Annotated in this window: 54 protein-coding genes (1 of these 54 cut by a window edge); 32 read left to right on the forward strand and 22 right to left on the reverse strand. The window is 55.3% G+C overall.

The genetic code is table 11. From position 1 onward, the window contains the following. Positions 1 to 65: 65 nt before the first annotated feature. Positions 66 to 545, reverse strand: a complete 480-nt coding sequence (locus CXF87_RS01400; RefSeq protein WP_101145192.1) for a MerR family transcriptional regulator — start codon at positions 543 to 545, stop codon at positions 66 to 68. A 68-nt stretch (positions 546 to 613) separates the two neighbouring features. Here CXF87_RS01400 and CXF87_RS01405 point away from each other — a divergent pair, with 68 nt between their 5' ends. Beyond that, entirely contained in the window at positions 614 to 2,818 is a 2,205-nt protein-coding gene (locus CXF87_RS01405) for a heavy metal translocating P-type ATPase (RefSeq protein WP_101145193.1), read from the forward strand. 9 nt (positions 2,819 to 2,827) lie between these two features. Here CXF87_RS01405 and CXF87_RS01410 read toward each other — a convergent pair whose 3' ends face one another. Continuing rightward, complete coding sequence (locus CXF87_RS01410; RefSeq protein ID WP_101145194.1) at positions 2,828 to 3,841, reverse strand: isocitrate dehydrogenase; 1,014 nt, start codon at positions 3,839 to 3,841, stop codon at positions 2,828 to 2,830. Positions 3,842 to 4,361: 520 nt separating this feature from the next. Here CXF87_RS01410 and CXF87_RS01415 point away from each other — a divergent pair. The 3 genes from CXF87_RS01415 (at position 4,362) to cfa (ending at position 8,099) form a co-directional block, all read left to right on the forward strand. Beyond that, positions 4,362 to 5,852 carry a SulP family inorganic anion transporter gene (locus CXF87_RS01415; protein ID WP_101145195.1) on the forward strand — a complete coding sequence of 497 codons (1,491 nt, stop codon included), beginning with the start codon at positions 4,362 to 4,364 and terminating at the stop codon, positions 5,850 to 5,852. 19 nt (positions 5,853 to 5,871) lie between these two features. Next, positions 5,872 to 6,729: a universal stress protein gene (locus CXF87_RS01420; RefSeq protein ID WP_101145196.1), complete on the forward strand. Its 858-nt coding sequence runs from the start codon at positions 5,872 to 5,874 to the stop codon at positions 6,727 to 6,729. Positions 6,730 to 6,935: 206 nt separating this feature from the next. After that, positions 6,936 to 8,099, forward strand: coding sequence for a cyclopropane fatty acyl phospholipid synthase (gene cfa / locus CXF87_RS01425; protein ID WP_101145197.1), 1,164 nt, complete (start codon positions 6,936 to 6,938; stop codon positions 8,097 to 8,099). On the opposite strand, the gene CXF87_RS01430 is transcribed toward cfa, so the two are convergent. The 3 genes from CXF87_RS01430 to crcB (CXF87_RS01440) are packed head-to-tail and all read right to left on the reverse strand — an operon-like array spanning position 8,096 to position 9,872. Beyond that, positions 8,096 to 9,058, reverse strand: coding sequence for an arsenic resistance protein (locus CXF87_RS01430; RefSeq protein ID WP_101145198.1), 963 nt, complete (start codon positions 9,056 to 9,058; stop codon positions 8,096 to 8,098). The genes cfa and CXF87_RS01430 overlap by 4 nt on opposite strands. Before the next feature lie 29 nt (positions 9,059 to 9,087). After that, entirely contained in the window at positions 9,088 to 9,474 is a 387-nt protein-coding gene (gene crcB, locus CXF87_RS01435) for a fluoride efflux transporter CrcB (RefSeq protein ID WP_101145199.1), read from the reverse strand. Continuing rightward, positions 9,471 to 9,872: a fluoride efflux transporter CrcB gene (gene crcB / locus CXF87_RS01440; protein ID WP_101145200.1), complete on the reverse strand. Its 402-nt coding sequence runs from the start codon at positions 9,870 to 9,872 to the stop codon at positions 9,471 to 9,473. The genes crcB (CXF87_RS01435) and crcB (CXF87_RS01440) overlap by 4 nt, the downstream gene beginning before the upstream one ends. Before the next feature lie 169 nt (positions 9,873 to 10,041). Between crcB (CXF87_RS01440) and CXF87_RS01445 the strand changes: the two genes are divergently transcribed. Next, the gene (locus CXF87_RS01445) at positions 10,042 to 10,899 is read left to right on the forward strand and encodes a universal stress protein (protein ID WP_101145201.1); all 858 of its coding nucleotides are present in this window, start codon (positions 10,042 to 10,044) and stop codon (positions 10,897 to 10,899) included. Between the two features lie 130 nt (positions 10,900 to 11,029). On the opposite strand, the gene CXF87_RS01450 is transcribed toward CXF87_RS01445, so the two are convergent. Further along, entirely contained in the window at positions 11,030 to 12,721 is a 1,692-nt protein-coding gene (locus tag CXF87_RS01450) for a 2-isopropylmalate synthase (RefSeq protein WP_101145202.1), read from the reverse strand. A 193-nt stretch (positions 12,722 to 12,914) separates the two neighbouring features. On the opposite strand from CXF87_RS01450, the gene CXF87_RS01455 reads away from it, so the two are divergent. Further along, positions 12,915 to 13,400: an Lrp/AsnC family transcriptional regulator gene (locus tag CXF87_RS01455; protein ID WP_008956313.1), complete on the forward strand. Its 486-nt coding sequence runs from the start codon at positions 12,915 to 12,917 to the stop codon at positions 13,398 to 13,400. A gap of 81 nt (positions 13,401 to 13,481) precedes the next feature. After that, positions 13,482 to 13,841: a RidA family protein gene (locus CXF87_RS01460; protein WP_101145203.1), complete on the forward strand. Its 360-nt coding sequence runs from the start codon at positions 13,482 to 13,484 to the stop codon at positions 13,839 to 13,841. Positions 13,842 to 13,852: 11 nt separating this feature from the next. Here the strand turns inward: CXF87_RS01460 and CXF87_RS01465 are convergent, their stop codons facing one another. The 4 genes from CXF87_RS01465 to CXF87_RS01480 all read right to left on the reverse strand — a co-directional run bounded on the left by CXF87_RS01465 (position 13,853) and on the right by CXF87_RS01480 (position 20,525). Next, a complete protein-coding gene (locus CXF87_RS01465) occupies positions 13,853 to 14,716 on the reverse strand; it encodes a MurR/RpiR family transcriptional regulator (protein ID WP_008956315.1) in 864 nt (287 codons plus the stop codon). Next, complete coding sequence (locus tag CXF87_RS01470; protein ID WP_101145204.1) at positions 14,706 to 16,472, reverse strand: two-component system response regulator; 1,767 nt, start codon at positions 16,470 to 16,472, stop codon at positions 14,706 to 14,708. Before CXF87_RS01470 ends, CXF87_RS01465 begins: the two co-directional genes overlap by 11 nt. Further along, on the reverse strand, positions 16,469 to 19,081 hold the full coding sequence (locus CXF87_RS01475; protein WP_101145205.1) for an ATP-binding protein: 2,613 nt from the start codon (positions 19,079 to 19,081) through the stop codon (positions 16,469 to 16,471). Before CXF87_RS01475 ends, CXF87_RS01470 begins: the two co-directional genes overlap by 4 nt. Before the next feature lie 88 nt (positions 19,082 to 19,169). After that, positions 19,170 to 20,525 carry an aldehyde dehydrogenase family protein gene (locus CXF87_RS01480; protein WP_101145206.1) on the reverse strand — a complete coding sequence of 452 codons (1,356 nt, stop codon included), beginning with the start codon at positions 20,523 to 20,525 and terminating at the stop codon, positions 19,170 to 19,172. 192 nt (positions 20,526 to 20,717) lie between these two features. Here CXF87_RS01480 and CXF87_RS01485 point away from each other — a divergent pair, with 192 nt between their 5' ends. The 12 genes from CXF87_RS01485 (at position 20,718) to lpxL (ending at position 31,591) form a co-directional block, all read left to right on the forward strand. Further along, on the forward strand, positions 20,718 to 21,869 hold the full coding sequence (locus CXF87_RS01485; RefSeq protein WP_101145207.1) for a GNAT family N-acetyltransferase: 1,152 nt from the start codon (positions 20,718 to 20,720) through the stop codon (positions 21,867 to 21,869). Positions 21,870 to 22,069: 200 nt separating this feature from the next. After that, positions 22,070 to 22,408, forward strand: coding sequence for a cell division protein FtsB (ftsB, locus tag CXF87_RS01490; protein WP_008956320.1), 339 nt, complete (start codon positions 22,070 to 22,072; stop codon positions 22,406 to 22,408). After that, the gene (gene ispD / locus CXF87_RS01495) at positions 22,405 to 23,112 is read left to right on the forward strand and encodes a 2-C-methyl-D-erythritol 4-phosphate cytidylyltransferase (RefSeq protein WP_101145208.1); all 708 of its coding nucleotides are present in this window, start codon (positions 22,405 to 22,407) and stop codon (positions 23,110 to 23,112) included. The genes ftsB and ispD overlap by 4 nt, the downstream gene beginning before the upstream one ends. A 17-nt stretch (positions 23,113 to 23,129) precedes the next feature. Beyond that, entirely contained in the window at positions 23,130 to 23,618 is a 489-nt protein-coding gene (gene ispF / locus CXF87_RS01500; protein ID WP_101145209.1) for a 2-C-methyl-D-erythritol 2,4-cyclodiphosphate synthase, read from the forward strand. Continuing rightward, positions 23,611 to 24,645: a tRNA pseudouridine(13) synthase TruD gene (gene truD / locus CXF87_RS01505; protein WP_101145210.1), complete on the forward strand. Its 1,035-nt coding sequence runs from the start codon at positions 23,611 to 23,613 to the stop codon at positions 24,643 to 24,645. Before ispF ends, truD begins: the two co-directional genes overlap by 8 nt. 183 nt (positions 24,646 to 24,828) lie before the next feature. Beyond that, on the forward strand, positions 24,829 to 25,575 hold the full coding sequence (surE, locus tag CXF87_RS01510) for a 5'/3'-nucleotidase SurE (protein WP_101145211.1): 747 nt from the start codon (positions 24,829 to 24,831) through the stop codon (positions 25,573 to 25,575). Further along, positions 25,562 to 26,239, forward strand: coding sequence for a protein-L-isoaspartate(D-aspartate) O-methyltransferase (locus CXF87_RS01515; protein ID WP_101145212.1), 678 nt, complete (start codon positions 25,562 to 25,564; stop codon positions 26,237 to 26,239). Before surE ends, CXF87_RS01515 begins: the two co-directional genes overlap by 14 nt. Further along, positions 26,236 to 27,195, forward strand: a complete 960-nt coding sequence (locus CXF87_RS01520) for a DUF368 domain-containing protein (RefSeq protein ID WP_008956326.1) — start codon at positions 26,236 to 26,238, stop codon at positions 27,193 to 27,195. The genes CXF87_RS01515 and CXF87_RS01520 overlap by 4 nt, the downstream gene beginning before the upstream one ends. Positions 27,196 to 27,202: 7 nt before the next feature. Continuing rightward, entirely contained in the window at positions 27,203 to 28,279 is a 1,077-nt protein-coding gene (locus CXF87_RS01525; RefSeq protein WP_101145213.1) for a peptidoglycan DD-metalloendopeptidase family protein, read from the forward strand. Positions 28,280 to 28,444: 165 nt separating this feature from the next. Further along, positions 28,445 to 29,419 (forward strand): RNA polymerase sigma factor RpoS, encoded by a 975-nt coding sequence (gene rpoS / locus CXF87_RS01530; RefSeq protein ID WP_035558949.1) that lies wholly within the window; start codon positions 28,445 to 28,447, stop codon positions 29,417 to 29,419. Between the two features lie 144 nt (positions 29,420 to 29,563). Further along, positions 29,564 to 30,664: an alanine racemase gene (alr, locus tag CXF87_RS01535; protein ID WP_101145214.1), complete on the forward strand. Its 1,101-nt coding sequence runs from the start codon at positions 29,564 to 29,566 to the stop codon at positions 30,662 to 30,664. Between the two features lie 12 nt (positions 30,665 to 30,676). After that, the gene (gene lpxL / locus CXF87_RS01540; RefSeq protein ID WP_101145215.1) at positions 30,677 to 31,591 is read left to right on the forward strand and encodes an LpxL/LpxP family Kdo(2)-lipid IV(A) lauroyl/palmitoleoyl acyltransferase; all 915 of its coding nucleotides are present in this window, start codon (positions 30,677 to 30,679) and stop codon (positions 31,589 to 31,591) included. A gap of 60 nt (positions 31,592 to 31,651) precedes the next feature. On the opposite strand, the gene speD is transcribed toward lpxL, so the two are convergent. From speD to CXF87_RS01565, 5 genes are all read right to left on the reverse strand, one after another. Further along, entirely contained in the window at positions 31,652 to 32,446 is a 795-nt protein-coding gene (gene speD / locus CXF87_RS01545) for an adenosylmethionine decarboxylase (RefSeq protein ID WP_101145216.1), read from the reverse strand. Positions 32,447 to 32,705: 259 nt separating this feature from the next. After that, complete coding sequence (locus tag CXF87_RS01550; RefSeq protein ID WP_008956332.1) at positions 32,706 to 33,125, reverse strand: OsmC family protein; 420 nt, start codon at positions 33,123 to 33,125, stop codon at positions 32,706 to 32,708. A gap of 114 nt (positions 33,126 to 33,239) precedes the next feature. Further along, a complete protein-coding gene (locus tag CXF87_RS01555; protein ID WP_101145217.1) occupies positions 33,240 to 33,650 on the reverse strand; it encodes a gamma-glutamylcyclotransferase family protein in 411 nt (136 codons plus the stop codon). A gap of 3 nt (positions 33,651 to 33,653) precedes the next feature. Continuing rightward, entirely contained in the window at positions 33,654 to 34,334 is a 681-nt protein-coding gene (gene murU, locus CXF87_RS01560) for an N-acetylmuramate alpha-1-phosphate uridylyltransferase MurU (protein ID WP_101145218.1), read from the reverse strand. Continuing rightward, complete coding sequence (locus CXF87_RS01565; RefSeq protein ID WP_101145219.1) at positions 34,334 to 35,341, reverse strand: aminoglycoside phosphotransferase family protein; 1,008 nt, start codon at positions 35,339 to 35,341, stop codon at positions 34,334 to 34,336. The genes murU and CXF87_RS01565 overlap by 1 nt, the downstream gene beginning before the upstream one ends. A gap of 70 nt (positions 35,342 to 35,411) precedes the next feature. Here CXF87_RS01565 and CXF87_RS01570 point away from each other — a divergent pair, with 70 nt between their 5' ends. The 5 genes from CXF87_RS01570 to apaG are packed head-to-tail and all read left to right on the forward strand — an operon-like array spanning position 35,412 to position 41,246. Beyond that, positions 35,412 to 37,862 (forward strand): LPS-assembly protein LptD, encoded by a 2,451-nt coding sequence (locus CXF87_RS01570; RefSeq protein WP_101145220.1) that lies wholly within the window; start codon positions 35,412 to 35,414, stop codon positions 37,860 to 37,862. A 39-nt stretch (positions 37,863 to 37,901) separates the two neighbouring features. Further along, the gene (locus tag CXF87_RS01575; protein ID WP_101145221.1) at positions 37,902 to 38,927 is read left to right on the forward strand and encodes a peptidylprolyl isomerase; all 1,026 of its coding nucleotides are present in this window, start codon (positions 37,902 to 37,904) and stop codon (positions 38,925 to 38,927) included. After that, positions 38,927 to 39,991, forward strand: a complete 1,065-nt coding sequence (pdxA, locus tag CXF87_RS01580; protein ID WP_101145222.1) for a 4-hydroxythreonine-4-phosphate dehydrogenase PdxA — start codon at positions 38,927 to 38,929, stop codon at positions 39,989 to 39,991. The genes CXF87_RS01575 and pdxA overlap by 1 nt, the downstream gene beginning before the upstream one ends. 53 nt (positions 39,992 to 40,044) lie before the next feature. Further along, positions 40,045 to 40,872 (forward strand): 16S rRNA (adenine(1518)-N(6)/adenine(1519)-N(6))-dimethyltransferase RsmA, encoded by an 828-nt coding sequence (gene rsmA, locus CXF87_RS01585; RefSeq protein WP_101145223.1) that lies wholly within the window; start codon positions 40,045 to 40,047, stop codon positions 40,870 to 40,872. Then, on the forward strand, positions 40,869 to 41,246 hold the full coding sequence (gene apaG / locus CXF87_RS01590; RefSeq protein ID WP_008956340.1) for a Co2+/Mg2+ efflux protein ApaG: 378 nt from the start codon (positions 40,869 to 40,871) through the stop codon (positions 41,244 to 41,246). The genes rsmA and apaG overlap by 4 nt, the downstream gene beginning before the upstream one ends. Here the strand turns inward: apaG and CXF87_RS01595 are convergent. Together CXF87_RS01595 and CXF87_RS01600 are read right to left on the reverse strand one after the other, a co-directional pair. Continuing rightward, positions 41,215 to 42,690, reverse strand: a complete 1,476-nt coding sequence (locus CXF87_RS01595) for an FAD-dependent oxidoreductase (RefSeq protein WP_101145224.1) — start codon at positions 42,688 to 42,690, stop codon at positions 41,215 to 41,217. The two genes, apaG and CXF87_RS01595, sit on opposite strands and share 32 nt — an antisense overlap. After that, the gene (locus CXF87_RS01600) at positions 42,690 to 42,869 is read right to left on the reverse strand and encodes a hypothetical protein (RefSeq protein WP_008956342.1); all 180 of its coding nucleotides are present in this window, start codon (positions 42,867 to 42,869) and stop codon (positions 42,690 to 42,692) included. Before CXF87_RS01600 ends, CXF87_RS01595 begins: the two co-directional genes overlap by 1 nt. 224 nt (positions 42,870 to 43,093) lie before the next feature. Between CXF87_RS01600 and CXF87_RS01605 the strand changes: the two genes are divergently transcribed. Together CXF87_RS01605 and CXF87_RS01610 are read left to right on the forward strand one after the other, a co-directional pair. After that, positions 43,094 to 43,909: a symmetrical bis(5'-nucleosyl)-tetraphosphatase gene (locus CXF87_RS01605; RefSeq protein WP_101145225.1), complete on the forward strand. Its 816-nt coding sequence runs from the start codon at positions 43,094 to 43,096 to the stop codon at positions 43,907 to 43,909. Between the two features lie 8 nt (positions 43,910 to 43,917). Next, entirely contained in the window at positions 43,918 to 45,054 is a 1,137-nt protein-coding gene (locus CXF87_RS01610) for a polynucleotide adenylyltransferase (RefSeq protein ID WP_101145226.1), read from the forward strand. Between the two features lie 4 nt (positions 45,055 to 45,058). Here CXF87_RS01610 and folK read toward each other — a convergent pair whose 3' ends face one another. Together folK and folB are read right to left on the reverse strand one after the other, a co-directional pair. Continuing rightward, positions 45,059 to 45,607 (reverse strand): 2-amino-4-hydroxy-6-hydroxymethyldihydropteridine diphosphokinase, encoded by a 549-nt coding sequence (gene folK / locus CXF87_RS01615; RefSeq protein WP_101145227.1) that lies wholly within the window; start codon positions 45,605 to 45,607, stop codon positions 45,059 to 45,061. Beyond that, positions 45,604 to 45,984, reverse strand: a complete 381-nt coding sequence (folB, locus tag CXF87_RS01620; protein ID WP_101145228.1) for a dihydroneopterin aldolase — start codon at positions 45,982 to 45,984, stop codon at positions 45,604 to 45,606. Before folB ends, folK begins: the two co-directional genes overlap by 4 nt. Positions 45,985 to 46,087: 103 nt before the next feature. Here folB and plsY point away from each other — a divergent pair, with 103 nt between their 5' ends. After that, positions 46,088 to 46,660, forward strand: a complete 573-nt coding sequence (plsY, locus tag CXF87_RS01625; RefSeq protein WP_101145229.1) for a glycerol-3-phosphate 1-O-acyltransferase PlsY — start codon at positions 46,088 to 46,090, stop codon at positions 46,658 to 46,660. Positions 46,661 to 46,667: 7 nt separating this feature from the next. Here plsY and tsaD read toward each other — a convergent pair whose 3' ends face one another. After that, complete coding sequence (gene tsaD, locus CXF87_RS01630) at positions 46,668 to 47,723, reverse strand: tRNA (adenosine(37)-N6)-threonylcarbamoyltransferase complex transferase subunit TsaD (protein WP_101145230.1); 1,056 nt, start codon at positions 47,721 to 47,723, stop codon at positions 46,668 to 46,670. 224 nt (positions 47,724 to 47,947) lie between these two features. Here tsaD and rpsU point away from each other — a divergent pair, with 224 nt between their 5' ends. The 3 genes from rpsU to rpoD all read left to right on the forward strand — a co-directional run bounded on the left by rpsU (position 47,948) and on the right by rpoD (position 52,351). Continuing rightward, a complete protein-coding gene (gene rpsU, locus CXF87_RS01635) occupies positions 47,948 to 48,163 on the forward strand; it encodes a 30S ribosomal protein S21 (RefSeq protein WP_008956349.1) in 216 nt (71 codons plus the stop codon). A 267-nt stretch (positions 48,164 to 48,430) separates the two neighbouring features. After that, positions 48,431 to 50,275, forward strand: coding sequence for a DNA primase (dnaG, locus tag CXF87_RS01640; RefSeq protein ID WP_101145231.1), 1,845 nt, complete (start codon positions 48,431 to 48,433; stop codon positions 50,273 to 50,275). Positions 50,276 to 50,500: 225 nt separating this feature from the next. Continuing rightward, the gene (rpoD, locus tag CXF87_RS01645) at positions 50,501 to 52,351 is read left to right on the forward strand and encodes an RNA polymerase sigma factor RpoD (protein ID WP_101145232.1); all 1,851 of its coding nucleotides are present in this window, start codon (positions 50,501 to 50,503) and stop codon (positions 52,349 to 52,351) included. A gap of 204 nt (positions 52,352 to 52,555) precedes the next feature. Here the strand turns inward: rpoD and CXF87_RS01650 are convergent, their stop codons facing one another. Next, positions 52,556 to 53,194, reverse strand: a complete 639-nt coding sequence (locus CXF87_RS01650; protein WP_101145233.1) for a hypothetical protein — start codon at positions 53,192 to 53,194, stop codon at positions 52,556 to 52,558. Positions 53,195 to 53,382: 188 nt separating this feature from the next. Between CXF87_RS01650 and CXF87_RS01655 the strand changes: the two genes are divergently transcribed. Then, positions 53,383 to 54,750, forward strand: a complete 1,368-nt coding sequence (locus tag CXF87_RS01655; protein ID WP_101145234.1) for an L-serine ammonia-lyase — start codon at positions 53,383 to 53,385, stop codon at positions 54,748 to 54,750. A gap of 11 nt (positions 54,751 to 54,761) precedes the next feature. Here CXF87_RS01655 and CXF87_RS01660 read toward each other — a convergent pair whose 3' ends face one another. Beyond that, complete coding sequence (locus tag CXF87_RS01660) at positions 54,762 to 55,658, reverse strand: LysR family transcriptional regulator (RefSeq protein ID WP_101145235.1); 897 nt, start codon at positions 55,656 to 55,658, stop codon at positions 54,762 to 54,764. A gap of 130 nt (positions 55,659 to 55,788) precedes the next feature. On the opposite strand from CXF87_RS01660, the gene CXF87_RS01665 reads away from it, so the two are divergent. Next, on the forward strand, positions 55,789 to 56,077 hold the 5' end (the start) of the coding sequence (locus CXF87_RS01665; protein ID WP_101145236.1) for an MBL fold metallo-hydrolase. It continues 695 nt past the right edge of the window; the window shows 289 of its 984 coding nt (coding positions 1-289); its start codon is at positions 55,789 to 55,791; its stop codon lies off the right edge, out of view.

Below are 56,077 nucleotides of genomic sequence, written 5' to 3' on the forward strand. Positions count from 1 at the left end.
CTTTGGTTTGGCGATGGGGCTGGTGATTATGCTATTTCTGGATGTGTGGCTGGGCTAACTTCACGTTAACCGATGACATCCGCGCCACCGTGGGGGCCAGAGTGCTCACACAGGCGATGGTCGCTCAGCACGTCAATAATATGGCACTGGCCAATATTGCCTCCCGCGCACTGATTGATCATGCGCTGCAGCTCATCGCGCACCGCGGTTAGCCGCGCAAGCCGTGCTTCTACTTCGGCTAGGTGATGTTTGGCCAAGGTGTCGACCTCTTCGCAAGGCATGGCGGGATAATCCGCCATTTGTAAAAGCTCCCGTACCGCCTCAACCGAAAAGCCAAAATCCCGCGCATGACGAATAAACGTTAATCGACGGACAGCCGACGCCGTATAGCGGCGCTGGTTGCCTTCGTTGCGCGGTGCTGAAGGCAGTAGACCAATGCGCTCGTAATAGCGCACCGTTTCCGGTTTGCAGCCGGACTCACGTGCCAATTCACCAATGCCAATGTAGCGCTCAGTGGGGGAGAGCGCTGGGGAATGTTCTTTCATTGCTTGAACCTCTAGTCGCTACAGGTATTACGCTGTTCTTAAGATAGTCGAACTGGGAGTTCCATGCGATGAGTCATACGCCCCCTACTAAAACCACGCAAGACAAGACCCCTCAAGCGACGCCCACGCCCACCACCCTGCGTGTACAGGGCATGGATTGTGGCGGCTGCGAGCGTAAAGTCGAAGCGGCGCTAACGCGCTTACATCATGTCGAAGAAGTCTCCGCGAGTTCTGTTACCGGCTCGGTGCGATTGACCGCGCTGCCTGGGAAAACGCTGCCCCATGCCGAGATAGAGTCGACCATCACTGCGCTGGGTTACCAGGTAATTGATGAGTCGGCGAACACGGCTGAAGCGACAACACGTACCCCTTGGTGGAAAACGCCTAAAGGGCGTTTAGTGCTTGTTAGTGGGGTACTGCTGGCGCTTGCTTGGGCGCTTAAATTTGCCTGGCCTAGCCTGGGCACTTGGCCGTTTGTCGTCGCGACGGTGGTTGGCCTTGTGCCGATTGTCCAGCGTGCTGGGCAGGCGTTGAAGATGGGGAACCCCTTCACCATTGAGATGCTGATGAGCATTGCCGCCATTGGGGCGCTGGCGATTAACGCCGCCGCCGAAGCCGCGGTCGTGGTGTTTCTGTTTGCGGTGGGGGAAATGCTGGAAGGCGTTGCCGCCGCCCAGGCGCGGCGCAGTATTTCCGCGCTTTCTAAGCTGACGCCCTCTACCGCGCGATTAATGGAGCAAGGCAATATTCGTGACGTCGCTGCCGCTTCGCTTCAGCCCGGCCAGCGGGTGCAAGTACGCCCAGGCGACCGGTTACCCTGCGATGGGCTCATTATGGCGGGATGCTCCTCAATTGATGAATCGCCAGTCAATGGTGAATCGGTGCCGAGTGAGCGTGGCGAAAGGGAGGGGGTGTTTGCGGGCACCGTCAACCTAGACGGCGTGCTGGAGGTCGAGGTAACTAAAAGTGCAGAAAACAACACGATTGCCCGAGTGATCAAGCTGGTGGAAGAGGCCCAGGCGGCGAAAGCACCGGTGGCGCGTTTTATCGACCGCTTTGCTTTTTACTACATGCCTGCGGTGGTGGCAGTAGCGCTGCTGGTCGCTATTATACCGCCGCTGGTGTCGCCAATGCTGTGGTCGGAATCCATCTACCGCGCCCTGGCGCTGCTGTTGATCGCTTGCCCCTGTGCGCTGGTAATCTCGACTCCCGCGGCCATTGCAGCAGGCTTGTCGGTGGGCGCTCGTCATGGCCTGTTGATGAAAGGCGGCGCGGTGTTAGAGCAGTTAGGCAAGCTGAAACGCGTCGCGCTGGATAAAACCGGTACGCTCACCGCAGGCACGCCCTCGGTGACCGATGTGGAGAGCTTTGAAACTGACGGCAGTGTTGATAAAAACAGTCGGGATGAAGTAGTGCGTCTCTCCGCTGCGCTGGAGCAGGGCTCGAGCCACCCCCTCGCCGTGGCGATTAGTGATTATTTTCACCGGCAGCAGGATGCTCCGCTGCCTACTGTGCAAGGTGCCCATGCGCTAGCAGGGCATGGCGTTGCTGGGCGGGTGGATGGGCGTGAGTTAATGCTGGTAAGTCCGCGCTACTTGCAACGTTTCAACAGGCCCACCAGTGAAGGCGATAAGCGCATTGCCGCGCTGGAAGCGCAGGGCAAAAGCGTGGCCGTCTTGATCGAAGTAGACAGAGAGAACGAGCGCCCGTTAGGTCTGATCGCCCTGCGTGATGAGCCGCGTGAAGATGCTCGCGAAGGACTTCAAGCGCTTGAGCGCCTAGGCGTACAGGCCGTGATGCTCAGTGGAGACAACGCCCGCACCGTGGCCGCCATTGGTGAGCAGTTGGGCATTGAAGCTGAAGGCGAGCTGATGCCCGAAGACAAAGCCCAGCGTGTGCGCCAGTGGCAGGCACAAGGTCTTGGGCCGATAGGTAAAGTGGGCGATGGTATTAACGACGCACCGGCGCTCGCGGCAGCGGAAGTAGGTATTGCGATGGGCAGCGGCACCGATGTGGCGCTAGAAACCGCCGACGCCGCTTTGCTTAAAAACCGCGTAGTGGGCATTGCCGAAATGATTGCGCTCTCCCGGGCCACCATGCGCAATGTTAAAACCAATGTGGCCTTGGCGCTTGGCTTTAAAGCGCTGTTTCTGGTCTCTACCGCGCTGGGGATTACGGGGATGTGGGTCGCTGTAATGGCGGACACCGGGGCAACTGTGCTGGTCACCCTCAATGCGTTGCATTTATTGCGTTACCGCTTTAACGACGTTTAAACCCTCTAGTTAGCCTTGAACGTACTCGACCAACGCCTGGGCAAAGGAATCGGTGCTGCCGGTGCCGCCCATGTCGGGGGTAACCATATCGCGGCGGGTTTCCAGTACGGTGCGAATGCCCTGGCGGATAGCGTCGCCTTTCTCGTTCATGCCCAGGTGATCGAGCATTTGCGCGGCAGCCAGCAGTAGGGCACAGGGGTTAGCAATGTTTTTGCCTTCGATATCTGGCGCGGAGCCGTGCACGGCTTCAAAGATTGCCGCTTTTTCGCCGATATTCGCCCCAGGCGCCAGGCCCAGTCCACCCACTAGACCTGCACATAGGTCAGAGAGAATATCGCCAAACAGGTTGGTAGTGACCACCACATCAAACTGATGCGGGTTCATCACCAGTTGCATGCAGGCGTTATCGACGATCATCTCCTGAAATTCGATCTCGGGGTACTCTTTGGCGATCTCACGCGCCACGTCCAAGAACAGCCCAGAGCTGGTTTTGATGATGTTGGCTTTATGTACCGCGGTGACTTTTTTGCGGCCGTTGTTTTTGGCCAGCTCAAAAGCGTAGCGCACAATACGCTCTGAGCCTTTGCGGGTAACTTTGATTACCGAAATGCCGGTATTGCCGTCGTCGATCATTTCCTGACCGTCGGAAAGGTAGGCGCCTTCGGTGTTTTCGCGCACGGTGATCATGTCGATATCGTCGTAGCGCGAGCGGGTGCCGGGGAAGCTAATCGCCGGACGCACGTTGGCGTAAAGATCAAAGTGGCGGCGTAGCTGTACGTTGATTGAGGAGAAGCCCTTACCAATCGGCGTGGTCAGCGGGCCTTTTAGGGCAATGCCGTATTTTTCGATGGCATCCAGCGATTCCTGGGGAATCAGCGTGCCGTGCTTTTCAAGCGCGCCCAGGCCGGCGTCAATATGTTGGTAATTCAAGCCGCAATCTAACGCGTCGAGTACTCGTAGCGTGGCCTGCATAATTTCGGGGCCGATACCGTCGCCTTTGATGACTGCAATAGATTGGCTCATGTGCTGCTCCTCTTTAATCGGCAGGCTTATTCGGCATGCTTATGGGGCAAGGAATGGCGTGCCGCTTCAACGTGAAAAGTTGGGATTAAATGTCTCTTTTAGCGGTGCAATGGTACGCCAAATTGAACCTAGAGGGCACCCTGCAAAGGGTGTAGGGCGGGTGCAGTCAACAATAATTGCTGCTAGAATGCGGCGGCTTATTACAACGCGATTAAATATAGCGTTCTTCTGACAGCAAGGCATAACGGCAATGACCTTTTCAAATTCAACACAAGCATTACCCACTTCAGGGCTGATGACTCCGCCCTAGGTTTCCCCCTCCCCAAGCGATACGTCTAGACACGTTAATTGCGTTGTCATGGCGTTACGGCATGCTATTGCCATTCTTCCGCCGATTGGCGGGCCGAACCTTAGATTGCTCCAGCACTGGCTCATTAGTCTGATACCGCGCGTCTTGCGTGCGCCACTGTGTCGCGTCGAGGGTTTGTACTATTTTAACCTCCAGCCATGGACTCCCTGAATGTCTCTCTATAGTAAGCAAGAGTGGTTTTCCAATATTAAAGGCGACACGCTCTCGGGAATCGTGGTCGCCCTTGCGCTGATTCCCGAGGCGATTGCCTTTTCAATCATCGCAGGCGTTGACCCCAAAGTTGGTCTTTATGCCTCCTTCTGTATCGCGGTGATTATTGCCTTCACCGGTGGTCGTCCCGGCATGATTTCAGCGGCAACCGGCGCTATGGCGTTACTGATGGTGACGCTGGTGCGCGAACATGGGCTTGAATATCTACTGGCGGCAACGCTGCTTACCGGTGTACTGCAGATTATAGCCGGTTACCTGAAACTCGCGGATTTGATGCGCTTCGTGTCGCGCTCAGTGGTTACCGGGTTTGTGAATGCGCTGGCGATTTTGATCTTCATGGCACAATTGCCGGAATTGACCGACGTGACCTGGCATGTTTATGCCATGACGTTGGCGGGCTTGGGCATTATCTATCTGTTTCCCTATTTACCCGTCATCGGTAAATCGATTCCTTCACCGTTGGTCTGCATTGTGGTGCTAACCGCGGTCTATATGATTAGTGGGATGGATATCCGCAGTGTCGGTGATATGGGTGAACTGCCCGATACGCTGCCTGTTTTTCTGTGGCCCAGCGTGCCGCTGAATCTGGAAACACTATGGATTATTTTACCTTACGCGTTGATGCTGACTGTGGTGGGCCTGCTTGAGTCGATGATGACCGCCACCATTGTGGATGACCTGACCGATACACCGAGTAATAAAAATCGCGAGTGTAAAGGGCAGGGGATTGCCAATATAGGTGCCGGGCTGATGGGCGGCATGGCTGGCTGTGCCATGATCGGTCAATCAGTTATTAATATTAAGTCCGGTGGCCGGACGCGATTATCGACGCTGATTGCTGGCGTGGTGCTCTTAATGATGGTGGTCTTCCTGTCAGATTGGGTGTCGCAGATACCCATGGCGGCGCTGGTGGCGGTAATGATCATGGTATCAATCGGCACCTTTAGCTGGGAATCGATCCGGGACCTGAAAAAACACCCCCTAAGCACCAATATCGTCATGTTGGCTACTGTGGCGGTCACGGTTAGCACACACAACTTGGCTATCGGCGTATTTGTCGGTGTGCTGTTGGCGGCGCTGTTCTTTGCTAACAAAGTGGGCAACATTCTCTACATCGGTTCAAAAGAGATCGAAGCGGGCAAAGAGCGTGAATATCAAATAGTCGGCCAAGTGTTCTTCGCCTCTTCTGAGCGTTTCACGGCCGCTTTCGATCTCAAGGAAAGTATCGAGAAAGTGACGATTGATCTTTCCCGTGCACACTTTTGGGATGTGACTGCCGTACAAGCGCTGGACCGGATCGTGATTAAATTTCGCCGTGAGGGTACTGAAGTAGAGCTTGTTGGTTTGAGCGAGGCCAGCGCGACGGTAGTGGATCGCTATGCGGTTCATAACGACCCCGAAGCGGTTGAAAAATTGATGGGCGGCCACTAACCAACGCAAGGAGCGCAACATGACAGATCAAGTATTAGCCGCTATTGACGGCTCCCAGTTTTCAGAAGGCGTCTGCGATTACGCCGCCTGGGCAAGCTTGGCCATGGATGCACCGTTAACCTTTGTGCATGTGGTCGACAATCATTCAGGCGTACCCGAAGAGCAGAACCTTTCCGGCAACCTGCGTTTCGGCGCCCGCGAACGGCTGATGAAAGAGCTTTCCGAACTTGATGAGCAGCGCGCGAAGGTGAATCGCGAGCAAGGCAAGTTGATGTTGGAAGCCGCCAAAGAGCGCGCAATAGAAGATGGGGTCAGCGACCCCGCCACGCGCCAGCGCAATGGCACCCTGGTGGAAAGCCTGTTAGAGCTTGAGAAAGACATACGTTTGCTGGTAGTGGGCAAGCGCGGTGAAACCGCCCACCAAGCCAGTGGGCATCTGGGTTCTAACCTTGAGCGGGTGGTGCGTGAACTGCACCGCCCGATCCTGATGGTGCCGAAAACCTTCAAGCGGCCTGAAAAGATATTGATAGCCTTTGACGGCAGCAAAACCGCCCGAAAAGGCGTCGAGATGCTGGCCCGTTCGCCGCTGTTTGCAGGCACCGAGTGCCATGTGCTGATCGTGGGTGCAGAAACGGCTGAACGCCGCTCCGAGCTTGAGTGGGCGTTAAGCACGTTGCGTGAAGCTGGCCACCAGGCCGAAGGCGCTATTCGTGCTGGCGAGGTAGATGAAGCCCTGCAAGCCTACGAAAAAGAGCACAGCATTGACCTGCTGGTGATGGGCGCCTACGGGCACTCGCGTATTCGCCACTTGCTGGTAGGTAGCACAACCACGGCCATGCTACGTGGTAGCCGCATACCGGTACTGATTTTGCGCTAAGGCTCACTAAACAGCAGCGCATCACCGTTTAGCTCGCATTGCGACTTCTTCTCTGCAGCCGGCCCTCGTAATTTGAGTGGCCGGTTTTTTTGTATTTAATTAGCGTTAAGGTGGCTTATTTAACAATGCTAATGTTGCAATGCGGTTCTATGCTGATAGTCAGGTTGTTATCTATTCACACACTGGAATAGTGCGAGGAGCCTGCCTTGAATATGCCTACCTTAGAGAGAACAGTCCCTGTTGGCTTCGATGAAGCCTCTCCTTCCCATCGTTTTGTCGCCGAGTTGCTGGCCCAAGCCGATATTCAGTTGGATGGCCGACGATCCTGGGACATACAGCTAAAAGCACCCGGTGTTATCGATAGCGCCCTTTCGCGAGGTAACCTCGGGCTTGGCGAAAGCTATATGAAAGGGGATTGGGACGCTGCGCAACTAGACGAGCTGTTTTACCGCTTAATGCGTGCTCAGCTTGGGCAGCGTATCAAGCCTACCCAACTAGTGTATTACTCGTTACGTTCGCGCCTGCTGAATCGCCAAACCGTTAAGCGCGCATGGGAAGTGGGCGAAAAGCATTACGATCTGGGTAATGACTTCTATGCTGCCATGCTTGATCAACGCATGACGTATACCTGCGGTTACTGGAAACATGCTCAAACGTTGGATGAAGCCCAGGAAGCCAAGCTAGATCTCATTTGTCGAAAACTTCAATTGAAACCAGGTATGCGCGTGCTGGATATCGGCTGCGGTTGGGGAAGCTTTATGGCCTACGCTGCCGAGCATTACGGCGTTGAATGCGTGGGCCTTACGATCTCTAAGGAGCAAGCCGAGTTCGGGCAGCGGCTGATCAAAAAAGGCCTGCCGGTTGAGTTTCGCTTGCAGGATTACCGTAATGAGCACGAGCAGTTTGACCGCATTGTCAGCATCGGCATGTTTGAGCACGTGGGGCATAAAAACTATCGTGAATTTATGAGTGTCGCCAACCGTTGCTTAAAAGATGATGGGCTGTTTTTGCTGCATACCATTGGCAAAAATCTAAGTAATACGGTCACCGACCCCTGGATTGATAAGTACATTTTCCCCAATGGGGAGCTGCCCACCATGGGGCAAGTCACGGACGCTGCTGAAGCGCTTTTCGTGGTAGAGGATGTACATAACTTTGGGGCTGATTACGACCGTACGCTGATGGCTTGGCATCAAAACTTTGAGGCTCACTGGCCGACGTTTAAAGACCAGTATGGCGAGGGGTTTTATCGCATGTGGCGCTACTATTTATTAAGCTGCGCTGGTGCTTTCCGCGCTCGGGAAATCCATCTCTGGCAGTTGGTGATGAGCAAGCAGGGGGTGTTGGGGGGCTATCACCGCATCAGTTAATGTATTTTCTCTGGCAATAGCTTGCTAGGCACCCAGCGTAAGAATGCCACCATGCCAAAGAGTTCGATGAGTGATTGAAACACAATCACGACTACCGCGGCCTGCCAAGCGCTGGGTAGCGTCAGGGCGATAGGCAGCATTACAAAGGAGTTACGCGTGCCAAAGCTAAAGGCCAGGGTTCGGGCGCTAGCGGTGGGCAATGCAAACAGCTTGCCTAGCCCTTTGCCCAGCAGTGCCGCGAAGAGTAAAAAACCGATAAAGATAAAGACGACCTGAGCCAACACCTCGCTAAGCTCGATCACAGTGTGAACCTGCGAAGCGGCAATCATAAACACCACCAGCGCCAATAGCGGCACGGGCAGCAGCCCCAGGCAGGCAACGCTGCGTTTAATGCTGCGGCGGCCTTGGGCTAGGTATTCAGTCAGCCAAGCGAGCACTAACGGCGTAATAATAAGGCCGGTAAAGGCACTCAGTAGCTCTTTAGAAAGCGTTAACTGAAACCATTCACTGCCTAAAAACAGCCAAAGATAAATCGGTAGCGCAACCATCTGCACCAGCAGCAGTAGCGGGGTGGCAGCCATCGCCCGGGCGGCATCGCCTTTGCCTAAATGCGTAAAGGTGATAAACCAATCGGTGCAGGGTACTAGCAGTACCAGCAGAACGCCTGCCAGCACTGCGGAAGAAAGCGGTAGCCACAAAACGAAAAGCGCTAAAAAAGCGGGAATGGCGATAAAGTTGCCGGTTAGTAACGCCGCCATAAAGCGCTTGTCAGTGAAGCTGCGGGCAATGTTCAGTAAGGGGATTTGAGTAAAGGTGGCATACAGTAGTATGCCTAATAGAGGCCATACTAACGGCGCTAGGCGCTGAGCAAATCCCGGCGCCCCGATGCCTAGTGCTAAACCCAAGCCAATGAATACCAGATAGAGCCAAGACTGATACTGTTCCATCTGATCGCGCATACTGGCTCATCCTTTGGCTGACGGTTTTGCTAACGAGAAAGCGCCATGCGTTCACCCACAACGGCGGCACCCAGCCAAAGCGGCAGGCTGACCACTATATAAACCAGCGCCATAGCTGGTTTGCCCACCTGCACCAGATACAGCGTCTCTAAGCTAAACAGCGAAAAGGTGGTAAAGCCCCCGCAAAACCCGGCGACCAGTAACGGTTGCAAACGCGCGAGTGGGCTGTGGGGTGAGCGCGAGAAGGTGGCAGCCAACCAGCCGATTAAACAAGAACCCAGCACGTTGACGATAAGTGTTCCCCACGGGAAATAACCCCCTAATGCCGCCTGCGATAACAGCGAAACGCCGTAACGTAGCACGCTGCCGACGCCGCTGCCGATGCCCACCGCAAGGTACGCTCTCCAGGCACTCATAAGTTCGCTCCTGACAGAGAAGCGCCTGATAACAACCAGCCAAAGGTGACCATGGCTAAGCCAAACAGCAGCGTGGCCCCTACATTCACGCTGGCGCGCAGTTGCTGGCCGCCTTGCCATAGCTCGATGGTCTGCAAGCTAAAAGAAGAAACGGTGGTGTAGCCACCCAGTAAACCGGCGACAGTGAACAGCCATAAAGGTGAGGGGGCGTTGGCGATACCTAGGCTGCCGAGTAGCCAGCCCGCTAGAAACGCGCCGCTGGCATTAACCGCCAGGGTTCCCCAGGGAAAGGCCTTACCGAGATAGCGGGCCAGTAGATTGGAAACCGCAAACCGCCCCATGCCACCCAGCGCGCCGCCGAGTGCGACTAACAGTACGCTTGTTAAGCCATCACTCATGCTTCCCCCTTAGGCGCTCAATAAATAGGCCGCCCAGTTTAGCATGTGCGTTTTATAGCGTCCGAAGCACGCAAGAGCGTTTTAGGGTGTCGCACGTCAATCAGTTGGTGTAGAAAAGGTCGAGAATATAACAACAATGTTGATGCCCCCGCTCAAGGAGAAGTACTCCATGTCAGATCGCGTGTTGGCCGCTATCGATAGTTCTCAGTTTTCAGAAGGTGTGTGTGATTATGCGGCCTGGGCCGCTAAAGCGCTGAATGCGCCGCTTAGTTTTATCCACACCGTCGATAATCATCACGCCCAGGTAACCGAGCCGGATTTAACCGGTAACCTAGGATTAGGTACCCGAGAGCACCTGCTGGAAAAACTCTCGGGTATAGAAGAGCAGCATGCCAAAGTCTCCCGTGAACGCGGGCGACTACTGTTAGACGCCGCCAAAGAGCGTGCGATAAGCGCGGGCGTTGCCGAGCCGCAGTGCTTGCAGCGCAACGGTACGCTGGTGGAAACGTTAGTCGAGAACGAAAAAGAGGTGCGCTTGCTGGTAGTCGGCAAGCGGGGCGAAACGGCGCACCAAGCCAGCGGCCATTTAGGCTCCAACCTTGAGCGTGTGGTGCGGGAAATGCACCGGCCGATTCTTATGGTGCCGAAACAGTTTACCCAGCCGCATAACGTGATGATGGCATTCGATGGCAGTAACACCGCGCGTAAAGGCGTGGAAATGCTGGCTAAAAGCCCACTATTTGAGGGCGCCACCTGCCACGTGGTGATTGTGGGTGCGGAAACCGCAGAAAACCGCTCGCAGCTAGCCTGGGCATTAGAAACACTGCGCGAGGCCGGTCACACTGCCGAAGGGGCCATCCGCTCTGGCGAAGTAGAAAAAACGCTACGTGCTTACAAACAAGAGAACGGCATTGATATGTTGGTGATGGGGGCCTACGGCCACTCGCGAATTCGCCACCTATTGGTCGGCAGTACTACCACCGCGATGCTGCGTAAAGCGCAGCTGCCGGTGTTGATTTTGCGCTAATCCATGTGAGAAATACCGAAAGTAGAGCTGGGTGTGCAATATTTGTCTTCGATACGCTTGCTGGCGACGTAGATGAATCCCTGCTTGAGTCAGGCTACATCGCCAGTTGAGGTTTAGGTGGCAGCGGCGGTTACAGCGTCAGCTCTGCTTCCTTGGAAGATAATCCCTTTGCCACCGTTTGATCGGTGAAATTGATACCCGCGATGATCGCCTTGAGCGATGCACTTACCGTATCGCTGTCCTCGGCTACCGCGCAGAGCCGCTGACCATCGATATTAAGCTGCACAAAGGCAATGGCATTGGCCTCGCTGCTGGCACCGAGAGAGTGCTCGCTGTAATCGATAATGCCTACGCTGCTGCCGGAGTGACGTTGCCACGCATCGGTAAACGCGGACATCGCGCCGTTGCCCTTGCCTGAAAGGCGTAGCGTTTCGCTACCTTGTTGCAGCGTGACTTCAATGCCTTCCTGCTGACCCTTGGAAAGCCGGTAGTCGACTAGCGAGAGCGGTGCTTCCTGGGTGAAGTGATCAAACATCACCTGGCGAATCATTTCGCTGGAGAGTTCGCTGGCGCGTTTTTCGCTCTCTTGCTGCACGTAAGGCGCCAAGGCCAGCATCATCCAACGCGGCAGGTTAATGCCGTAATCGCGTTCCAGCAGGAAGGCCATGCCCCCCTTACCGGACTGGCTGTTGACGCGAATGACGGCCTGATAGTCGCGACCGATGTCATGGGGATCAATGGGCAAATAGGCCACTTGCCACGGCTCGTCGGGCTTCTGGTGCTTGAGTGATTTACGGATCGCATCTTGGTGACTGCCTGAGAAAGCGGTGTAGACCATCTCGCCCACCCAGGGGTGGCGTGGGTGAATCGCAATCCCGGTGCACTCGTTGACGACCTGAATGATTTCATCAGGATTGGAAAGATCCAGCTCAGGATCAATGCCTTGGCTATAAAGGTTCATCGCCAGGGTGACGATATCCATATTACCGGTACGCTCGCCATTGCCCAGCAGGGTGCCTTCTACCCGCTCGGCACCGGCCAGCAGGGCAAGCTCGGCGGAGGCGACAGCGCCACCGCGGTCGTTGTGGGTATGCACCGAGATGATCACACTGTCGCGGCGGCTGATGTGCTGGCAGAAGTACTCAATCTGGTCGGCGTGATGGTGCGGCCCAGCCACTTCCACCGTGGTCGGCAGGTTGAGAATGCATTTGTTGTCCGGCGTTGGCTGCCAAACATCCAAGACTGCTTCGCAGACCTCCAGGGAAAAATCGATTTCGGTGCTGGAAAAGCTTTCCGGTGAGTACTGAAAGCGCCAGTCAATGTCCGGGTAACGGTCGGCGTAGGTCTTAACCCAGGTGGCGCCCTGTACCGCGATATCCACAATACCGGCGCGATCCATCTCAAAGACACGTTCGCGCTGAACCGTTGAGGTGGAGTTGTAGAGGTGAACAATGGCGCGTTTGGCGCCTACCAGCGAGGCAAAGGTCTTTTCGATCAGGTGTTCGCGACACTGCACCAGCACCGCAATGGTGACGTCATCGGGAATTTGATCCTCTTCGATCAGCCAGCGCACGAAGTCGTAGTCCGGTTGGCTGGCCGAAGGAAAGCCCACCATGACTTCTTTGATACCTACTTTAACGATCTGATGCCAGAAGCGCTGTTTCTGCTCAACGGTCATCGGCTCAAGTAACGCCTGGTTACCGTCGCGTAGGTCTTCGCTCACCCAGATCGGGGCGTGATCAAGGTCACGATCCGGCCATTGGCGATTGAAGGCAGGCACACGGGGCGCAGGGCGATATTTGCGATGATCAAAAGCAGACATGGTGGTTTCCTAATCGTAGCTGGGTGATTGAGTCGGCTGCTTGTGGCGACCGTGCTAACGTGTTCACTGCTTTTGGCAGCTTCCTTAGTGTAAAAGGTTTGCCGCGCTAGGTTCTTGCGAAGATAGGGTTAACAAGAACATAATTGGCATAATATATCGTTTTGATTAACTATTTTGGTAGGAGCTGCCTGTTATGTCCGTGTCGCCATTGGTGTTGGATCGTTTCGATCGTCATATCTTGGATATAGTGCAGCAGGAGGGGCGTATCAGTAATCAGGAGTTGGCCGACCGCATTGGGCTTTCACCTTCGCCGTGTTTGCGCCGGGTGAGGGCACTGGAAGAGCATGGCTTAATCCTGCATTACCGTGCCGAGGTAGATTCCCGCCAGCTGGGTTATCAACTGATGGCGCTTTTGCATATTTCCATGGATCAGCACACGCCGGAGCGCTTCGATAATTTTGAGCGCCATATTCGCGAGATACCCAACGTCATTGAGTGTTTGATTATTACCGGTCAGGCGGCGGATTTTCAGCTCAAGATTCTGGTGCGCGATATGGATGACTATCAGCACCTGCTCCTGCACGTGATCAACCGGATTGAAGGCGTGACGGGGGCGCACACCAGCTTTGTCCTGCGGCGGGTCTTTGAACATCGCCCGGTGCCTACCGATCGGCTTTGATAGCCTTAATGCTTTTGGCATGGTCAAAGGTAAGCTAAGCGGTTTAGACTGCTTTTTTTCTACTTATTGGGAGTTTGCACTATGACGATTCAGCGCCACGATACGAAAGCCCGCATGAGCCGTGCGGTGATTCACCAAGGGGTTGCCTATTTGTGTGGTCAAGTGGCTGGCCCTGAGGCCCGTAATGGCGATATTACCGCGCAAACCGAAAGCATGCTGGCGCGGGTAGATGCGCTACTGAAAGAGATTGGTTCAAGCCGTGAACAGTTGCTTAGCGCGACGGTTTACCTAAAAGACGGCAGCGACGTTGCTGCCATGAACGAAGTATGGGACGCCTGGGTACCGGTAGGCTACGCCCCGGCGCGCACCTGCGTGTGCGCACCGCTGCCAGCTGATGAGCTGAAAGTGGAAATTACCGTCACCACCGCCGTCAGTGAGTAAACACCCACTACTCACTTGCCGGGCTTTTCCACCGGAAAGCGGGTGTCGCGCAGGCTGTCTTTGATTTTCTTGAGGTGGGGTAAGAAGTCTTCACCACGCCTCAGGGTCACTCCGGTGGCCAGCGCATCAATCAGCGTTAATTGGATTACCCGCGAGGTCATCGGCATGTAGTGGTCGGTGTCTTCGGGCGTGGCCACTTCAAGCGTGGCAGTACACTCATGCGCTAACGGTGAATTGGGCGCGGTGATGCCCAGAACCACGGCGCCGGCATCCCTCGCCAAGCGGGCAATATCCACTAGTTCCCGGGTGCGGCCGGTGTAGGAGATAATCACTACCACATCACCGGTATGGCAGGCGGCGGCGACCATGCGTTGCATCAGCACGTCTATGTAGGCCATCACCGGCAGGTTGAAGCGGAAGAACTTGTGTTGGGCATCCTGGGCCACTGCGCCAGAAGCGCCCAAACCAAAAATGTGGATCTGTTTTGCCTGGGTGAGGTAGTCGACCATGCGCTCGATGGCGGCCATGTCGATTTCACGCTGTGCTTCGTCTAGTGCGGCTATGGTGGCGCCAAAAATTTTTTGGGTGTACTGGGTGGCGGTGTCGCCGGGCTCCACGGCTCGGGTGACATAGGGCGTGCCTCCGGCCAAACTCTGAGCGAGTTTGATTTTGAAATCAGGGTAGCCTTTGGCGCCAAAGTTGCGGCAAAAACGGTTAACCGTGGGCTCACTAACGCTTGCCGCTTGCGCTAAGCTGGCAATGCTAAGGCTGGTAGCGACCGTCGGGTCCTCAAGAATTACATTGGCGACTTTACGCTCCGAGCGGTTGAGTTCTTCTAAACGTTCGCGTAAGCGGTCAAGTAAGTCATGAGCCATTAACGGCCTCCCTAGGAGAAGTAGAAAGAAGCGGCTGCCATTCGCTGCACCAGGTCACAAAGGCCTCGGCAGGCAGCGGGCGAGCGTAAAAGTAACCTTGTGCAGCCTCACAGCCAATTGAGCTTAAATACGCCGCTTGGGCGGAATTTTCGATGCCTTCTGCCACCACATCGCAACCCACACTATGTGCAAGCTGGGTGATCGTTTGCGCCAGTTGGCGATCAATGGCGCTGGTTTCAAGATCCATCACAAAGGCACGATCGATTTTGAGTGTCGAGAAGGGCAGCGTTTTAATATACGCCAGCGACGACTGGCCCGTACCAAAATCATCAATAGCAACAGCTATATTCATTTTGGCCAGCTGCGCGAGCTGTTGGCGAGCGTGATCCATATCGCTCATCAGCCCGGATTCTGTCACTTCCAGAGCAAAAAAGCGCTGGGGGATCTGCTGCTCTTCAAGCCGCGCCAGTAGCTGTTGGGCAAAGTCTTTACGCGTTAGCTGGCGTGCGGCAACATTGACGGCAATATGGAAGTCATCATTGAGCAGCCCTTGCGCCCGCCAAAGGGTGATGTAGCGCATCGCCTCATTGAGCACCCAATCCCCGATGGCAAGAATATCACCGCTGGCTTCTGCCAGGGGAATAAACTCACCAGGGGAGATAGCACCGAACTCTGGATGGTGCCAGCGAAGGAGCGCTTCTGCGCCTATAATTTTGTGATCGGCCAGCGATAGTTTGGGCTGGAATGCGAGCGACATTTCACCCCGTTCGGTGGCGCCGCGTATCGCCTGCTGAATATGTAGCTGATGGCGCTGCTTCTCCTCAATCGCTGGCGTATAACATTGTACGCGTAGCGACCCTTGGGGCGGCAACGCTAAGGCAGCCATATGCACCAGGCGCTCAGTCTCAAAATAGCCCGTTTCACCGCTAATCCCGATACGTGCGCTAAGAGGAAGCAGCAGCTCATCCAATGCCTGATCTTGCTCAAAGCAGCCCAGTAGCTGTTCAGCCAGTTGCATCAGCTTGGCAGAGTCTGCCGTTGGCGTGATGACCAGTAACTCGCTGCCACCCCATAAACCAAGCAGGCAATCAGCGCTGAGCTGTTGTCGCAGCTGCTGGCTAATGTGACGCAGCAGTTGGTCGGCGACCCGGTAGCCGTGCAGGCGCACCACATCATCTAATTTGTCGAGCGCAATAAACAATAGCCCTGTGCTGGAGGCTTGAAGTGCAGCCGCTTGCAATGCCTGGCTTAATCCGCGGCGATTAGGTAATTGGGTAATCGAGTCAGTGCGTGACTGGCTATCAAGCTCTTGGGTGCGTTTAGCGACCGTCAGTTCTAACGTATCGACCTGCTTATCGCGTATTTGATAGCGGTGCTCAATGTTCAACGTATTGCGTATACGCTGCAGGACTTCATCCTGCTTAAAGGGCTTGGTGATAAAATCACGAACGCCCAAAGCGAGAGCGCGTTGACGGGTGGCATCATCGATTTGCGCGGTGAGCACAATGATCGGGGGCATCTGCTCTTCAAAGTGGGCACTCAACTGCTCAATAACCGCGTAGCCGTCTAAGTAGGGCATACGGATATCCAGCAGTAGCAGGTCAGGCATCTGCAACTGACAGTGGCCAAGCACTTCCCGTGAATCATTGATACCGTGAACATTCTCGAAGCCATACTCGTCAAGTAGGTCGAGCAATAATTCGATATTAACCGTGTTGTCATCAATAACTAACAGGTGTTTTTCGGTAAGGCTCATGGCACCTTCCTTAACACAGTCGGTAAAAACTGGTGAAGCGTACGGCTTAGCTTCTCGATATCGATGGGTTTCGTCAGGTAATCAGCAAAACCGGCGGCTAAACCATAGCGAAGATCGCGATCCATCGCATTGGCCGACAGGGCAATCACATTAATATGCTGGAGTTCGGGGGTGTTCTGTATCTCCGCTAACGCTTGATAGCCATTCATACCGGGTAAATGAATATCCATTAACACTAAATCAGGCGGCGAGTGACGCATGATTTCAAGCCCTAGTTCTGCACTGGACACCGTCTGAAGCTCAATATTGGGATAGTCTTCTATAATGTCATCCATCAACCGTTGGTTAGTTGGATTGTCCTCAATATAAAGCAGCTGGAAGATGTGCTCAGTCTCGTTGGCGGTTTCTGAGACTTCACTAGGCAGCACGTTTTCTTGCGGTAGGCTCTGTTCGTTGATAGGTAACGTAAACCAGAAGCTGGATCCTTCTCCTGGTGCGCTTTCCACACCGATGCGCCCTTGCATCCGACCAATGAGTTCGCGGGTGATGGCTAAGCCGATACCCGTGCCTTCCGTTGTACTCTGCTCGGCATCGAGGCGATTAAACGGTTCAAATAGCTCATGTTGGCGCTCGGCAGCAATCCCTTTTCCCGAATCGGTAACGCTAATACATAGCTCATCGCTCTCTTGCGTTACTGCGATTTCGATAGTGCCGTAATGACTATTATATTTAATCGCATTGGAGAGCAGGTTAAGCAGCACTTGTTTGGTGCGGGTGTAATCCGCGCTGACTTGCCAGTGGGGAGGGTGGGGTGTGCGAAGTAACGTAATACCCGCCGCTTCAATGTTGGCCTCAAGCGTACTGCAAGCATCGTCAATCACGTTGGCCACTACGATTGCCTCAATGGATAGCGTCAGATGACCTGCTTCTATTTTGGCGAGATCGAGTACCTCATTAATTAAACTCAGTAAATGAAGCCCGCTTTTCTCAATTTGTGTTACTTGGCGCTGCTGCTTTTCAGTCAGTGGGTCGCGCCGTCCTTTGGCTAGCAATTGAGAAAACCCAATGATGGCATTGAGCGGGGTGCGCAACTCATGGCTCATCGAGGAGAGAAATTCGCTTTTAGCCTGATTGGCTATTTCCGCTTGATCTCTGGCGTTAGCCAAATCTTTGGTGACCTCTTCGCGCTCTGCCATTTGGCTGTAAAGGTTGATCAGCAGAGCACAGGTATCGGTAAACGGCTGCAACCAATCCAGCAGTGCCTGATTGAGCGGCTGTTTACTATTGGCGATGGCAAACATGCCGATCAGCCGCTCGCCGCTGAATATGGGTACACCCAGGTAATTATGCAGCGGTGGGTGACCCGGGGGGAAACCGCCGCGTTTGACGTGACTATAAACGTCATCGGTCATAATCACTTCGCCAAACGCAAATACGCGGCCAAGCAGCGATTTGGGGTTGGTGAGGGTCATATCGCCGCTACGCAGTCGCTCCATCAGGAGGCGAGACTCTTCACTCCAGGACAGGTCGGTAATCGCATGGATTTTAAGCGCATTGGTGGTCGTGGTGGGCATTACTTCACCGATCAGCGCGTAGTCACTGTCGGTAAGGTCGCGAAGCGCCTCCATTAAGAAGGTCCATAGGCGTTTTCCCGACATTAATGCTTGATAGTCGGTAACGCCCTGGTGGAGCACTTTGAGCAAGTTCTGCTCTTTACGTATTCTGCGGTTGGCGTTGTAAACATCGGTTAAATCGGTGAGAACGCCTAAAAACTCGACCACTTTTCCGTGATCATCGTGGATGGCATTAATCGCGAGATGAACCGGTATGTAACGCCCCTCTTTATGTAATGCCTCGACTTCACGGCCACGCCCAATGACTTTGGGCTCGTGACCAGCAATATAGCGGGCGATAAACGAATCGTGCTGTGAGCTAATGTCTGGGGGCGTAAGGACAGCGACATTTTTTCCGAGTAGCTCGCTCTCTTCATAACCGAGGAGGTTCAGTGCGAAGGGGTTGATGCCAATAATCAGGCCCGCGTGATCAATACGTATCTTGGCGGTGGCGCTTTTGTTGAATAGCGCCTCAAAACGGCGCGCGGTATGGGTAAGGTCCACCTGCAGCTTATGCTGGTGTAATAGCTCTTCTACTTGACCGGCCAAGCTACCGAGTAACATTAAGTCACGCTCGCTGAAGACGCGAGGCTGGCGATCAATGATACACAGTGTGCCTACCGGCATGCCATTTAATGGCCGTAGTGGGTAACCTGCGTAAAAGCGGATATGCGGCAGGTCGCCGACCAGTGGATTATCTCTAAAGCGCTCGTCGTGAAGCGTATCTTCGATCACCAGTGGCGCATCAAGTGCAATGGCATGGGCGCAGAAAGAGACTTCCCGGCTGGTTTCACAGGTATCAAGTCCCTGGTGCGATTTAAACCATTGGCGCTCTTGATCGACTAATGAAACCAGCGCAATAGGCACATCAAACAGGTCACGGGCCAATTGCGTCATACGCTCAAAAGCCGTATCGAGAGGGGTGTCGAGTACCTGTAAAGCATGCAAGGCCGCCAAACGCTGTGTTTCATTATCAGGTGTTTCTGTGGCTTGCATGACTATTCCAAAGCTGAGAATTAATAAAACATACCATAAGGGTTTTATGCCAATGTATAACTAAATATCGGACATTAACCCGTAAGCTTTAACCAAGCCCAATCAGTTTCATTAGCCAGCGCCGGTAAGGCGGATAAAGCATGTGGCTAGGTGTGCGTTTTGATTGATAAAAAATACTACGTAAATGACTAAATCGCTCAAAGCCGTGGCGGCCGTGATAGGCGCCCATGCCACTCTCTCCTACACCACCAAAAGGTAAAGATGGCACTGCGTGATGCAGCAGCGTCGTATTAAACACCAGTGCCCCAGAACGAGTGGTTTCCAGCAGCTGTTGCTGTAAACCTTTATCGTGAGTAAATGCGTAAAGGGCTAATGGGTGGGGGCGGGCATTCACAACGTTGATAGCTGCCGTTATATCACTGACACCAATCACCGATAGGCAGCGGTTAAACGTTTCTTCACGCATCACCTGAAGGCCTTGATGGGGATCGATAATCAGTGCAGGCGCATGCGGGCCGTAATCAATGATTCTACAGCCATGATCGTGGGCTTCTTGGAGCATGGCCTCTTGCCGCTGTTGATGAGCTGCATCAATGGGAGACGTGGCTGCGTGATCGTCGGGTCGCTGCTGCTGAATGGCGTGGCTTAACGCCTTAACCAAGCCGCTAATATGGCGGCTCTCTACCAGCACATAGTCAGGGGTAATACAGGTTTGTCCGCCGTTCATACCTTTGCCGAAAATAATCGCTGCGGCCGCTTGATCCAGGTCGGCATCGCCCGCCACGATAGCAGGCGATTTACCGCCCAGTTCTAGCGTGATTGGGGTTAAATTCGCCGCCGCCGCTTGGGCGACTTGCCGTCCCACCGCGGTAGAGCCAGTGAATATCAAGTGATCAAACGGTAAGCCGCTAAAACGACGCGCAACCTCCTCATCGCCCTCCACCACGTTGAACTCTTCAGGGGTAAAATATTGCGGTACTAATCGCTTCAGTAGGGCGCTGGTAGCGGGGGAGTGCTTGCTAGGTTTGAGTAACACCCTATTACCGGCTGCAAAGGCGTCAACCACCGGCATTAACGACAAACACCATGGGTAGTTCCAGGGTGATATCACGCCGACAACGCCCAGTGGTTGAGGTGCAATGCGAGCCCGTGCCGGCAGTAGCCGCCAGGGCATGCTGACCGCCCAAGGGCGCATCCAGCGCCATAGATTGAGTCTTGCGTGACGAATGGCGTCTAGTACCGCGCTGATCTCGGCTATGCGTATTTCCACGTCGCTGCGCTGACCAAAATCGGTTTGAATCGCACGGATAATCTCTAGCTGGTGATGCTTGGTCATGCGCGCAAGGCGGGCTAGTCGTTCACGTCGCACCGTTAGCGTCGGGTAGGGCATTTGATCGGCAGCATGACGCTGCGTTTGGAAGTCACCCGTTAGGTCGCGCTTCATGGCCTCTCCTTGTACGCCGCTATCGGCGCGAGTGATAAGCGTGGGTACCAATGCCGGTATAGTTGGTCGGTAGAGATGGTCGCTATAAACGGCTGACAACAATGATTAATGTAAACGGTTAATGCAGTCAGTTAGTGTAAAGTGGTGCTAGCAACTTATATTGCGTTAGCCCCACACTCCCTGGAAGGTGCTATGCCGTTAGATCCACTGTCGCTCACTATTCTACCCACCATTGGGGCCGTCACGGCAAGCCAGTGGGATGCACTCGTCGATAATGATCAGCCCTTTTTACGCCATGCTTTTTTACACGCACTTGAAGCCAGCGGCTCGGTCAGCGTGGCTACCGGCTGGGAGCCTTGTCATCTGAGTGTATGGCAAGGCGAGCAGCTAGTCGCGGCGATGCCCATGTACCGCAAGCATCACTCCTACGGTGAGTATGTGTTTGATTGGGGCTGGGCGGAAGCGTTAGAACACGCCGGTGGTCGTTATTATCCTAAAGCGCTTAGCGCGGTGCCGTTCACACCGGTACCCGGCGTGCGCACGCTGATTGCTGAACACGCCGATGCCACGGCAGTGCGAGCGTTTCTTGCCGAGGCATGGCGTGAACAGTGCACAAGCCAAGCCCTTTCAAGCTGGCATTTGCTGTTTGCCAATGAAGCAGACGTCACCGCTTGGCAGGCACAGTGCCCCGAGCTTATCACCCGTGAAGGCGTCCAGTTTCAGTGGCGTGATCGTGGTTTTGGCGACTTTAATGGCTTCTTGGCCAGCCTGACCTCAAAGCGACGCAAAATGATCAAGCGCGAGCGGCGCTTAGTCGCTGAGCAAGGCTTAACGGTATCGCGTTTGGAAGGCGAGGCGATTACCTCCGCCGATATGGCACATTTCTATCGCTGCTATGCGATTACCTACCATGAGCGTGGTCGTCCGCCTTATTTAAACCATGATTTTTTTGAACAACTACGCCAAACCATGCCGGACGCGCTAGTGCTGGTACAGGCCCATAGTGAAGGCCGCCCGGTAGCCGCAGCGCTCTATTTTCGTGGCAGTAGCACGTTATATGGCCGCTATTGGGGAAGCGAGGTCGTCGCTGATTGTCTCCACTTTGAGGCTTGCTACTACCAGGGGATTGAGTACTGTTTGCAGCATGGCTTAACGCTGTTTGATCCAGGCACCCAGGGTGAGCACAAGCTGGTGCGTGGCTTTGCCCCTCAACGAGTGCGCTCGCTGCACTATATTCGCCATCCGGGGCTTGCTGCCGGTGTCGCCCAGTTTTGCCAGGAAGAGGGCGAGCATGTCAGCGCCTATCGCGAAGCGGCCCATCAAGCACTGCCATTTAAGCAGTGATTTTAACGATCATTTACGCCGTCATTTAAGTCGATATTAAAACTGCTATTAAAACCGACATTAAAGTAAGGCGCGGCTCGCTGGTGTTGCCCCTTAATGGCATAATGCGCGCCGATAAGCGCTCTTCAGCGGATCAGCGCAGAGGTTGATTCAGCCAGTGCTTTTAATAAACCCAGCCGATATACCTAGGGAGAGCAATGATGCGCAAATGGCTAGTGATAACATTGCTCGCGGTGGTGGCACTGCTTCAATACGAATTGTGGCTAGGTAACGGCGGCTGGAGCGATTTACAGCGTGTGGAGCAACGTGTGGCGGTGCAAGAAGCGGCCAATGTACCCATGCGCGAGCGTAATGCGCGGCTGGCGGCCGAAGTGACGGATTTAAAAAACGGTTTAGACGCCATAGAGGAACGGGCGCGTAGCGATATGGGCATGGTGCGTACCGATGAACAATTTTTCTGGGTGCCTGGTGTGGCAATTGAGAATGAGCTGATCGGTATTAATGCGGGTCTGGTCGCTCCCCAGGAGCCGGCACAGTGAGCCAAACCTGGCTAATCGTTCCTGCGGCTGGCCAAGGTCGCCGCATGGGGGCAGACAAGCCTAAACAGTATTTAACCTTGGCCGATGAACAGCCGGTGTTGGCGCATACCTTGGCTCGGCTGCATCACGCCTTTCCCCACGCCCGCTTGGTACTCTGTTTAGATGCTGATGACCGCTGGTTTTCACCAGGCTGGGTACCTTTTGCGGACTGGCAGCGAGTGCCAGGTGGCAACGAGCGAATGGACAGCGTGTTAAATGCGCTGCACGCCATGGCGGCTGAGGGTGATGATGTAGTGATGGTGCATGATGTGGCACGTCCCTGTATTACCGTGAACGACCTGCAGGCGCTCTATCAAGCCGCGTCGACACACCCCGCTGGCGCGCTCTTGGCGATGCCGGTAGCCGATACCATGAAGCGTGCCGATAACCAGAGCCTGAGCTCGCGAACCGAACCCCGGGATGGCTTATGGCATGCGCTAACGCCCCAAGGTTTTCGTTACGCGCTGCTGCGGCGTGCACTGGAAACCGCCCGCCAGCAGCAAACACTGGTAACTGATGAAGCCTCGGCAGTCGAAGCCCTGGGCGAACGGCCGCAATTAGTAAGCGGGCGGCGCGACAACCTGAAAATTACCCACCCAGACGACTTAGCGCTGGCAGCTGCGATTATGGCGGCCCAAGCCGCTAACCTGCCTGACAGGCTTTAATCATTAGGAGCTTAGTAATGCGTATTGGCCACGGATTCGATGTCCACCGTTTCGGCCCCGGCAATCACCTGATGATCGGTGGCGTTAAGCTGCCATTTGACCATGGCTTCGTGGCGCACTCCGATGGCGATGTGCTGCTGCACGCTGTGAGCGATGCGCTGTTAGGTGCCTGTGCGTTGGGCGATATTGGCCGTCATTTTCCCGATACCGACCCAACGTGGGCGGAGGCTGATAGCCGCGAACTGCTGCGCCATGTGGTCACTCTTATTCAGGGCCAGGGCTATGGCGTGGTCAATCTGGACGCCACGCTAATGGCGCAAGCGCCTAAAATGGCGCCTCATGTTGATGCAATGCGGGCCATCATTGCCGCTGACTTAGGCGTCGCGCTTAGCCAGGTTAACGTTAAAGCCACCACTACCGAGCGGCTGGGCTTTACCGGGCGCGGTGAGGGTATTGCTGCTGAGGCAGTGGTGCTGCTAAACCGTGCAGAGGCGCTTAATGATTAATATGCCTGTCTGGCAGCGTTGCTTAGATCCTCTGTTCGGCCCGCCTAAAGCCGGTCAATACCGTGCTCAGGCGGAAGACTTCTGGGTTGACGAACAGTTGGATTTTACTCCCGAGGCGCACGGGGAACACCTGTGGTTGCGGGTTGAAAAACGTAACCAATCCACGTTAGAAGTGGCTAAGTTGTTAAGTCGGCTTTGTGACGTAACACCCCGTGATATTGGTTACTCCGGGATGAAGGATCGTATTGCCGTGACCCGCCAGTGGCTGAGCGTGCATCTGCCAGGGCGCGATGCGCCGCCTGACTTAGAGCAATCGCTTAATGCCCAGGGCATCACGGTGGTTGAGCAGGCGCGCCACCCGCGTAAGCTTAAGCGCGGGGTTCACCGCACTAATCGATTCGTCTTACGCCTAAGCGGTAAGGCCATAGCAAGCGACGACTTTATCAGCCGCTGGGAAGCGCTTTGTCAGTCTGGTGTGCCCAACTATTTCGGCCCCCAGCGCTTTGGTCATGAAGGGCATAATCTTCAGCGCGCAGAAGCACTACTTAACAGAGGTTGGCGTAAACGGGACGACCGTCAAGGTATGATGCTTTCTACCGCGCGCAGCTTTTTGTTTAACGAACTGCTCAGCACTCGCGTTGCGGATGGCACTTGGACGCAACCCCTGGCAGGCGACACCTTAATGTTGGACGGCACGCAAAGCGTGTTTGGTATTGAAGCCACCGATGCGACGCTTCAGGCCCGCGCCATGGCGCTGGATGTGCATCCAACGGGGGTGCTCTGGGGCGTTGGCGAAGCCGGTCAGGGTGACGCTGCTAGCTATGAAACGTATTTGCAGCAGCAGTATCCTGGCTTGTGTAGTGGTTTGGAGCGCTGCGGGGTTAAGCAGGCACGCCGTGCGCTGCGGATGCGGCTGCTGGAACCACAGCTTACTTGGGAAGCTGATGCCGTACGGCTTTCGTTTGCGTTGCCTCGCGGTAGCTTTGCTACCGCTGTGCTTGGTGAGCTGATAGAGATGAGTGGATAGCGGTGGGCGACGTCAGTCGTCAGAACGGTTATAAGTCGTCAGAATAGCTATAAGACGTTAAAAAGTTTACTAAAAGTGATGGATAGGAGTTGTCACCTTTCGCGTTTATGCTGTGTGCTTATGACGCTGGCGCTAATGACTCTTGTGCATATAACTTGTGCATATAAAAAAGGGAGAGCCACTATGCGGCGACTACTGCTTTCAAATGATGACGGTGTTTACGCGCCTGGGTTGCGTGCGCTACACGATGCGCTGCTGTCGCACGCCAATATGCGCGTGGTGGCGCCTGACCGAGACCGCAGCGGTGCCAGTAATTCGCTTACCTTGTCACGGCCGCTTTCATTGACGGCGCTTGATAACGGCTTTTATAGCGTTGATGGTACCCCTGCCGACTGCGTCTATTTAGGCGTTCACGGTGTATGGGATGAAAAACCTGATTTAGTGATCTCAGGGATTAATCACGGCAGTAACCTGGGCGACGATGTGCTCTATTCCGGCACCGTTGCGGCGGCGATGGAAGGGCGCAACCTAGGCATGACCGCGATTGCCATGTCGCTATGCGGCGAGCGCCACTTCGCTACCGCCGGAAGAGTGGCCGCCACCTTGATTGGCGCCGCGGATCAACTCTCGCTACCGCCGCGTACGCTGCTTAACGTCAATGTCCCCGATGTACCCTGGGAAGAGATCAAAGGCGTTAAAGTTACCCGCCTTGGGTACCGCGGACCAGCCGAAAAACCGTTGCCAGTACAAGACCCGCGGGGGCGTACCCGCTATTGGATTGCGCCGGTAGCAGCCAATGCCGATGATGGTGAAGATACCGATTTTGCCGCTGTTGAAGCGGGCTTTGTATCGATTACACCGTTACAAACAGACCTGACGCGCCACCCCGCGCTTAACGATGTGCAGGATTGGTTGGATGTTTTTGCCTGATATCTCCCCTGCTGAGCTGCGCGGTCGCGGTATGACCTCACAGCGTACCCGAGACCGAATGGTCGAGCGCCTCATGCAGCAAGGCATCAACGATGCCCGCGTGCTAGAGGTCATGGCCAGTGAACCGCGTCATCTGTTTGTGGATGAGGCGCTGGCGCACCGCGCCTATGAAGATACCGCCTTACCGATTGGCTTTGGCCAAACGCTATCGCAGCCGTTCATTGTGGCGCGGATGACCGAGCTCGTGTTGCGCGCCGGGCCCCGCCGGGTATTGGAACTGGGCACCGGGTCTGGCTATCAAACGTTAATATTGTCGCGCTTGGTAGAAGAGCTCTACTCCATTGAACGCATTGGTGCGTTGTACGAGCGTGCGGCTGAGCGGTTACGGCGGCTTACGGCCCCAGCCACACTAGCAGTGGCGGATGGAGGCTATGGTTGGCCTGAAGTGGCACCGTTTGATGTTATTTTGCTAACCGCCTGCGCTCATACATTGCCCACATCGCTACTAGAGCAATTGAGTTACGACGGGGTGTTGATCGCCCCCTTGGAAGATCCCGATGGCAGCCAGTGGCTTACTCAGGTAAAGCGCATCGGCAGTGCCTTTGAAAAACGGCGGCTTGAGCCCGTACGTTTTGTACCTTTACTACAAGGAGTAGTGGATTGAAGCGGCAACCCTTGGGAATATTTTTACGTGGCGCAGGGATGGGCGCCGCCGATGCGGTACCCGGTGTGTCGGGAGGTACGATTGCGTTTATTAGCGGTATCTATGAAGAGCTGATTAACACCATCAAGCAATTTGGCCCAAGTGCGATTGGTGTATGGCGTCAAGGTGGCTGGAAAGCCCTGAGTCTCCATTTGAACCTAGCCTTTCTGGTACCGCTATTGGCAGGTGTTGCGGTTAGTCTATTTAGCGTTGCGCATTTAGCACTATGGTTGATGGAAGCGCATCCACTACTGTTGGACGGGTTCTTTTTTGGCCTTGTAGCGGCCTCCGCACTGGTGGTCGGGCAGGCAAGTAGCGGCTGGAAACTATGGTATCTGCTGCCATTGTTGGTGGGGTTAGTGCTCGCCCAAGCGTTGCCAGGCATGATGCCGCTGGTGCTGCTGCTGGGCAACGAGGCGCTGGTAGTGATGGTGGCAGGCTGCATTGCCATCAGCGCCATGCTCCTGCCAGGGGTATCAGGCAGTTTTCTATTGCTGACAATGGGGCTCTACGGCACCATCATGGGAGCAATTCGCAGCTTTGATCTGGGCATTATTATTCTGTTTGGAATGGGCTGTGTGGTGGGTTTAGCGTTGTTTTCACGCTTGTTGTCCTGGTTGTTACGGCGCCACCATACCTCGACCATGCAACTGCTACTGGGGTTTATTGTCGGTTCGTTACCGGTTCTCTGGCCATGGCGTGAACTGTTACGCTATCAAATAGGGCCAGAAGGGCAAATGATCCCTTTGGAGCACCGTTATTTGTTGCCCGCTGACTATGCCGTATTGACCGGTGCCTCGGCACAAGTAGCTGGCGTTGTCGCGCTAATGGCCTTGGGGGCACTCATTGTTGTGTTACTCAACCGACACGCGGATCGTCGGCCCATCGATACCAAGCTTGGCGCTGAAAAGGAGTAAGGTTTATATGCGTAAAGGTTATAGTCTTAAAGTACTGATGATGTCGGCGCTGGCATTAACAATTGCGGGTTGTGCCAGCCAACAAGGCGGAAGCCCTCAAGTGCGTGATTTAAGCCAAGCACGCCAAGCGGTGGAAAACTCACCCCAGTACACCGTTAAAGCGGGCGACACGCTGTATGGCATCGCATGGCAGCACAATTTGGATTATCGCCAGTTGGCGGCAATGAACAATATTGATGCGCCGTACCAAATTCGGCCAGGGCAAACCATTGCCCTGCGCGAAGGCGCCTCAACGTCATCAGTCGCCAGTAGCCAGCCTGCCGCTAATAACAATGGTGGTGGCGCCGTGGCGACCGGACTGAATCCGCAAGCAGCCTCTGTTGCGAGTGATGACCAGGAACTCGACTGGCTGTTGCCCGACGAATCCGCGATTCAACGTAACCAGCGCCTAACCGCTGAACGCGATGCCGTAGAGGCTGCGGAACAAGTGGCTGATTCTTCGCCTAGCAGTGAAGAAAATACCTCTTCCTCCACGCCTGAGCCTGAAGTGGTCGCAGCTGCCGAACCTGAGCCTGCCGCTCAGCCGGAACCTGAGCCAGCGTCAGAACCTGAACCGCAGCCAGTATCAGAACCCGAGCCACAGCCTGAAGCTGCTCCAGCTACACAAAGTGCCAGCGTTGACCGCTCTTCGCGTACCTATACGCCTGCTGAAACGATCAATTGGCAATGGCCTGCCGATGGCAACGTCGTCGGGGCATTTGGACAAGGCGATAGCATCACTGCCGGGATTGATATCACCGGTGAAAAGGGGCAACCTGTTAAAGCAGCTGGGCCCGGTATTGTGGTTTATGCGGGCAGCGGCGTCAGGGGTTATGGCAACCTCATCCTTCTCAAGCACAACGACCAATTCCTGAGTGCGTATGCGCATAACGATAGCTTACGGGTCAGTGAAAATGACGTGGTAGAAGCGGGTGAAGTGATTGCGACGATGGGGGATAGTGACGCAGAAAATGTCCGATTGCACTTCGAGGTTCGCCGTGATGGCCAGCCTCAAGATCCCATGGACTTTCTGCCTTCCCGCTAATGCACTCACCGGTAGCGTGGAAGGCCAGCGTTTAACTTGGAAGTTGCCCGAATCGCTGTATTCGAGCGTCATATAACAATTGTCACATAACAATATGGTGTGCGCCTTAGAGCGCACCCCTTTGACTTTCTAAATGGCGGGTAGGCGAAACACGGGGGTAAGGCCATGAGTATGTTGGAGAAAGATCTACAGGAGGTTGACCTGGAGGCTGCTGAGGAGGCACTTGATAATACCGATGATGACATCGCGGTAGAAGAAGATGCTTTTGAAAAAGCGCTAGGGCGTGAGGATCGACAATCGACCCAAAGCTTGGATGCAACGCAAATCTACCTCAACGAAATCGGCTTTTCGCCATTATTAACGCCAGAAGAGGAAGTATATTACGGCCGATTAGCGCGTAAGGGCGACCCGCTGGGACGCTCACGGATGATTGAGTCCAATTTGCGGCTGGTGGTGAAGATTGCCCGCCGCTACCTTAACCGCGGCTTAACGCTGCTGGATTTGATCGAAGAGGGTAATTTGGGCTTGATCCGCGCCGTTGAAAAGTTTGACCCCGAACGGGGTTTTCGTTTTTCAACGTATGCCACTTGGTGGATTCGACAAACCATTGAGCGCGCGTTGATGAACCAAACGCGTACAATCCGTTTGCCGATTCATGTGGTCAAAGAGCTCAATATCTACCTGCGCGCGGCGCGCGAATTGACCCAGAAGTTTGACCATGAGGCCACTGCTGAAGAGATCGCCGAGCACCTGGACAAACCGGTCGAGGTGGTCAAAAAGATGCTCGGCCTCAATGAGCGCGTATCGTCCGTTGATTACCCGATGGGCGGTGAGAGCGATAAGCCGCTGATCGATACGTTGACCGACGATGAGGTGCAGGGGCCTGAAGCGCGTCTGGTGGATGGCGATGTCAAAGAGCACGTTGATCTTTGGCTTGATGAGCTGAGCGAAAAACAGCGTGAAGTTGTCGTGCGCCGCTTTGGCTTACGCGGCCACGAATCCGCCACCCTGGAAGAAGTGGGCGCCGAAATCGGTTTAACCCGCGAGCGAGTTCGCCAGATTCAAGTCGAAGCGCTGAAAAAGCTGCGTCGTTCGCTGGAAAAACAGGGTCTCTCGTTAGAAGCTTTGTTTGAAACTTAAGTGTTTGAAGCGCAACAAAGGTGATTATTAAACGCGCCTTCCCTCTAAGCCGAGCAAGTACCTATAGGTGCTTGCTCGGTTTTTTATCGCTGACATTTTTTGTTAATAAGCATTTATTGCTGAATCAGGTAAGTGAGAAAACCTATGCGCCCCCTTGTGGCCGATATTGATCTGGACGCGCTGCGTCACAACTATCAATTGGCGTGCCGCTGTGCGCCCCAAAGCCGCTCAGTGGCCGTTATCAAAGCTGATGCTTACGGGCATGGTGCGCTAGCGTGCGCTCAAGCGCTGGAGGCCCATGCTCCCGCGTTTGCCGTCGCCTGTATCGAAGAGGCTCTCGCGTTGCGTAAAGGTGGCATTACGAAGCCTATCGTTCTGCTTGAAGGCATCTTCAGTACTGATGAGTTGGCGCTGGTGGACACCCACGGTTTCTGGATCGCGGTGCATAGCCAGTGGCAGGTTGATGCACTGTTGGCGGCCACGCCACGCCAGCCCATCCCGGTATGGTTAAAAGTCGACTCCGGCATGCACCGCCTGGGCTTTGCCATTGAAGAGGCCGCTGCCATCTGGCGCCAGCTTCTTGCTGCGCCGAGTGTGGCTTCGCTGCACCTGATGAGCCATTTTGCCACTGCCGATGCTCAGGATAGCCGTTATTTCACTCAGCAAATGGCACGGCTCCAGGAGTTGACCAGTGAGCTAGAAGCGCCGCTATGCCTAGCCAACTCACCGGCGACCTTGGCGTGGCCGGTGGCACATGGTGACTGGAACCGGCCAGGCGTCATGCTCTACGGCAGCGACCCCTTAGAAGTCGCCAATGACATCACCCGGCAACTGAAGCCAGTGATGACTCTGCGCTCTGAAATTATCGCCCTGCGAGAGCTAGAAGAGGGCGAGCCCGTGGGCTACAGCGGGCGCTGGCGTGCGCCGCGGCGTTCACGCATTGCCGTGGTTGCCTGCGGCTACGGTGACGGCTATGACCGCCATGCCCGCGATGGTACGCCAGTGCTGGTAAACGGCCAACGCTGCGCGATTGCCGGTAAAGTCTCTATGGATATGCTCACGGTGGATGTAACAGACGTGCCCGATGCCGCCATTGGCAGCGAAGTCGTATTATGGGGTAGCGCTAGCAACGGCGAAGTACTGCCGGTGGATGAAGTGGCCCGTTACTGCGATACGATCAGCTATACCCTGCTGACGGGGGTACTGCCCCGGGCGCCTCGGCGTTATCATGGGCGTTCTGATTAAACGGTTGTTTTTATGTCAAAATCACGTTATCCACGTTCGTTTGCCCACCCGCGTTACTGGCCCACTTGGCTCGGGATTGGTGCCATGTATGTTGCCGCCTGGCTGCCCTGGCGGCTAAAAATGAGTATTGGCAAAGGGCTTGGGTTGCTCGCATGGCGCTTTGCCAAGCGGCGGCGGCGCATTACCGACACCAATATAGCGCTGTGCTTTCCCGAAAAGAGCGCCGAACAACAGCGGCAACTCGTCAAAGAGTCATTCATCGCTAATGGCATTGGTCTCGTCGAAACCGCGACGGGCTGGTGTCGAAATGGCGAAAGCTTACGCCACCGAGTTGCTTATATTGGCGAAGAGCACATGGCCCGTGCTCAGGCGCGAGGCAAAGGGGTGGTCATTATCGGTGTTCACTTCTCATCGCTCGATTTAGGCGGTGCCTTACACGCGCTATTTTTCTCTGCTGACGCTGTCTATCGCCCGCATAACAACCCGCTGTTTGAGCGTTTTATGACCCGCGCTAGAAAGCGTAATTTTGGTGTTGCGATTGACCGTTACGACCTGCGTGGAGCGGTACGGCAGCTTAAGGCAGGCCGGATGGTGTGGTACTCGCCAGATCAGGATTTTGGCCGCGATGTGAGTGTGTTTGCACCGCTGTTTGGTCAGCAGGCCGCGACGATACGCTTAACGGCCAAGCTTGCGCGTATGACTGGCGCGTCGGTGGTGCCGATGATGTTTCACCGCAACCCGGATAATGCGACCTATACGATTGAAAGCCTGCCTGCGTTAGAAGGTTTTCCGAGCAATGACGAGGTTGCCGATGCGACCAAGGTCAATCAGTTTATAGAACAGGCAATTCGCAAGCACCCGGAACAATATCTGTGGCTTCATCGACGCTTTAAGACCCGCCCCGAAGGCGAGCCCAGCGTTTATTGATCCACCTAAGAGCTACAAAAAAGCCAGCGTTAGCTGGCTTTTGGCATTCAGATGCGTCGCTTAATCCAAGTTGCGGGAGTAGAAAATCTCCAACATCTCTTTACGCAAACGGCTCTCAATATCACGCGCTTCTTCAAAGGTAATATCGCGCCGGGACGTACCGAACAGGTAGTTATCCAGCTCGAAGTCTTTGAGCAGCATCTTGGTGTGGAACATGTTTTCCTGATACACGTTTACATCCATCATCTGATACGCATGCTTGGTATCTTCAGCAAGGTAGTCTTGGATGGAGGTAATGCCGTGATCGATAAACAGCTTCTTGCCGTCTACGTCACGGGTAAAACCGCGTACCCGATAATCCATGGTGACGATGTCGGAGTCGAAGCTGTGGATCAGGTAGTTCAGCGCTTTAAGCGGGCTGATATGACCACAGGTCGAGACATCAATGTCCAGACGGAAGGTGCTAATGCCGTTGTCAGGGTGCGACTCAGGGTAGCTGTGCACCGTAACGTGACTCTTATCTAAGTGCCCAACCACCGTTTCTGGCAGTGGGCCGGGGCCCGGCTTAATCTGCTCAGGCGCGGCGTCATCCAGCTCATGCTCGGCAATCAGGATCGTCACGCTTGCGCCGTGGGGCTCATAGTCCTGGCGGGCGATATTCAGCACATGAGCGCCGATAATGTTGGTGACGTCTTTCAGGATCTGCGTCAAACGTTCGGCGTTGTAGAGCTCATCGATATAGTCGATATAAGCCGCACGCTGCTCTTCGGTTTTGGCGTAACAAATGTCGTAAATGTTGAAGCTCAAAGAGCTTGTCAGGTTGTTAAACCCGTGGAGTCGGAGATTATCTGTCATGTCCGAGCCTCCTTATGGCAGGTGAAGACACCCCGACGAGCCAGCGCCGGAACCGATAAGACGTTGCCACCATCGCTGCGGTGTAACCCCACCCGATAAAGCAGGGCGGTGACAGCACAGGTGAAGGTAAAACAAGCGGGCGTATTATGCCCGTCAAGGCGATTGCTTGCATCCGACTGAACTACTTTTTTTGCCGCCGCGGTTGGGCAAGCGGCGGCGCTAGCCGAGAGAGCCAAGCGCTGCCCGTGCAAACAGCCGCTCAAGCCTCGATAATCTCAAAAGAGTGAGTGATCTCTACGCCGCCATTAACCAGCATGATCGACGCGCTGCAGTACTTTTCAGCAGAGAGTTCAACGGCGCGCTGAACCTGCTTCTCTTTCAATGCATGCCCAGTCACTACGAAATGAACGTGGATCTTGGTAAAGACGGCGGGCACTTCATCAGCGCGTTCAGCGTCAAGTTCCGCGACACAGTCGGTGACATTGGCACGCGCTTTATCGAGAATGTTCAAGATGTCAAAAGCGGTGCAACTGCCCATGCCCATCAACAGCATTTCCATGGGGCGGGGCCCCGTATTGCGGCCACCGTGGTCGGGCGGACCGTCGATGACAACGCTGTGCCCGCTACCGGATTCCGCCACAAATTGACGGCCTTCTGTCCATTTTACCCGTGCTTTCACGCGGCTCTCCTCATCTAGGCGACGAAAGGTAAGTCGCGCAGCATAACATTTCTTGGCCTGCGCGCCTCTTCTCGGGGCTCTTCTCAATGTCCCTGTTTTTCATCACCGGCATTATTAATCATGGTCAGTGTAAGGCATCTCCCAACCGCCTTCGCAAATGGCTCGCTTATCCGCCACTTCCGGATTGTAAAGATAGACCCAGGCACGACCAAAGCGGGTGGCTATTTGCTGGCGGTCATACTCGCCCTGCGCGGGGGCATCGATACGGTAGTCCTCCAGCCGGTCTAGCTGGGCCAGCTGGCCAACGCTGACCTCATAAACCTCTATAGTGACGCCTTTGGATGGCTGCCATTTTGCGCCGGGGTAGGGGCCGATATCATAGAGCGTGAGGGCGCGGGTGGTGTCGCTCCCCAGTCGCCTGGCGCCGTTTAACCAGTGGGCGTTGTTGAACCCCTGCTTCAGCGTGCCATAGACCGCTACGAGGGGCGTATCAGCGATTGCCACACGTAAATAGTCTGGATGCATCGACTAGTCCTTCCCGCGCTGTCGTGGGAATTGAAGCTGGCTTTCCAACGCCGCTAGCCGTTCAGGCGTGCCCACATCGACCCACTGCCCTGTGTAATGCTCACCGCTCACCCGTTGGTTATCAATGGCGGCCCTAAGCAGTGGCGCTAATGCAAAGGCACCCTGAGGCTGCCCAGCTAACAACGCTGGGTGAATCACACTAATGCCCGCATAGGTTAACCGCTCATTGCTGGTTTGATTAACGCGCCCTCCCGCTAGCCCAAAATCGCCGTCGGGGTGGTGGGAAGGATTATCTACCAGCACCAAATGCGCTAAATCATCGCCTTGCAGCGCTTGTACGTTGGGCAACGCTTCACACCAGACATCGCCGTTAATAAGTAGAAAAGGTGCTTCACCCAGCAGCGGTAGGGCTTGCTGAATACCGCCACCGGTTTCCAAAGGCTCTGTTTCACGGCTCCAATGAATACGCAGCCCAAAAGCATCGCCATTACCCAGGGCATCAATAATCTGCTCGGCACGGTAGCTGACATTAATGACGACTTCATGAATCCCCGCTTCGTGAAGACGCGCCAGATGATGCACGATGAGCGGCTTACCCGCGACGGGTAACAGGGGCTTGGGGCAGTGATCCGTGAGCGGTCGCATCCGCTTGCCGAGCCCTGCGGCTAAGATCATTGCTTTCATTACGTCATTTCCGCTAGTCGTTTCATGAGGGCGGGGCGAAAGGTGAGCGTGACCCACTCAGTGAAATCAGTCTGCTCGGTCAGGAACGAAAGACTATCCTCCAGATGATCCAAAAAGTGCGGCAAGCGCTCAAGATAGCCACTTTTTTGATCGCGTAGCGTTAAACGGCAAAATATGCCCAGCACTTTCAGCGAGCGCTGAGCGGCCATGGCATGGCACTGGATTAGGAAGGTGGCAAAATCGACCCGGCTGGGAAGACGACCATCACGGCGGGCCTGCTGATAAAATGCGCTGACGAAGTCGCTAAACTCCTCATCGCTAAAGCGGCAGTAGCGCCCCCGCAACAATGAGATAAGGTCGTAGCTTAGCGGGCCTGCCACCGCGTCCTGAAAGTCGATCATGAATAAACGCTGGTCGTGTACCATCAGGTTCATAGCATCGAAATCGCGGTGCACACTGACCACCGGCTGGGCCAGCGCTTGCTGAATAAGCTGCTCGCGCAGGGGGTGCCAGCTTTCGGGTGGCGGTAGCTTCAGCCAAGCACCCAAGCACCATTCGGGAAACAGATCGAGCTCCCGGCCAAGCAGCGCCCTATCATAAGCGGGCAGTGATTCGGGGCTGGCGCGGTTTTGCAGCTCGGCGATGAGCGTTAGGGCCTGCGCATGGTACGCCTGTGTGGTAGCGTCGTCGGTAAACAAGTTTTGTAGCGGTGTGTTGCCCAGGTCATCAAGCAGCAGGAAGCCGTCCGCCAAGTTGGCGGCATGCACCTTGGGTACCGCCAAGCCTGCGCTGTGCCAACGTTGGGCGATGGCGACAAAAGGGTGTGAGTCCTCCTGTTCAGGCGGGGCATCCATTACTACCTGGGTAGAGCCGTCGGGTAATGTGAGGCGAAAATAACGCCGGAAACTTGCATCGCCCACGGCGGATGAAAGCGTAATATCGGCCTTGGAAAGGCCGTTTTGTTGGGCAGCCCACGTGGTGAGGGCGTTAATCCGATAAGAGGACATGCAAGCTCCTTGCTGGTCGGGCATCATGCGGGCTGTATAATACCGATTCTGGATGCCAAGGATAACGAACATGGGCAAGCGATTTTCGCGCACGTTGCCAGTTGCGCATACGCTGATGGGCAGTTTGCTTGCTGGCGCCTCGTTTACAGCGGTGGCTCAAGGTCAAAACATGCCCGCAGAGGCGTTAGACTGGCAAGCCTGGGGGGAAGAAGAGGCGGCCAATCAATTGTGCCGGGGGCGCTACGTGATGCCCAGCTACCGCTTACCCGCGGAAGAGAACCCGGAAACCCTCTCACTTGAGGCCAGCGACGTCGATTACGCCGCCAATGGCGAGGCGTTGTTGCGCGGTGATGTGGTGCTTCGGCGCGGCAATGAGGAAGTAGAAGCGGAGCGTGTCTTTTTACCCGCCGACCGTGAGCAGGTCGATGCTGAAGGCAATATCGCCATACGTGACGGACGTGCATTGGTGCGCGGCGAGCAGGCGATGCTGAGGCTAAACGAAGACCGGGCGACGTTGGGGAATAGCCATTATGTGCTTTACGACCAGCACCTGCGCGGTCAGGCAAATCAGTTAGAGCAGACGGCAGAGGGCGAGTATCGTCTGCAGGACGCCAGCTTCACGACCTGTGACCCAGGCGCCAATAGCTGGGAATTGGTGAGCAGTGATATTCGATTATACCAAGCAGAAGGCTTTGGCACCGCGCGTCATGCCCGACTGCATGTTAAAGATGTCCCGGTGTTTTACTGGCCTTGGCTACGTTTTCCCATTGACGATCGTCGTCACACCGGGCTCCTGTCCCCGTCAATCGGCTTTTCAACAGACGGTTTTGATTATACTCAGCCATTTTATTGGAATATTGCTGCTAACCACGATGCAACCATCACGCCGCGCTGGATGAGCGACCACGGGTTGCTAATGAACGGTGAGTACCGCTACTTGTTTGAAGAGAGTGCGGGCATCGTCGAAGGCGGCTATTTAAATAGTGATAACGGCGGCTCCGGCGGTGGAGAAAATCGCTTTGAAGGTGAGGATCGTTGGTATGTGGATGCCCGCCATGCAGGGCGGGTAAACGAGCGTAGCATTTACCGGCTGCGCTATGGTGCGGCCAGCGACGGGCGCTATTTTGATGACTTTGGTGGCGAGTTCGGTGAAAGTGATCGCGCCAGCATGGAGCGCTTGGCCCAGGTCGATTACCGTGGCCAGCGCTGGCAGTTAGATGCCCGTGCCCAAGGCTTTCAGCGTCTGGAAGACCCGCTCAGCGATAGCGATAAGCCCTTTTATCAACTGCCGAGCCTGAGTGCCAACGCGAACTGGCAGTTCGACAACGGCCTCTACACCCAGTGGCGCTCTAATGCGACCTATTTTTGGCGCGATGTGGATGAGCGCCGTGTGCCGGAGCGTGAGGCGGCCACCGGTAGCCGATTGCACCTTACGCCTGTTGTTGGCTGGCGCTTTGAACGGCCTTGGGGCTATTTAGAGCCGCGTACTGAACTGTGGAACACCGCCTATGAGTTGGATTATGGCGAGCGAGAAACGGAGCGGGGTGACTCGCCCAGCCGCAGCATTGCGCTGACCTCAATCGATAGCGGGTTGGTCTTTGAGCGCGAGCTGGCCCTCGGCGGGCGCGACTATCGCCAAACCTTGGAACCGCGTCTGAACTACGCCTACGTGCCACGTACCGATCAAACTGAGCTGCCGGACTTTGACAGTCGAGAACGTGTGTTCTCCTGGGATCAGCTCTGGTCCGCCCAGCGCTTTTCCGGCACTGACCGCGTGGGTGATCTCAACCGGCTCTCTTATGGCGTGCAGTCGCGCCTACTTGAGGATGCGTCCGGTCGTGATCGACTTTCGTTTGGGGTCGGGCAGAGTGTTTACTTTGATGATCGCCGAATCGATAGCGAAGGCGATGCGGATACGCTGCCGGATCGGCCGGAAGAAAACCCCAACGTTAATCCTGAAAGCTACTATCAGGCCACCCGGGATCGTTCACCACTAGTGACCCGCCTTGATTGGCAAATTAATGATCGCTGGAGCAGTGGCTACGAATGGCTCTACGATGATCACCGTGATCGCACCGAACGCTCAAGCGTTGATGTACGTTATCGCCATCCCGAAGGGCACGTAGTGAACCTTGGCTACCGTTGGGAGATCGAAGGATTTGACCCGGGTGTGTTGCAGGGCGACGACGGCTTTCGCGACTATAACCGTGAAGAGTGGGATCTGTCGTTTGCCTGGAAAGCCAGCACTAGCATTGATTTGATCGGTCGCTACCTTCACGATCAAACCAATGACCGCTCGCTTGAGCAGCTGGCAGGCGTGCAGTGGAATAACTGCTGTTATGGCCTGCAGCTTGTTTGGCGTGAATGGGTCGATGACGATGATACTGCCCGCATTGATGATGATTTTAATGATCGCGGGCTTTTTTTGCGCTTCGTGTTCCGTGGCTTAGGTGGCGTTGGCCAGAATGCGGACAGCTATTTTGAACAGACCATTCCTGGCTATCGTCCGACCGCCCTGTAAATGACTTCCATAGAATGGCTAATGAAAGAGACGTTTGTAATGAAAATGAGAAAGCCCTTGCTAGGCCGAATGAAGCAGCTCTCTGCTGGTAGCCTACTCGCCCTCTGCGTTGGCGCTGGCCTTGCGTTGGCCCCACTGACGCTCCAAGCGCAAAATTTCCAATCCACCCAGCGTCAGGCATTGGATAGTGTCGTGGCCGTGGTCAATAACGATGTGATCATGCGCAGCGAATTGGATGATCGTATGGCGCAAATTGAGCAGCAGGCCCAGACGCAGGGCGGTAATCTTCCTCCCCGCTCCCAGCTTGAGCGGCAAGTGCTTGAGCGTATGGTGATGGAAGAGATTCAGCTACAAATGGCGGAAGATGCCAGTCTGACGATTGATGATACTGAGCTAAACGGTCAGGTGCGCTCGATTGCCGAATCCAACGGTATGACGCTGGATGAGTTTGCTGATGCCGTGGAAGCTGACGGCATGACGCTGGCGAGCGTGCGCGAAGATATTCGCCGCGAAATGCTGATGCGTCAGGTGCAGCAGCGCCAAATCAGTAATCGTGTGACGGTTAGTGATCGTGACGTTGAGCGTTTTCTTGACCAGCAGCAGGGGCAGGCCGGCGAGCAGAACTTCATTGAAGAGACGCGGGCCCGCCACGTATTAATCGAGCTGACGCCTAATCGCGATGAAAACCAGGCGCGAGCGCGAGCCGAAGAAGTGCGCCAGCGCTTGTCTCAGGGAGATGATTTTGCCTCCGTGGCGCGCGAGTATAGCGATGACAGCGGCACTGCACTCAACGGGGGTGAGCTTGGCTGGGTGCGCCCAGGGCAAACTGTTCCTGCGTTTGAGGAAGCAATGCGTGACCTAGGCGTTAACCAGATATCCCAGCCGGTGCGCTCTCAGTTCGGCTACCACGTGATTGAGGTGGAAGAGCGTCGCCGCCAGAACGTTACTCAGGAGAGTCAGCGCGAGCAGGTTCGCCAAGCGATCTTCCAGCGTCGCGCGAACGAAGAGCTTGAAACCTGGCAGCAAGAGATTCGCTCACAGGCTTTTGTTGATGTTCGTCTCTAATGGTAGCTGGGACTTCAAGGGCTGATAGCGCGCTGCCGGTGGTCATCACCACCGGCGAACCAGCGGGCATCGGTCCTGAACTAACGCTAATGCTTGCAGCCGGGGGGGGGCTTCCTCCAAATACCGTGGCCATTGGCGATCCGGAAATGCTGCGCCAGCGCGCAATTGCGCTGGGGCTGGATGTTACGGTGGTAGAGTGTTCGGTGGGTGAGTGCCCAAGTGGCGACAATGCCTTACCTGTTTGGTCCGTCGCTCTTAATGCCCCTTCCTCGCCAGGTGTGCTTAATCCAGCTAACGCCGATTACGTACTTGCCACCCTGGCAATGGCGGTCGATGCTTGTCAACACGGCCTCGCCGCTGCCATGGTGACCGCACCGCTGCACAAAGGCGTAATTATTGACGGCGGTCACCCTGGCTTTACCGGCCATACCGAATGGCTGCGTGATGCCTGTGGCGTTGATGACGTCGTGATGATGCTGGCCACCGACGCGGCGCTACATGCGGCATCGCCAAGCTGGCAGGGTAGTGGCGATTTACGTGTTGCTCTGGTGACCACCCACTTGCCTCTGCGCAACGTCGCCGACGCTATCACCTTTGAGCGGGTCACCTGCATTAGTCGCTTACTGGCGATTGGTTTGCAGCACCAGTTCGGGATTGCTAAACCGCGCATTGCAGTGTGTGGCTTAAACCCGCATGCCGGTGAAAATGGCCACCTGGGCCACGAAGAGCTGGATATTATTATTCCCGCGCTTGATGCCCTTCGCGCTGAGGGAATGGATATCCTTGGCCCGTTGCCCGCCGACACACTATTTACCCCGCGGCACTTGGCAGGTGTCGATGCAGTGTTGGCGATGTACCATGACCAGGGCTTGGCAGTGTTAAAATATGCAGGCTTTGGTCAGGCTGCCAATATTACCCTGGGCTTGCCATTGGTACGCACTTCGGTCGACCATGGCACCGCGTTGGATCTGGCTGGCAAAGGCGTGGCAGACCCCGGCAGCCTGAAAGTCGCTATCGCCCTTGCACGCCGTCTATCTACCCAGCGGTTGTCTGCTACTGTCTAGCGTTTGCTGCGAAATACTCCCGATTGAATCCGCACTCCAAGGAACACCGTTTGATGTCTACTGTGCCCCAACACCGCGCTCGTAAACGCTTTGGTCAGAACTTTTTGCGCGACCTTGGCATTATTTCGCGGATCGTTCGTGCCGTTGGCCCGCGCTCGACGGATCGCCTTGTCGAAATTGGCCCAGGGCAGGGTGCACTGACCGAGCCGCTGCTGGAAGCGGCAGGGCATTTAGAAGTCATTGAGCTCGACCGCGATCTGATCCCTGGCCTGCGCGTGCAGTTTTTTAACTACCCAGACTTTGTGATACATGAAGGCGATGCGCTGAAGTTTGATTTTGCCGCGCTGAAAGGCGATGGACCTGCGCTGCGCGTGGTGGGCAACCTGCCTTACAACATCTCCACGCCGCTGATAATTCATCTCTTGGCCGCAGGAAGTGCGATAGAAGATATGCACTTCATGCTGCAAAAAGAAGTCGTTGAGCGTTTGGCTGCTGAACCGGGCGGTGCCGATTGGGGGCGTCTTTCGGTCATGGCGCAGTACTACTGTAATGTCGAGCAGCTATTTATTGTGCCGCCGGAAGCCTTTGTGCCGCAGCCCAAGGTTGAGTCGGCCATCGTGCGCTTAACGCCTCATGCGACCCTGCCTCATACAGCAGAAGACCCCACGCTGCTGTTTGAGTTGGTGAAGCTCGCGTTTGGTCAGCGGCGCAAAACGCTGCGCAATAACTTTAAAGGGCGCGTGAGTCCTGAAATCCTTGAAGCATTGGGTATTGATCCTATCCGCCGTCCGCAAACACTGACGGTCGCCGAATACGTGGCGATTGCCAATCGAGTCGCCGCCGATGAGCCGGCGAGCAGTGAGCGGGGCAGCCAAGCGTGAGTGGTCTAACTATCGAGGTAAACGTTGCGCCTAGCTACCGTGCCGATGAGTCCAATGATGCGGAGTCGCGCTACGTCTTCAGCTATACCATCACCGTCCATAATCAAAGTCCCCATAGCGTGCAGCTCATGGCGCGCTATTGGAAAATCACCCAGGGCAGCGGCGAGTGCCAGGAGGTGCGCGGCAAAGGCGTCGTCGGGCAGCAGCCGCTGATTGGCCCTGGGCAGAGCTTTCGCTATACCAGCCGTGCCATTCTTCAAACGCCGGTGGGAGTCATGGAAGGCGCCTATACGTTGCTGGACACTTCCACGCAACGCGCGTTTGAAGTGGCCATCACACCGTTCAGGCTGGCGGTGCCGCTCCAGCTCCACTAGCATTTTGCGCTAATCTGCTTTCCAGGTGATCGCAAAGTCGCAGGGCCAGTTGCACCAGCGTTAATGTGGGGTTGGCGTGCCCTGCGCTGGTAAACACGCTGGAGCCCGCCACGTAGCAATTTTCCTGGGAAAACAGACGGCAGTCGGGGTTAACGATACCTGCCTCGGCAACAAGACTCATGCGCGTGCCGCCCATGTGGTGACGCCCAGCAAGTTCGCCTTCCGTGGGCAGCTGCACCGGCGTATCGGCAAGCCAATCAGCCATCTGTAGCCTGCCTACCTCATTGTCACGCAGGTATTCACCTAGCAGTAGCATGCTCTCGCGAATAGTGCGGCGATCCAGCTCAGATTGCTGCCATACCAAGCGGCTGCGGGGAACGCCCAGGTCATCCAGCTCATCGCTCAGTTCGATACGGTTCTCAAAGCGCGGCTCCTGTTCCCAGGCGGCTCGTAGCACCACGCCATGGATTATCTGCCCTTGGGCTTGCCAGATACGTATTCGTCCCGCCAGCGTAGGGGCTTGATCAGCGAGCTCATCAATCAGCGCCTGAGTGGTTTCAGCGTTCATACGGTGCAAGCGCAGCCCACAGTTGAGTATTTGACGTGAGTCGAGGGACGCAGCAGTGGGGGAGAGAAACACGTTGTATTCGTCGTCCAGCCCCAATGCTGCTGGCTTGAACAACAGCGCCTTGCCCACAGTGGCGTGAGGGTGCTCCATCCAGTAGCGCCCCAGTGCGCCCGCCTGCGGTATTAGCTGTCCATTGGCTTGCTGGTTGCACCACAGCAGCAGGCGTGAGTTTTCGATACCGCCGCAGGCGAGCACAAAATAGCGCGCATGTACCAAGCGATAATCCCCTTGGTAATTCTTGAAAGTGGCACTGGAGACGCGGCTATCTTGGGTCTCCAATGCCACTAGGTTGGCCGTTAAGCAGCATTCAAGCGTCGTCGACTCGCGCAGCGTAGCGGCAAATTTATCTTTCAGCCGTGTCGGGTTGCCCAGAGAAAAATAGATACGTTTAAACCCAGCCCCAGCGATAGTTTGGTCTGCGGGCGTCGTCGCCAAGTCGAGTAACTTGGCGGCAGAGTGGTAGTAGGGCGAAAGCGCATCACGGCCAATGGGCCAAGCTGTCTCGCTGGCGGCTGATTTGGCGGTGAAGTCATAGCGATCCAAAGGACGACAGACGCCGCCCCAGTGATTGGTCGAGCCACCCAAATGGCGTAGGCGAGCGCCATATAAAGGAATATAAGGATCGCCGATGGTTTCGCCCCGATAGCACTCCTGAGATCGCTCGCTGTAATCAGCATCGCCACCTTCGCACAGCAGCACGCGATGCCCCCGCTCGGCCAGGGTGACCGCCATGGAAATACCTGCTGCACCCGCGCCGATAATGCATACATCCACGGCGTCACGCTGTTCGCTAATAGCCTCAAAATCAATATACATCAGCGGTCGCTAGCCTTAAGCAACCAACCGTTCACCACCACCGAAGCGATAGGTGGGGAAGTTTTAGCGGTAAAGGCCTGGGCGATCGGCAACAGTGTTGTACCGGGCAGCACTACAGCGCCGATGCCCGCCAGGGTAACTACTCGTAGTAGCCCACGCCGCGTATGATCCATAGCCATATGAGTATCGTTTTCCTTAACAGTAGTGACGAGGCAGCGATCTTATGAAAGGCGATTTCGCTGCTGGACGTGTGTCTTGAGAACGCCAACGCGCATTTTTATAGTGATCCAGGTTCGCTATTTTCACCAGCGTTAATCATCAAGATAAATAACCGACGGCAGGCAGAAGAGGCGAGTGAGGTGGTAGTATTTAGCCCACTCATTTCATTAAAAAGGCCTCACGCATGAGCACCTATGCGATCGGCGATTTACATGGTTGTCATGCTGAATTCGTAGCGCTGCTGGAGAAACTCAGTTTTAACCCTACGCGGGATACGCTTTGGCTAGTCGGCGATTTGATTAATCGCGGCCCCGGTTCTTTAGCGTGCTTGCGGGAGGTGCGCGCGCTCGGTAGCGCCGCAAAAAGCGTATTGGGCAATCATGACTTCCATTTGCTGGTCGTGGCCCGTGGCGGAGGTAAGCTTAAAAAAAATGACACCCTGAGCGATATTCTTGGTGCCCCTGACCGGGAGGAACTGCTGGATTGGCTTCAAAGCCAGCCCCTTAGCGTGTTTGAGCACCGGATACTAATGACCCATGCCGGGCTGCTGCCCCAGTGGAGCGTTCCTCAGGCCGAAGCGCTCGGGCGGGAAGTTCAGGCGGCGCTAGCGAGTGAAACATCAGGGCAGTTTTTAACCCAGCTATTCGGCAACCAGCCGGACATCTGGCGCGACGATCTAGAAGGCATGGACCGGCTACGTTTGATTGTGAATGTGTTCACTCGGATGCGCTTTATTGATGCCCAAGGGCGTTTAGAGTTTGCCGCGAAAGAGGGGCTTGATAGTGCCCCAGAAGGTTTTCTACCTTGGTTTCAATACCCGCGTGCCGATGATATTCAACTGCTGTTTGGCCACTGGGCTGCCCTTGAAGGGGAGGCTCCTCAGGCGCAGGTGCCCGTCGAGGCGCTTGATACAGGCTGTGTTTGGGGTGGGCGATTAACCGCGCTAAACCTGACCAATGGCGAGCGCACTAGCGTGCCCAGTCAGCAGCGGGGGAGATAGAGGATACAATGGAGAAAAGTAACACTAAAAAATGGACTGATCCCCGTTTAGCAGGCCTTCAGGTTTATCGTGTAGGCGGCGCGGTGCGTGACGCTTTGCTAGGTTGGCCGGTTGTCGATAACGATTGGGTCGTGGTGGGGGCGACGCCAGAGGCCATGCGCAAGCGTGGTTTTAAGCCAGTGGGTCGCGACTTTCCGGTTTTTTTGCACCCAGAGACCGCTGAGGAGTATGCCCTTGCCCGCACCGAGCGAAAGTCTGGCCACGGCTACGCAGGGTTTGATGTTCACGCCAGCCCCGATGTCACGCTGGTAGAGGATTTGTTACGCCGTGACCTAACCATCAATGCAATTGCCCAGAGCATTGAGGGGGAGTTAACCGACCCGTTTAATGGGCAAGGCGATATTGAACAGCGTGTGCTGCGGCATATCTCATCGGCGTTTAGCGAAGACCCGCTGCGGGTACTGCGTACCGCGCGCTTTTTAGCCCGCTATGCATCGCTGGGATTCACCATTGCTGATGAAACCCTGGCATTGATGCGCCAAGTGAGCCACAGCGGTGAACTTGAGCATTTGGCCGCCGAGCGGGTGTGGGTGGAAACCGAAAAGGCGCTGGGCGAACCGAGCCCGGACGTTTATTTCACCACCCTAGAGCGCTGCGAGGCGTTGCCTATCTGGTTTCCCGAACTCATGGGGTCGGTGTTGCCACGAGGTTTAGCTGCACTGGATCAAACGCCTCGAAACAGCACGCTAGCAGTGGCCCACTGGCGCTACGCGCAGTTGGTGTCACCGCTCACCGCCGAACAGCGTGATGCCTTAGCAACGCGGTTAAAGTTGCCCAACGGCGTGGCCCAGCTTGCCCGCCATACCGCGCTCACTCATACGCTGCTTGCCGCGCCACTGGATGGCCCGAACGTGCTGCATTGGCTGGAACGATTGGATGGCTGGCGCAAGCCCGAGCAGGTCGAGGCGCAGTTGGCATTAGTGAGCGTGCTGGCGCCGGAGCAAGTGGAGCGGCTTGGCAGCGCTTGGCTAGCGGCTCGCGAGGTGAGGCCGCAGGCGTTAATGGCGGAAGGATATCAAGGGGCGGCGCTGGGTGAGGCAATACGCGTGCGGCGCGGGCAAGCCGTGGCGGTAGCACTTGAGTAGCCGGTTATCGACGGGCCGCTGCCAAGCGAGGAAGCTCGTCTGACTGAGAGATCCAGCGGCCACGCCAGCTAAAATCAACCGCCCAGAGGCGTTGGCTGCCTAGTTCGAAGGTTTTCCATAGCGAAGCGTAAGAGGTGTCACACAAGGGGTGGCGTTCAGTGGGTAGCAATTCAGCAAGCGGCTGCAGCACGAACGCATTATGAGTGATTTCGCTGCGTGGCAACGTGACATCATCGATGGTGCCGCAGAGGCTGCCCACGGTAAGCAAGTCGATATCCAACGCGCGGGGGCTGAATTTAGCAGTGTCGGGAAGGCGGCCGTGCTCGATTTCCAGCTGCTTACTCCAGGCCTGAAGCTCCCCGGGGGGCCAATCACTGTGAAAAGCCACTACCAAGTTATAGAAATTGCGACTGTCGGTAAAACCCACCGGTTCGCTTTCAAACACACGTGAGATTTGCAGCGAGCCAAAGGTGTCCGCGAGCGCATCAAGGCAGTAGCGGATATGCCGGGTAGGGTAAATATTGCTACCTAAGCTGACAGTGACCAGCTTCATGCGCTGGGCTCCTGCGTTGCCTCTGGTAAGGCGCCGCGGGTAATTTCCAAACCGACGCTGACAGCGTTGGGCACTGCGCCGGGTTTACGCACGGTGAGGCGCAACCAATTGATTGGAAATTCTGTGCGCAGGTACTCTGCGAGGCGTTCGGCGAAAGTTTCGACCAGGGCGAATTGATGAGCATCGGCAAATGTCTGGATGCGCTGACAAATGGCCGCGTAATCCAGCGTGAGGCGTAAATCATCGGTCGCTGCCGCTGAACGTATATCGGTTGCCAGCACCAAGTCCAAGCTCAGCGACTGCTGAATCGAACGCTCCCAATCATAGACACCGATAACTGTGTCGACGGTTAACGCTTCAATCAAAATGCGATCCATCTGCCTTCCCCCAGCTGCAACAAGCGGGCGATTGTACGTTAGGATGGGGCTAAACGACAGCGAGCCAGGCTATCGAGACGGTCTATAAAGCGAGCAGAGCGCCATGGAATGGATAGTAGTGGGTTATTTAAGCGGCAGTTGGTTGGCAGCGCTGAGCGTTTGCCGCCTAGCGGGTGTGGGTGACCCACGCCAACATGGCTCGTTTAACCCTGGGTTTTCTAACGTATTGCGCCTTTATGGCCCCCGTTTGGCGGCCGTTACTCTGCTGCTAGATGCCTTAAAAGCTATGCCCGCTGTTTTAGGGGCCAAGCTTATGAACTGCCCAGTATGGTTGCAGGGGCTGGTTGGGCTGGCCGTGTTGCTAGGACACAGTTTTCCCTTATGGCATCATTTTCGTGGCGGAAAGGCAGTCGCCAGTGCGTTTGGTGTACTGCTGATATTGGTGCCCAATGTGGCGCTATTAAGCGCCGTCATTTGGGCGCTACTGGCGTGGCGGCTAAAGACGGCGGCGATGGCATCGCTGGTCAGTGCTTTGGTGGCGCCGCTGATATGCGCTTGGCTAGCGCCTGCGTATTTTGTGGTAGTCGGTGGCTTTAGCCTGCTGGTGCTGGCCCGCCACGGGCTCAATATTCGTCGATTGCGACGCGGTGAAGAGCCGCCATTTCGCGGCTCCTAGAGCGCAGCTAGCTGTCAGCGGCAGCCGGGAGTGTCAGTTGATCCAGCGGCCAACGGGGTGTCGCCTGCATGAGGCCGGGGGTATCGCACTCGCCCGCTGCCAAGCGTTGAGCGCCTACGTAGGCAATCATGGCGCCATTGTCGGTGCAGAAGCGCCCGCGTGGGTAGTAGGCGCGGGCTTGGCGTTTTTCACACTCAGCGTGCAGTCGTTCACGCAGGCGATGATTGGCGCTAACCCCACCCGCCACCACTAAACGTTTCAAACCGGTTTGATCCAGCGCTCGGCGGCACTTAATGACCAGCGTATCAACCACGGCTTCTTCAAAGGCGCGGGCTACGTCGGCACGTGCTTGGTCGTCGAGTTCCCCGGCTGCCTCCAATTGGCGGATGGCGGTCATGGTGTGGGTTTTTAAGCCGGAAAAACTAAAATCGAGTCCTGGTCGGTCGGTCATCGGGCGTGGGAAGCGAAAACGCTTGGGATCCCCTTGTTCCGCCAGTTTGGCGACTTGAGGCCCACCTGGGTAGGCCAAGCCCAGCATTTTGGCAGCTTTATCAAACGCTTCACCCGCGGCGTCATCCACCGATTCACCGAGCAACTGATAGCGGCCCAGTCCTTGCACTTCGACCAGTTGGGTATGCCCGCCGGATACCAGCAGTGCCACGAAGGGGAACGCAGGCGGCTCGTCTTCCAGCATCGGTGCCAGTAAGTGGCCTTCCATGTGATGCACGCCCAGTACGGGAATGTTTAACGCTCGTGCCATGCCGTGGGCGGTGCTGGCGCCCACCATTAATGCACCGACTAAGCCCGGGCCAGCGGTATAAGTAATACCGTCCAGGTCATGACGCGTTAGCTTGGCATCGCTGAGCACTTGCTCAATCAGCGGGAGCAGTTTGCGGGTGTGATCGCGAGAAGCGAGTTCGGGGACCACGCCGCCAAATTCGGCGTGCATGGCGATTTGACTGTAGAGCGCGTCGGCAAGCAGCCCTTTGCCGCCGGTTAGCGAAGTGTCATAAAGCGCAACGCCCGTTTCGTCGCAGGATGTCTCAATGCCCAGAACACGCATAAAAGGGGACTCTCAAAGGATGTGCAAAAAATATAAAGGTGAAAATCACAAGGTCAGTAGTCTAGCATTGTCGCTGCAAACGAGCGTAAGCATTTGCAAAGATGGCCAGCGACGACTAGACTACTGTGCGCTGTAAAACTGGGTCGTACACCGCGTTCTAGATCGTAATATCGCAGTGTACGTACTATCCGAACTCAAGACTCCTTAAGGTAGGTGAGTGCTTAATGCCTTCTGTAAAAGTACGTGATAACGAGCCGTTTGACGTCGCCCTGCGTCGCTTCAAGCGTTCTTGCGAAAAAGCCGGTGTTCTTTCTGAAGTACGCCGCCGCGAGCACTATGAGAAGCCGACTGCTGAGCGTAAACGCAAAGCGGCAGCTGCCGTAAAACGCCACGCTAAGAAAGTCCAGCGTGAGCAAAAGCGTTTCGAACGGCTCTATTGATCCGTACCCGAGGGGGCCGGAGCAGTTAGCTGGTCGTCTCAAGAGGGATGCCAAGCGGCCGCCACTAGGTGGCCGTTTGTTTTTGACTGTCGTTTTTAATGCTTTCGTTGGTTAAGACCGTCGCTGTTTATGATGATCTGATCTGGTAATGGGTCTGATGACCTTAGGCAGTGTTTTTAAAAACTGGTTTTGAAAACAGATTTTAAAAACAGGGCTTTTAAAAACAGTCTCGAAAGTTAGCGCTTTGCGCGAGGATGCCCGTAGTTCATGGCAGGCCAAATTCCACAGCGTTTCATTGATGACCTCTTAGGCCGCGTTGATGTGGTCGAGGTGGTCGGTGAGCGTGTGCAGCTTAAAAAAGCCGGCCGTAACTACTCCGGGCTATGTCCCTTTCATCAAGAGAAAACCCCGTCGTTCACCGTCAGCGCGGATAAGCAGTTTTATCACTGCTTTGGCTGCGGCGCTAATGGGAATGCACTACGCTTCTTGATGGAGTACGACAAGCTGCCGTTTCCCGAAGCGGTAGAGCAGTTGGCCGGGCGCTTGGGTATTGAGGTGCCTCGCGAAGGGGCTGACGACCCGCGTGCTCAGCAACGCGAAAAGAAGCGCAAAGAGGGCGTTAACCTGCTCGAACTCGCCGCCAGTTTTTATCGCGAGCGATTGAAGATGCAGGAAGGGCAGCCCGCCCAGCGTTATTTGACGGGTCGTGGGCTCTCGGGTGAGGTGATCAAGACCTATGGTATTGGTTATGCCCCGAGCGGTTGGGAGGCGCTGAAGCAGCATCTCAGCGAGCGCGGTATTGGTGAGCCGGTTCAGGTGGAGTATGGCCTGCTGATTCATCGTGAAGATACCGGGCGTACCTATGACCGCTTTCGGGATCGGGTAATGTTTCCGATTCGTGATCTGCGCGGACGTACGATTGCGTTCGGCGGCCGGGTAATGGGCGATGATCAGCCCAAATACCTCAACTCGCCGGAAACGCCCGTGTTTCATAAGGGGCGTGAGCTTTACGGCCTGTATGAAGCGCGCCAAGCCTCTAGCAAGCTTGAGCAGCTTGTCATGGTCGAGGGTTACATGGATGTGGTGGCGCTGGCGCAATTCGGTATTCATAACGCCGTGGCGACGCTGGGTACCGCCACCACGGAAGACCATTTAACTCGCCTGTTTCGACTGGTGAGTCGTGTGGTGTTCTGTTTTGACGGCGACCGTGCGGGAAGGCAGGCGGCGAGTCGGGCGTTGGAAACCGCGTTGCCGCAAATGATTGATGGCCGTGAAGCGCGCTTTCTGTTTCTACCGGAAGGTGATGACCCGGATACCCTGGTGCGCCGTGAAGGCACCGAGGCGTTTCAGGATCGCGTCACTTGTGCGATGCCGCTGTCGGAGTTTCTGTTCGAGCAGGCGGCCCAAGGGCGCGACTTAAATACGGTGGAAGGACGCGAGCGATTTGCCAGTCAGGTGCTTGAAGCATTGAACAAAGTGCCTGATGGCATGCTCAAATCACTACTGCTTGAGTCATTGGCGCAGCGTAGTGGGTTGGCGCAGGAGCAGTTGAAAGTATTGCTCGAAAAACGTACCCAAGCGGCACAGCGCCATCTGGCGCAAGGGGAGCAGGGTGAGACTGACTCGACTTCAGGAAGTCCCAGTGCGGTCAAATTGGCGTCTACTCAGCCATCGCGTTCCCGCTCTCAGGTGCTTTCTCCTGTCGGGCGTATTGTTCAGCTTCTGCTGCATGAGCCTAATTTGGTTTCAGCGCTACCTGATCATTTAGAGTGGCTGCCAGAAGATGACGATACGCCGCTATGCCGAGAGCTGGTTGAACTGCTCAAAGCAGGGCGTTACCGCAGTCCGCAGGTGGTGTTGGCGCATTTTCAGGGCAGTCAGCAGGGGCAAGCTTTGGCAGCCTTCGCTAAGCGCGAATTGTTGATTCCAAAGGCAGATAGGGAAGCAGAGCTGAATGGCTGGGTGGAACATCTGCAGCATGTTCAGCGTCAGCGTTCTCCGCAAGAGGAGTACGCAGCGTTGCTGGCGCAGGAGCGCGCCGGACAAAAGTTAGATAAGGAGCAGCGCCAGCGTTTGGCAAGCTTGGTAATGGAGCTTGCACAGCGCCAATAAGGCGGTGTTTTGAGCGATGGGGTTGAATTCCTGCCGTATCAACACCAAATATAAGGTCAGCCACCGAGCGTTGGCCTAACCGAACAACCTAACACACCTAAATGACCGCGCAAATACGTCGAGCTGGAAAATTTCCTGCTATTTACGCTATACTGTACGGCTTGTTGAGTTTAATCGATTCAGCGCTCCAGGTGTTTCATTCTTCTTCGTCGAGATAGGGTTTCTATGGCTGGAAATGCGCAGCAGCAGTCACGTCTGAAGGAGTTGATCGCACGCGGCAAGGAACAGGGCTACCTGACCTATGCCGAGGTCAACGACCATCTACCCGAGGATATCGCCGACCCGGATCAAGTGGAAGACATCATTGGCATGATCAACGACATGGGTATTAGTGTCGCTGAAGAAGCGCCAGATGAAGACACTTTGATGATGTCGGATCAATCCACGGACGAGTCCGCTGCGGAAGAGGCCGTAGCGGCCCTTGCCGCCGTGGAAAGCGATGTAGGCCGCACCACTGACCCCGTCCGCATGTACATGCGTGAAATGGGCACGGTTGAACTTCTGACCCGTGAAGGCGAAATTGAAATCGCCAAGCGGATCGAAGAGGGCACCCGTGAAGTGATGTCGTCTCTGGCCTATTTGCCGGGTGCCGTCGCGTCTATTCTGGACGCCTACGACGCTACCCAGGATGAAGAAGCGCCTGGGCGCCTGTCGGATCTGTTTTCTGGTTTTATCGACCCCGATGAAGGCATCCCCGGCGTTGCCGAAGCGGAAGTGCCGGAGCCGGAACCCGAAGCTGACATTGACGACGACGTTGAAAGCGACGGCGACGATGAGGACGAAGATTCCACGGCGACCGAAGGCGGCCCGGACCCCGAAGAGGCGCGGGCGCGTTTCGAGCAGATTCGTGAGCAAAATGCCTTGGTGGAAGCGGCATTCGCTAAATATGGCCGCGGCAGCGCCGAACTTAAGGCTGAGCAGACCCGTTTAGCGGTACTGTTCTCGCCGATCAAACTGGTACCCAAGCACTTTGAGCGCCTTGTTGGCCAAGTGCGTATCAGCGTTGAGCAGGTGCGCGCCCAAGAAAAAGCGGTCATGCAGCTGTGCGTGAAAAAAGCCAAGGTGCCGCGTAAAACGTTTATCAAGTCGTTCCCTGGCAACGAGTCGCGTAAAACCTGGCTGGATGATTTCCAGGCAGCGCAGAGCAAGTACGCTGACCGCTTAGAGCCGCTGCGCGCCGATATTGCCCGCGCTCAGCGCAAGATCGCCTTTGAAGAGGACATGGTGCAGCTTTCAGTTGCCGACCTTAAAGAGGTGAATCGCAAGCTCTCGATTGGTGAGGCGAAAGCTCGCCGCGCCAAGAAAGAGATGGTCGAGGCTAACCTGCGCTTGGTGATCTCGATTGCCAAGAAGTACACCAACCGTGGTTTGCAGTTCCTGGATCTCATTCAGGAAGGCAACATCGGCTTGATGAAAGCGGTCGATAAGTTCGAATACCGCCGTGGTTACAAGTTCTCTACCTATGCCACTTGGTGGATTCGTCAGGCAATCACCCGCTCCATTGCGGATCAGGCGCGCACCATTCGTATTCCGGTACACATGATTGAGACCATCAACAAGCTCAATCGCGTATCACGCCAGATGCTGCAGGAAATGGGCCGCGAGCCGACGCCGGAAGAGCTTGGCGAGCGTTTGGAAATGCCGGAAGACAAAGTACGCAAGGTGCTCAAAATTGCCAAAGAGCCGATCTCCATGGAGACGCCGATTGGTGACGACGATGATTCACACCTGGGCGACTTTATCGAAGATGGCACCATGCTGCTGCCCATCGATATGGCGACCGGCGAAGGCTTGATCGAAGCCACCCGCAACGTGCTAGGTGGCTTGACCGCCCGCGAAGCGAAAGTGCTGCGTATGCGCTTTGGTATTGATATGAATACCGACCATACGCTGGAAGAAGTGGGCAAACAGTTTGACGTAACGCGCGAGCGCATTCGTCAGATTGAAGCCAAAGCGCTGCGCAAGCTGCGTCACCCCAGCCGCTCTGAGCCGCTGCGCTCGTTCCTCGACGAGTGAATGCCGTAAGTAGTGCGTGGTAGTAAGTAGTAAGTGATAGTAAATAGTGAGTGATAAATAGAAAGTAAAAAGCCCGCCGTTCTTTGAACGGCGGGCTTTTTTATGATCGGTATGTTTTTTTATGATCGGTATGTTTTTTTATGATTGTATGTTTTGTTTTTGATGATAAACGTGTGTCTTATGACCGAATATTTGCCCCAAGTGCTACTGTCTGGCCAAGTAGACCCGTCTTGCTAGCAGCAGGAGTTCAAGGGTGGCGATCAAAATTAAGCTGTAACCAAGTAGCTCAACCACTTCTTCGGCGACGTTTTTAAAGTCCCGCGTATAGCTCTCTTGAAGCACCGTGCGCCAAAAATCCTGCCGCCCATATAAGCGCGAAAAAATATAAGTGGTTAGCACGCCTGCCGTAAATAAACCAAACGCAAAGGTATTGCTATAGTGGGCAAACTCTTCCAGAAAGCGTCGGCGTTGCTTAATCACCCAAACCAGCGTGGGAATAATAATCAGCGCGACAAGTACCTTCCACGTGTTGCGGGCTATATAGTTGTCTAAAAAATAATCTTGTTCGCGCACCAGCGAAGCGGCCACAAACGCTAGCAGCAGTAGCGTGACGGTGGGCCAGACCTTTAGCACCTGACGAATATAAATCAGCATGGCGCAGCAGGTGGCCAGCACGAGTGTTTGCGTAAACTCGGTAAAACCCAATTCAGAAAACCGCACTGAGGGAAGATAGAGCGCTTCAAGATAGGCGCCTTGGGCAATTGCCCCAATGAAAAATACGTATAACACTGCACGTATTAAAATAGTTTGAAACCCTATTGGCCAGGGAGGTGAAGAAGACATACCGACATCCATTGTGGGTAAGCAGCGTCGTAACGTGCATATGCAAACATGCAGGGGTGAATGTTCATTATATCGTCACACTTCTGTGTTCGCACGTCGATATTGTGGTTATTCGCTCGACGTTTGGTCATCGCCCCTGCAAAGTGTTAAATGGGCAGGCAATAACAACGTTGTGAGGGAGTATCGGCATGGCTATTAGTGTGTTTGATCTTTTTCGTATTGGTATTGGACCCTCCAGTTCCCATACGGTCGGGCCGATGCGCGCTGCGCGTGATTTTGCCATGGCGCTCGAAGACGCCTCCGTCACGCGAGTCGTGGTAAGACTTCATGGCTCACTGGCCGCCACCGGCGTGGGTCACGGTACTGATCAAGCGGTGATCATGGGACTGATGGGGGAGGCGCCCGAAAGCATCGACCCCGACACTATTGCATCGCGATTAAAACAACTTGATGAGAGCGAACCACTGTTGCTTGCCAATGGCCAGCAAATCGCCTTTGAGGTTGGCAGCGATGTGGAGTGGGATGAAACCTGCCTGCCGTTTCATCCTAATGCCATGGTGTTGAGCGCTTACTGCCATGGCACACTGATAGCGACGAACACATATTACTCACTAGGCGGCGGCTTCTATGTTGATCAGGCCAAGGCGGATCAAGGCGAGGTGGGTGAGGACAGTACGCCGCTGACATATCCCTTTAATACGGCGGAGGAGCTGCTCGCACTCTGCCGGCAGCATCAACTGCGCATTAGTCAGTTGATGCTTGAAAACGAGAAGGCTTGGCGTAGCGAATCGGCCATTCGTGAAGAGCTGCTGACTATTTGGCAAGCGATGAGTGACAGCATTGACAATGGCCTGCGTGCCACAGGGCATTTGCCTGGAGGGTTAAATGTGCGCCGCCGTGCGCAGTCTTTGCATCAGCAATTACTGAGTCCGCCAGAAAATCAGCGCCTGATTGTGTCGAGTTTTACTGTGATGGATTGGGTCAATGTATTTGCGCTGGCGGTGAACGAGGAGAACGCCGCTGGGCGGAGGATGGTCACCGCACCGACTAACGGGGCGGCGGGCATCGTGCCAGCCGTATTGGCGTACTATTTGAAATTTGAGCCCGACGCTAGCGAGGCGGATGTAGTGGATTTTCTGCTCACAGCCGGGGCAGTCGGCATTTTGTGTAAAAAGAATGCTTCCATCTCGGGCGCTGAAGTAGGCTGCCAAGGCGAGGTGGGCTCCGCCTGTGCAATGGCGGCCGCTGGGCTTGCCGAAGTGCTGGGCGGCACGCCGGGCCAAGTGGAAAACGCTGCTGAGATCGGCTTGGAGCATAATCTGGGGTTAACCTGCGACCCGGTGGGCGGCCTTGTCCAAGTGCCTTGTATAGAGCGCAATGCGATCGCCTCCGTCAAAGCCATTAATGCCGCGCGTATGGCGCTGCATGGCGATGGCGAGCACTTTATATCGCTGGATAAAGTGATTCGCACCATGCGCGATACCGGCCGCGATATGCAGGATAAGTACAAAGAGACCTCTAAAGGCGGGCTCGCCGTTAATGCTATTGAGTGCTAAGCAGCGGTTTCTTAACTAAGCGAGTCCTTGGGCAAGACGCTAGCAATATTGGCGACCAGATAATCTACCAACTGGCGTATTTTAGGCGATAGATGGCGGTGGCGAGGGTAGACCGCCCACACAGCGGTATCGTGGTGCTGAAAAGGCTCCAGCACGGCGACCAGCTCGCCGCTGGCTAAGTAGGGGGCCACGTAGTAGTCCGGCAACTGGGCAAGCCCCAACCCCTTGCGCGCGGCGTCCAGCAGCGCCGGGCCGGAATTGCCGCTCCAGCATCCCTCGACACGGACTTCCCGGCGTTGGCCGTTCACTTCAAATAACCAGTTAGGTCGTGAGCCAATCAAGCAACGATGTTGGCTAAGTTCAGCCAGGGTATGCGGGCGCGGCGCTTGGCGAAAATAGCTCTGCGAGCCGACGATATATTCGCGCCGGTCGCATAGGCGCCTAGCGATTAGGCTGGAATCCTTTAACACCCCCATTCGAATGGCAATGTCGTAGCCCTCTTCAATCAATTCCACCGGCCGGTTAGTGAAGTGCATATGCACGTCCAACTGAGGGTGTAGACACTGAAAGTCGTTAACCAGCGGGGCAATAAAACGCTCTCCAAACGTAGTGGCCGAGGTGAGTTTAAGCAAGCCGTTAGGCTTGCCTTGCAGTTCGCTAAGCGCTTGTTCAGCATCGCGCAGCCCATCAAAAAGATGACGACAGTGCTCAACGTAAGTAGCCCCTGCATCGGTCAGGCGGATTTGCCGCGTGGTGCGGTAGAATAATTGTACGCCCAGCTGATTTTCGAGCTGGCTGACCAAACGACTGATATGCGAAGTGGATACTTTTAAGTGGCGGGCAGCGGCAGAGAACGTGCCCAAACGCACTACCTCGACAAACGCTTCGATACGGCTCCAGTGCTGCATGTTGATTCCTTAGGTCGACGGCGATTGTTGCTGAGTGACAATAATCTTATGAGTGTATCCCGCTTTATCTACTGCGCCTAGCTGACCTACACTGCTCGCATCGTTAGCGTATCAATGGAGTGTATAGCTTATGTCTAAATTCTTATCTCAGTGGTCGCGCGGTGCGCTGGCCGTTGCTATTAGTGCTGGCTGTGCCGCTAGTGCTCAGGCAGAGCTACCTACGCAACAGCAAGAGCAGGCTCCCGGCTGGTTTCGTATGATGGTTGGGGAGTATGAAGTCACTGCTCTATACGATGGTCATACAGCGATTGATACTTCTTTGCTAAAAGGCATGGAGCAAGAAGAGATTCTTCGCCATCTGGATGCGCTATTTATTGATGCGGAAAGCGGTATGCAAACCGCGGTTAACGCTTTTCTTA

The organism is Halomonas sp. MES3-P3E (genome assembly GCF_002836035.1).
In the GTDB taxonomy this organism is placed as follows: Bacteria; Pseudomonadota; Gammaproteobacteria; order Pseudomonadales; family Halomonadaceae; genus Vreelandella; species Vreelandella arctica.

What these genes read in the sequence shown, in the direction of transcription:
- crcB (WP_101145200.1), bottom strand. Translation starts at nt 9,872, where the DNA reads ATGAGTGATGGCTTAACAAGCGTACTGTTAGTCGCACTCGGCGGCGCG.
- murU (WP_101145218.1), bottom strand. Translation starts at nt 34,334, where the DNA reads ATGAAAGCAATGATCTTAGCCGCAGGGCTCGGCAAGCGGATGCGACCG.
- dnaG (WP_101145231.1), top strand. Translation starts at nt 48,431, where the DNA reads ATGGCAGGCCAAATTCCACAGCGTTTCATTGATGACCTCTTAGGCCGC.
- CXF87_RS01600 (WP_008956342.1), bottom strand. Translation starts at nt 42,869, where the DNA reads ATGGCTATGGATCATACGCGGCGTGGGCTACTACGAGTAGTTACCCTG.
- CXF87_RS01660 (WP_101145235.1), bottom strand. Translation starts at nt 55,658, where the DNA reads ATGCAGCACTGGAGCCGTATCGAAGCGTTTGTCGAGGTAGTGCGTTTG.
- CXF87_RS01650 (WP_101145233.1), bottom strand. Translation starts at nt 53,194, where the DNA reads ATGTCTTCTTCACCTCCCTGGCCAATAGGGTTTCAAACTATTTTAATA.
- ftsB (WP_008956320.1), top strand. Translation starts at nt 22,070, where the DNA reads ATGCGCAAATGGCTAGTGATAACATTGCTCGCGGTGGTGGCACTGCTT.
- alr (WP_101145214.1), top strand. Translation starts at nt 29,564, where the DNA reads ATGCGCCCCCTTGTGGCCGATATTGATCTGGACGCGCTGCGTCACAAC.
- CXF87_RS01475 (WP_101145205.1), bottom strand. Translation starts at nt 19,081, where the DNA reads ATGCAAGCCACAGAAACACCTGATAATGAAACACAGCGTTTGGCGGCC.
- CXF87_RS01570 (WP_101145220.1), top strand. Translation starts at nt 35,412, where the DNA reads ATGGGCAAGCGATTTTCGCGCACGTTGCCAGTTGCGCATACGCTGATG.
- CXF87_RS01525 (WP_101145213.1), top strand. Translation starts at nt 27,203, where the DNA reads ATGCGTAAAGGTTATAGTCTTAAAGTACTGATGATGTCGGCGCTGGCA.
- CXF87_RS01455 (WP_008956313.1), top strand. Translation starts at nt 12,915, where the DNA reads ATGTCCGTGTCGCCATTGGTGTTGGATCGTTTCGATCGTCATATCTTG.
- CXF87_RS01465 (WP_008956315.1), bottom strand. Translation starts at nt 14,716, where the DNA reads ATGGCTCATGACTTACTTGACCGCTTACGCGAACGTTTAGAAGAACTC.
- CXF87_RS01655 (WP_101145234.1), top strand. Translation starts at nt 53,383, where the DNA reads ATGGCTATTAGTGTGTTTGATCTTTTTCGTATTGGTATTGGACCCTCC.
- CXF87_RS01515 (WP_101145212.1), top strand. Translation starts at nt 25,562, where the DNA reads ATGTTTTTGCCTGATATCTCCCCTGCTGAGCTGCGCGGTCGCGGTATG.
- rsmA (WP_101145223.1), top strand. Translation starts at nt 40,045, where the DNA reads ATGTCTACTGTGCCCCAACACCGCGCTCGTAAACGCTTTGGTCAGAAC.
- CXF87_RS01430 (WP_101145198.1), bottom strand. Translation starts at nt 9,058, where the DNA reads ATGCGCGATCAGATGGAACAGTATCAGTCTTGGCTCTATCTGGTATTC.
- CXF87_RS01610 (WP_101145226.1), top strand. Translation starts at nt 43,918, where the DNA reads ATGGAGAAAAGTAACACTAAAAAATGGACTGATCCCCGTTTAGCAGGC.
- pdxA (WP_101145222.1), top strand. Translation starts at nt 38,927, where the DNA reads ATGGTAGCTGGGACTTCAAGGGCTGATAGCGCGCTGCCGGTGGTCATC.
- CXF87_RS01420 (WP_101145196.1), top strand. Translation starts at nt 5,872, where the DNA reads ATGACAGATCAAGTATTAGCCGCTATTGACGGCTCCCAGTTTTCAGAA.
- CXF87_RS01595 (WP_101145224.1), bottom strand. Translation starts at nt 42,690, where the DNA reads ATGTATATTGATTTTGAGGCTATTAGCGAACAGCGTGACGCCGTGGAT.
- truD (WP_101145210.1), top strand. Translation starts at nt 23,611, where the DNA reads ATGATTAATATGCCTGTCTGGCAGCGTTGCTTAGATCCTCTGTTCGGC.
- CXF87_RS01565 (WP_101145219.1), bottom strand. Translation starts at nt 35,341, where the DNA reads ATGTCCTCTTATCGGATTAACGCCCTCACCACGTGGGCTGCCCAACAA.
- lpxL (WP_101145215.1), top strand. Translation starts at nt 30,677, where the DNA reads ATGTCAAAATCACGTTATCCACGTTCGTTTGCCCACCCGCGTTACTGG.
- ispF (WP_101145209.1), top strand. Translation starts at nt 23,130, where the DNA reads ATGCGTATTGGCCACGGATTCGATGTCCACCGTTTCGGCCCCGGCAAT.
- CXF87_RS01445 (WP_101145201.1), top strand. Translation starts at nt 10,042, where the DNA reads ATGTCAGATCGCGTGTTGGCCGCTATCGATAGTTCTCAGTTTTCAGAA.
- CXF87_RS01485 (WP_101145207.1), top strand. Translation starts at nt 20,718, where the DNA reads ATGCCGTTAGATCCACTGTCGCTCACTATTCTACCCACCATTGGGGCC.
- CXF87_RS01415 (WP_101145195.1), top strand. Translation starts at nt 4,362, where the DNA reads ATGTCTCTCTATAGTAAGCAAGAGTGGTTTTCCAATATTAAAGGCGAC.
- CXF87_RS01605 (WP_101145225.1), top strand. Translation starts at nt 43,094, where the DNA reads ATGAGCACCTATGCGATCGGCGATTTACATGGTTGTCATGCTGAATTC.
- tsaD (WP_101145230.1), bottom strand. Translation starts at nt 47,723, where the DNA reads ATGCGTGTTCTGGGCATTGAGACATCCTGCGACGAAACGGGCGTTGCG.
- CXF87_RS01405 (WP_101145193.1), top strand. Translation starts at nt 614, where the DNA reads ATGAGTCATACGCCCCCTACTAAAACCACGCAAGACAAGACCCCTCAA.
- CXF87_RS01555 (WP_101145217.1), bottom strand. Translation starts at nt 33,650, where the DNA reads ATGCATCCAGACTATTTACGTGTGGCAATCGCTGATACGCCCCTCGTA.
- speD (WP_101145216.1), bottom strand. Translation starts at nt 32,446, where the DNA reads ATGACAGATAATCTCCGACTCCACGGGTTTAACAACCTGACAAGCTCT.
- plsY (WP_101145229.1), top strand. Translation starts at nt 46,088, where the DNA reads ATGGAATGGATAGTAGTGGGTTATTTAAGCGGCAGTTGGTTGGCAGCG.
- CXF87_RS01460 (WP_101145203.1), top strand. Translation starts at nt 13,482, where the DNA reads ATGACGATTCAGCGCCACGATACGAAAGCCCGCATGAGCCGTGCGGTG.
- CXF87_RS01400 (WP_101145192.1), bottom strand. Translation starts at nt 545, where the DNA reads ATGAAAGAACATTCCCCAGCGCTCTCCCCCACTGAGCGCTACATTGGC.
- surE (WP_101145211.1), top strand. Translation starts at nt 24,829, where the DNA reads ATGCGGCGACTACTGCTTTCAAATGATGACGGTGTTTACGCGCCTGGG.
- CXF87_RS01470 (WP_101145204.1), bottom strand. Translation starts at nt 16,472, where the DNA reads ATGAGCCTTACCGAAAAACACCTGTTAGTTATTGATGACAACACGGTT.
- CXF87_RS01480 (WP_101145206.1), bottom strand. Translation starts at nt 20,525, where the DNA reads ATGAAGCGCGACCTAACGGGTGACTTCCAAACGCAGCGTCATGCTGCC.
- rpoD (WP_101145232.1), top strand. Translation starts at nt 50,501, where the DNA reads ATGGCTGGAAATGCGCAGCAGCAGTCACGTCTGAAGGAGTTGATCGCA.
- crcB (WP_101145199.1), bottom strand. Translation starts at nt 9,474, where the DNA reads ATGAGTGCCTGGAGAGCGTACCTTGCGGTGGGCATCGGCAGCGGCGTC.
- rpoS (WP_035558949.1), top strand. Translation starts at nt 28,445, where the DNA reads ATGAGTATGTTGGAGAAAGATCTACAGGAGGTTGACCTGGAGGCTGCT.
- CXF87_RS01575 (WP_101145221.1), top strand. Translation starts at nt 37,902, where the DNA reads ATGAAAATGAGAAAGCCCTTGCTAGGCCGAATGAAGCAGCTCTCTGCT.
- CXF87_RS01450 (WP_101145202.1), bottom strand. Translation starts at nt 12,721, where the DNA reads ATGTCTGCTTTTGATCATCGCAAATATCGCCCTGCGCCCCGTGTGCCT.
- CXF87_RS01410 (WP_101145194.1), bottom strand. Translation starts at nt 3,841, where the DNA reads ATGAGCCAATCTATTGCAGTCATCAAAGGCGACGGTATCGGCCCCGAA.
- folK (WP_101145227.1), bottom strand. Translation starts at nt 45,607, where the DNA reads ATGAAGCTGGTCACTGTCAGCTTAGGTAGCAATATTTACCCTACCCGG.
- folB (WP_101145228.1), bottom strand. Translation starts at nt 45,984, where the DNA reads ATGGATCGCATTTTGATTGAAGCGTTAACCGTCGACACAGTTATCGGT.
- rpsU (WP_008956349.1), top strand. Translation starts at nt 47,948, where the DNA reads ATGCCTTCTGTAAAAGTACGTGATAACGAGCCGTTTGACGTCGCCCTG.